The sequence below is a fragment of the Pseudomonas juntendi genome (assembly GCF_009932375.1).
In the GTDB taxonomy this organism is placed as follows: Bacteria; Pseudomonadota; Gammaproteobacteria; order Pseudomonadales; family Pseudomonadaceae; genus Aquipseudomonas; species Aquipseudomonas juntendi.
Genome location: NZ_BLJG01000089.1, coordinates 1 through 51,672 on the forward strand (window position 1 = coordinate 1; position 51,672 = coordinate 51,672).

Consider the following 51,672-nt stretch of genomic DNA (forward strand, 5'->3'; position numbering starts at 1 on the left):
GTTTATGGAGCGGATACGCAACATACAACGCCAATCTGACCATCCGGGGAATCTAATCGCCTGTAGTACTTCGCTGTGGCGTGGACAAATGCAAGTGCCCGATGCTTGGTGAATACGATGCCAATAAGCTGAGCCGCACTCCAGAATGTCCTCTCTGACGCAGCTCTCGCAATACCTAAACGAGGCGTGTTGGAGGAAACGCGATGCTGTAATGCCCAAGGCCATCTTGAGGCCTGTACCTCGATTACCTCCCATTAGAACGGCAGCATCGCGGCCCTTCTCGTCGTCCAAAAAAGGCAGAAAAAGCGGTAAAAGCGTGAAGCGCTCGATCAGCTCTCCTACAGAGAAGGCGCCTCTGAGACGTTCAGACAGAGCCTCTAAGCAGCACGGCAGGATGGAACCGCAGGTACGCGAGTAGCTACCGAACAGCTCTTGGCTGGTCGCTCGGTATCCCTGATTCGCTGCTAGCTTGTGATAGCGCACGGCCAGGCTATAGAGCGACTCATCCGGAAACGGCTGGGGGAAGAACAGAAGGTTAGCCACTGCCCTGAGCTCCCCTGCGTCAAATTACCAGGAAGAATCCCTATCCACCCAGCCGCGCTGTTCGAGCTGAGCCTGAAGGTCTTCGTCCTTCGAAAAATGCACGTTAGTTAACGCGCCGTCAGCAACCGGTACGACCGTACGACTCGGAGCCTTCGGCACCGATTTTTCCTTTGCTAGAGGTGAAGGTGCTATTGCGGTCTGTGTAAGTAGCGAAAGATGAGCCCGGTCCGCCCGGCGAGCCAAGTCGTAGCTCATCATCTGAGCGATTTGGTCTTTTGTAGGCATCATGTCCTCGAAATCAGCAATCTGAAGAGGATCACCGCTTCGAAGGGCCTCGATGGGCTTGTGCAAAAGCCTCATTTGATTGTCATACACCTGCTGAAGCACGGCTGGCGTAATGGCGTCGATTCCTTCCCAAATAACATGACGCTGCGCAAGCATAAGCAGTTTCGCTAGGAAATCTGTATTGCCCTGGGTGAGATCATAGATCTTGGACAGGAGGTCACTCGTCAGGGGAGCGCAAGATTCCGTCCAGTCATAGGCCCAGAGTTGGGACACCAAGTGATGCCAAAACGGATCGTCTTCGCTGAAACGGTCAAAGGCGATTGGTCCCATCCCCGCCGCTCTTCGGGCATTACGCAACACACCAGAAAAAAGCGGAAGCATTGCGTTGGTCCCTACATAGACAAGCGGAACGCCCGCATCATTGGATAAAGTTACGAAGAAATTCAGTAACTTTTCCCGATCCTGCCCCCCTCGCGACGAGCAAAGATGCTGCATTTCATCAATTATCAAAGCACCGATAAAAAAGGTTTTGCACAGCTGACTGATGTGCTGGAGCATTACGCTGATGCTGTTGGCGGCACCGCCCCTGCGAGAGTATTTTTCGACACCTAACGCAGCGTCCAGTGCAGAGAAGAATGCTGCGCAAAAACCGCGCAACGAGCCATCGTGAGGGCACTCAATCTTTAGCCACACAACCTGGGTTTCGATGAGAATCGCGTCTTTATATCTGCTGTGACTGATCACCTGCGGATAAAGCCTTGCTATGGAATTAAGCGCTGTGGTCTTGCCCATACCACTCAAGCCAATCAGGGTCATCGTCTCAGCGGTGGACATGAATCCATGGCGCTTGGCATCTGCTGAGGAAGGCAATCGATGCCTAACAGATGAGGCCAACAGCGGATTGCGGCCCGAATAGCCGTAGCGGATCAGCTGGCTGAATAGGTCTTCGAGGCGCAAGTGGATTTCGAATGGAACCACAACATCTTTGAGCCGGTTGATCCCATGGCCGCGAAGCTTCGGTGGCAACGCTCGTTCGGCCTCGTCGGGCTTCGGCGGAAGGTTCCCAACACGCCTCACCACATCAACATCCGAGAGAATTCTAGGCAAGCATTCAATCAGCGGGTTGCCATCATATTGAGGCATGCCTGTAGGAATATATTCTGCGGGGGAGAAGGTCAAATCGTTCATGTCTCTGTCTCGCTACCCTCGCTGACTACCAGTTTCAGAAACGCCGCGCTTCTTGTGGAACTGGGCCTGCCGGTGACTGGCCTAGAATTTTCTCCCGCAAGGGGCGTGTGATCCACAACGCGTAGCTGATTCAGATCAGCGGTATGGGAATCGCGCTCGGTCTGAGCTTCGGTCGCACGCTTGGCACGTTTGTCCCGCTTGAAATCTGCATTCGATTTCGGGTCACCCTGTGCGGCACGTTTGGCTTTGGCCCGGTCAAGGATTTCCTCTTGCCGCCCCCTTACCAGCGCCGCAGTATTGTCACTGTCATAACGGGCATCCGGCGATACTTGGTTCAAGACATGGACCATATCAAGAACCTCCTCCATACGGAGTCCACCATATTTCTGCCGTTGCTGCGGTACAATAGTTAAAGCCTCAAAACCTGCTTCGGACTTGATCCAACAATTTTCAATAGAGTTAGGATCGTAGAATACTCGAACATACTTCGTCCGCAGATTGTGTGAGCGCTCCAACCACTCCTCACGCAAGGCTGTTTGACATGTATATTGGACGCCTTGGAAAACAATACCGCCTCGACTGATACGACACTCTTGAGAGGGCAGTAAAGCAATTTTCAACTCAGCCGGAGAAACCACTTTAGAATTGATAGGACTATTAGCTTTAGACCAATTCCAAACTGCTATAGGCGTCGCTTCTATACCGTCGGCAATCATCTCGCGACTTAATAGGTGTGGTATGCGTAGGCTCTTATTGTGCGCCAAGACCCCTACAATAACCATTTCTGTGAACTCGTCGATATCCAAAATCGCATCGAGTTGGTAGTCCCTATCACCACGCTCCATTTTACGAGCATCTACTCCGCCTGGAACAAATTTCAAGTCCAGGTGTTCATTGATCAGACGGAAGCGGCTTTCGATGATCCCTTTCCAATCAGGCCTAAAGGGGGGCAAAATTTGCACCGCTAGTCCCAAGCTTTGCGACAGCGTTGCCCCAGCCTCACTTAGAAGTTCGGCCCGGTCAGCAACAATTTCGACTGGCAAGTGCGAGCACGGCCAGTCAGCCTCATCTATTTCAACATTGTATCGCTTGCAAAAATCGACCTTTGGGGTGCAAGCATTGTATATCGCGTGTCGAGCCCCATTCCAACTGGGACCCTCAAGGCCCACGTGAATCCCTACAATCATTCTAGTAAAGGTATCGACGACCACATAAAGTATGGGGCGTCCTATGAGCCATAGCCTGTTAACGCGATGCACTAAATATACATCAGCGATGGTGGAATCTATCTCATATCGATGGGTCGCACCCATCAGGCCTTGGGAAGCTGCGCCAACGATAGCACGATGATCTTTGTTGTATCGAACAGAACCGCCACGCACCTTAAGTTTATAAAGATCATCGAAAAAAAGCTTACCGTGATATCTGAGCTGGGTAGTAGTCGGGTAACTGCCGCGTACAATATTCCCTTTCGAGCCGTCTGGCAGAGTCTCTCTATAAAATTTGTTTAACATCCACTTATGTGCATCTTTCAGGGTGCCGCATTTGCCGCTAGCAACCCGCCCGTAAGCCAAACGGATATGAGAGAGATGGCGCGGTTCGAGCGTGATAGCACCACCATCATTGACAACGACACCACGATACTTACGCGGCCTACCGGGGATAATGCCTGAGGATCGATCCTTTTTCTTTCCCCGACCACCGCAAGCACTAGTGTTCCATAGAAACGCGTTAGGTGTCTGCCCCATGCTCCAGTAGCGGTATAGAAGCCGGTATATCTGTTTACGCTCTACTCCTGCCTCTAGGGCATGCCTAGCAACCAGCTTTCCAAAACCCGGTCCAAGAATTTCCAAGGCGGAGCGATCTTCTACTAACCCTCTTATAAGGCTCCAGTTACGATTTCGGCTCGATTTTTCATTTTCACTAATTTCATCATCACTTCTGAGCAGATGTAAGGGCACCATTTCTCGACTTAAGATTGCGCGCCCTGCGTCAATATCGTCAATCAAAACGGACCGCTCGATCTGCCACGGCTTGCTGGGATTCGTACTCAGCTCAATCACAATTACAGAAGCATCATCTATGCCTAAAATCCGAACCGCTTTTTTTAGTAGGCTAGGTTCTTCGCCAGGAGTGACAATGCTGTTGATTTTAAGATCAAGCATGATGGGAAACCTCGTTTGGCAGAGACAAAGCCGCTGACCTTTGATTCGGCCATACGTGCAACGGCTGCGACATGCTTATTATTTTCGAGGTAAGATCTGACTCTAAACGACCGTTCCATAGCAGGTGATGGAAGAGGCGCTTTACCCCCATATATTCAATGTAAAGGTCACGAGACGCTTTATCCAAAAGAATTTTTAACGGTATTTGATCCGTCTTTGCCTCCTCAATGTATCCAAGCAAATTGCCGATGTTCTTCTCCGTCGGTAACGAGGGATGAATACTGGCGTATGTCCTGAGAATCTTGAGGTTCGCTAATTTTATCTTTGAGAGGTTTTCATGCAGGACCAGCTTCCAGTCCACCCCCCTCATTGCCCAGTATTTTTCTTCGATGGCTAGCTTTTCTGCTATTCGATTACGCGCCTGAAGATCAGCTTGCTCAAACTCTTTTCGGTATTTCACTGATCGAGCAGCTAGCCTTGTTTCGCCAGAGGAATCTAAGAAGGTAACGAGAAAGTCCGTCGTCATAACGACAGGTATTTGCGTGCCAGGATATACAGGGTGGCGACAGTTAATACTTGAGGCAATTGCTTGGGTCTCAGCCTGTGTCAGCAGAGGATACTGCTCTCGGATATCGATGATCGAGGCATCGTGCTCAAGTACAGTTAAGTAATCTCGCTCTGCATTGGACAGCAGGTGGTGTGTGCGGTGAATTTTAACTCCCGCGATCATATGAGAGACACCCTTTGATTTGATCTCCCACACTTTGATCCATGGCTTATAGGAATCTCTGACTCCACACCCACGACCCGATTGAATTTTCTTATCTATTTTTGCCTGGGTCATCAGCTTGCGATGTGCAGCCTTGACCGGAGCTATGGGCATGGATGCCATTGTTCGAGTCGCTCAAAATTGGGCGACCCGCTCGACCGGGACGAGGACAGGTGTCGTGCACAGGGGACACCCCAGAGAGCGGGCTAAGCCAGGACAACAGTCACAGCGTTGGGTAGAGGATTGTCACCCGAATCTCCAAGGCCTGGCTCCGGCCCGATGTGCGGTCAGAGCCTGCCTTGTGACAACCTTTATTACGTTGTGACAACCTTTATTGTTTTGTGACAACCTTTATTATTCAAAAACACTGAAGTCCCCCCGCTCACGCGTTACTCAACCGTAACCGACTTGGCCAGGTTACGCGGCTGGTCCACATCGGTGCCTTTCAGCACAGCCACGTAGTAAGACAGCAACTGCAGCGGAATGGTGTACAGGATCGGCGCCAGGGCATCGGCGATGTGCGGCACCTGGATCACGTGGGTGCCCTCGCCATTAGTCATGCCCGCATGTTCGTCAGCGAACACCACCAATTCACCACCACGCGCCCGTACTTCCTGCAGGTTGGACTTCAGTTTCTCCAGCAGTTCGTTGTTCGGCGCAACGGTCACCACCGGCATATCGTTGTCCACCAGTGCCAATGGGCCATGCTTCAGTTCGCCAGCTGGGTAGGCTTCTGCGTGAATGTAGGAGATTTCCTTGAGTTTGAGTGCGCCCTCCATCGCCACCGGGTACTGGGCACCGCGGCCGAGGAACAGGGTGTGGTGCTTGTCGGCGAACAGCTCGGCGATTTTCTCGACGGTGGCGTCCATGGCCAAGGCTTCGCCAAGGCGCGTCGGCAGGCGGCGCAGCTCTTCGACCAGGTCGGCCTCGACACCGGCCGGCAAGGTGCCGCGGACCTGGCCGAGCGCCAGCGTCAGCAGCATCAGCGACACCAGCTGGGTGGTGAAGGCCTTGGTCGAGGCCACGCCGATTTCCGGGCCAGCGAGGGTCAGCAGGGTCAGGTCCGACTCACGGACCAGCGAGCTGATACCCACGTTGCAGATCGCCAGGCTGCCGAGGAAGCCCAGCTCCTTGGCGTTGCGCAGGGCAGCGAGGGTGTCAGCGGTTTCGCCAGATTGCGAAATGGACACAAACAGGGTGTCTGGCTGCACCACCACCTTGCGGTAGCGGAATTCACTGGCCACTTCCACCTGGCAAGGGATGCCGGCCAGGCCTTCGAGCCAGTAACGGGCGACCATGCCTGCGTGGTAGCTGGTACCGCAGGCAACGATCTGCACATTGCGCACTTTGGCAAACAATTCTGCAGCCTGAGGGCCGAAGGCCTGGACCAGAACGTGATCTTTACCCAAGCGCCCTTCCAGCGTGCGCTGAACCACGGTTGGCTGCTCGTGGATTTCCTTGAGCATGAAGTGGCGGTAGTTACCCTTGTCGGCGGCCTCGGCGCCTTCATGGTACTGCACGGTTTCGCGCTGGACTTCGTGCCCGGCCTGGTCCCAGATGGTGACCTGATCGCGACGGATCTCGGCGATATCGCCCTCTTCCAGGTACATGAAGCGGTCGGTCACCTGGCGCAGGGCCAGTTGGTCGGATGCCAGGAAGTTCTCGCCCAGGCCCAGGCCGATCACCAGGGGGCTGCCGCTGCGTGCGGCGAGCAGGCGATCAGGCTGGTGGATGCTGACCAGCGCCAGACCGTAGGCACCGTGCAGGCGTTTCACGGCCGCCTTCAGCGCATCTGCCAGGTTCGGCACGCTTTTCAGGGTATGGTGAATCAGGTGCACGATGACTTCGGTATCGGTCTGCGAGGCGAAGACATAGCCCAGGCCCTTCAGTTCTTCGCGCAGCTCCTCGTGGTTCTCGATGATGCCGTTGTGCACTACCGCTACTTCATTAGCAGAGAAGTGCGGGTGGGCATTACCTTCGGTGGGTGCACCATGCGTCGCCCAGCGGGTGTGGGCGATACCCAGCCGGCCACTCAGCGGCTCGGCAGCAACGGCCGCTTCCAGCTCGCTGACCTTGCCGATACGACGGCGACGCTGCAGCTGGCCGTCCTGGGTGAGCACGGCCAGGCCGGCGCTGTCGTAGCCACGGTACTCAAGCCGCTTGAGGCCTTCGATCAGGATGGCGGTGATATTACGTTCGGCGACGGCACCAACGATTCCACACATGAATTATTGCTCCTGGCTGATCGCGGCACAGATCAGGTTGATGCCGCGGGCTTGAATGTGTTCGCGTGCCGCTGCGGGCAGGCGTTCATCTGTAATAAGGGTATGCACGCTGCCCCAGGGCAGCTCGAGGTTGGGGATCTTGCGCCCCACCTTGTCCGACTCGACCATCACGATCACTTCGCGGGCGACCTCAGCCATTACCCGGCTCAGGCCAAGCAACTCGTTGAAGGTGGTGGTGCCCCGCGCGAGGTCGATGCCATCGGCACCGATGAACAACTGGTCGAAATCGTAAGACCGCAGGACCTGCTCGGCGACCTGCCCTTGGAACGATTCGGAGTGCGGGTCCCAGGTTCCGCCGGTCATAAGCAGTACCGGTTCGTGCTCGACCTCGCTGATGGCGCGAGCCACATTCAACGAATTGGTCATCACCACCAGGCCGGGCTGGCGGCCCAGTTCCGGAATCATAGCGGCGGTCGTGCTACCGCTATCGATGATGATCCGAGCATGCTCGCGTATACGCCCCACCGCTGCACGGGCGATAGCCTTCTTGTAGGCAGAGACCGGTTGCGCAGGTTCGCTGAGCATTTCCTGCGGTACCGGTACTGCACCGCCGTAACGGCGCAGCAGCAGGCCGTTCGCCTCCAGCGCGGCAAGGTCCTTACGAATGGTCACTTCCGAGGTTTCGAAACGCTTGGCCAAGGCATCCACACTCACTTCGCCCAGCTCGCTGAGCATGGCCAGGATGTTGTGGCGGCGTTGAGGGGTGTTTCGTTTCGACATGATCGGTTAAATTTCGTTTCGAAAGATAATGATTGCAATCAAAACCTAAGATGAGCGATTCGTCAAGCTGTGCATAACTTTACTGGCGGCAATTTTTCTTTGGGGAGCGGCGGTGCGACAATCCGACTTGCCCGCAAAGCCGGCACCGCCATGTATGGCACCGGCTTTGCCGGTTTTCGCGGGCTTGCCCGCTCGCACACTGGCCGCGCCTACACATCGGGTTGCATAGCGCACAAAAAAGCCGACTTACTCACATAGGTCGGCTTCGAGGAAAGCAGCTGTGGATAAATCAGCTCTTCTTGATCTTCTCCGGCCGCTTCCAACCTGGGATGTTGCGCTGGCGTGCCCGGGCCACTGCCAGATCACCTGCTTCAACAGCCTGCGTAATGGTAGAACCAGCGGCGGTAGTGGCGCCGGCCTGGATTTCCACAGGCGCTACCAGCGAGTTGTTCGAACCGATGAATACATCCTCACCCATCACTGTCTTGAACTTGTTGGCACCGTCGTAGTTGCAGGTGATGGTGCCAGCGCCGATGTTGGTACGTGCGCCGATTTCGGCATCGCCCAGGTACGTCAGGTGGCCAGCCTTGGCACCCTCTCCAAGGTGAGCGTTTTTCAGTTCTACAAAGTTACCCACATGGGCTTTGGCATCCAGTACGCTGCCAGGGCGCAAGCGGGCAAACGGGCCGGCATCGCTGCCCTCGCCCATCACCGCACCTTCCAGGTGACTGTTGGCCTTGACCACAGCCCCTTTGCGCAGGGTCGTGTTCTTGATTACACAGTTGGGACCGATCTGCACATCGTCCTCGATGACCACTTTGCCCTCGAGTACAACGTTGATGTCGATCAGCACGTCACGACCGACGGTCACCTCACCGCGAACGTCGAAGCGCGCCGGGTCACGCAGGGTTACACCCTGGGCCATCAGGCGACGCCCTTCACGCAACTGGTAGTGGCGCTCCAGCTCGGAAAGCTGGCGACGGTCGTTGGCCCCCTGCACTTCCATTGGATCGTGTGGCTGCTCGGTAGCCACCACCAAACCATCGGCCACCGCCATGGCGATGACGTCGGTCAGGTAATACTCACCCTGGGCGTTGTTGTTCGACAGACGACCCATCCAGTCAGCCAGGCGCGCCGCTGGCAGCGCCAGAATGCCCGTGTTGCCTTCGTTGATCGCTTTCTGCGCTTCGCTGGCATCCTTGTGCTCAACGATGGCGGTGACATTGCCTTGCTGATCGCGAACGATGCGGCCATAGCCGGTCGGGTCCTCGAGGGTGACCGTGAGCAGGCCCAGTTGCTGGTCATTGGCCTTGGCCAGCAACCGCTGCAGGGTCTCCACTTCGATCAGCGGCACGTCGCCGTACAGTACCAGCACAGTATCGGCAGTCAGCGCTGGCAGTGCCTGTGCAACGGCGTGGCCGGTACCCAGCTGTTTATCCTGCATGACGAAATTCAGGTCATCGGCGGCCAGGCGCTCGCGGACCAGTTCGGCACCATGGCCAATGACCACATGAATACCTTGCGGCTGCAGCTGGCGCGCGCTGTGGATAACATGGCCGAGCATGGAGTTGCCGGCGACCGGATGCAGCACTTTGGGGAGCGCCGAACGCATGCGCGTGCCTTGGCCTGCGGCGAGAATAACGATATCGAGGGACATTACTGGCTACCAATCCTGGGCGGTCAGCTGCGTGACCAAAATAGAAATTCGGAAAAAGAAAAAGGGTAGCCGAGGCTACCCTTTAACTCAATCGCACTGGCAGTAAGCGGCCTGGGCCGGATTACTTGCCTCTGCGCATTTGCTGGACAGTACGCAGCTGAGCAGCCGCCTCGGCCAGACGTGCGGCTGCAGCGCCGTAGTCGAAGTCCGAGCCTTTAGTGTTCAGCGCGTTCTCGGCAGCCTTGAGGGCTTCCTGAGCCTGAGCTTCGTCCAGGTCGGCAGCACGTTGCACGGTGTCGGCAAGAACCTTCACCATGTTCGGCTGCACTTCGAGGAAGCCACCGGAGATGTAGAACACCTCTTGAGTGCCACCCTGCTTGGTCAGCGTGATCGGACCTGGCTTGAGATTGGTGATCAGCGGCGCGTGGCCTGGAGCGATACCCAGATCGCCCAGGTTGCCGTGCGCTACTACCATCTCGACCAGGCCGGAGAAGATTTCTCCTTCCGCGCTGACGATGTCGCAATGGACTGTCATAGCCATCTGCTTGCCTCAACCTGATTAGCGCCCCTTGCGGGGCGCCGGGATTACAGTTTCTTGGCTTTCTCGATCGCTTCGTCGATGCTGCCGACCATGTAGAACGCTTGTTCTGGCAGGTGGTCGTAGTCACCTTTGAGGATGCCGCTGAAGCCAGCGATGGTGTCTTTCAGGGAAACGTACTTGCCTGGCGAACCAGTGAAGACTTCGGCCACGAAGAACGGCTGCGACAGGAAGCGCTGGATCTTACGAGCGCGGGCTACCAGTTGCTTGTCGCTTTCGGACAGTTCGTCCATACCCAGGATCGCGATGATGTCCTTCAGCTCTTTGTAGCGCTGCAGAACATACTGAACGCCACGAGCGGTCTCGTAGTGCTCGTTGCCGATCACGTTCGGGTCCAGCTGACGCGAAGTCGAGTCCAGTGGGTCGACCGCTGGGTAGATACCCAGGGAGGCGATGTCACGGGACAGAACGACGGTGGCGTCCAAGTGGGCGAAGGTGGTCGCTGGCGACGGGTCGGTCAAGTCGTCCGCAGGTACGTATACGGCCTGAACGGAAGTGATCGAACCTTCCTTGGTGGAGGTGATGCGCTCTTGCAGAACGCCCATCTCTTCAGCCAGGGTCGGCTGGTAACCTACTGCAGAAGGCATACGGCCCAGCAGTGCGGATACTTCGGTACCGGCCAGGGTGTAACGATAGATGTTGTCGACGAACAGCAGAACGTCGTTACCTTCGTCACGGAACTTCTCAGCCATGGTCAGGCCGGTCAGCGCTACGCGCAGACGGTTTCCTGGTGGCTCGTTCATCTGACCGTAGACCAGCGCTACCTTGTCGAGAACGTTGGAGTCCTTCATCTCGTGGTAGAAGTCGTTACCCTCACGAGTACGCTCACCCACACCAGCGAACACGGAGTAACCGCTGTGTTCCATGGCGATGTTACGGATCAGTTCCATCATGTTAACGGTCTTGCCGACGCCGGCACCACCGAACAGACCAACCTTACCACCCTTGGCGAACGGGCAAACCAGGTCGATAACCTTGATGCCGGTTTCCAGCAGGTCGTTGCCGCCTGCCTGGTCAGCGAACGAAGGCGCTGGCTGGTGGATACCGCGACGCTCTTCTTCGCCGATCGGGCCGGCTTCGTCGATCGGGTTGCCCAGTACGTCCATGATGCGGCCCAGGGTGGCCTTACCAACAGGAACGGAGATGGCAGCGCCGGTGTCGACGACATCCAGACCGCGCTTCAGGCCTTCGGTCGAGCCCATCGCAATGGTACGAACCACGCCGTCGCCCAGCTGCTGCTGAACTTCCAGGGTGGTTTCCGCGCCTTGTACTTTCAGCGCGTTGTAAACACTCGGCACGACGTCACGTGGGAATTCCACGTCGATGACGGCGCCGATGATTTGAACGATACGTCCGCTACTCATAGCTGGATCCTCTGATTTTTTGAACCGTTAAACCGCGGCAGCGCCGCCGACGATTTCCGAGATCTCCTGGGTGATCGCAGCCTGACGCGCCTTGTTGTAGATCAATTGCAGCTCTTTGATCAAATCACCGGCGTTGTCTGTGGCGTTTTTCATGGCGATCATCCGGGCTGCTTGTTCAGCAGCGTTGTTCTCGACCACCGCCTGGTAGACCTGCGACTCCACGTAACGCACCATCAAGCCGTCCAGCAGCTCTTTTGCGTCGGGTTCGTACAGGTAGTCCCAGTGGTGCTTGAGTTCCTGATCCGGGGTTGCCACCAACGGTACCAATTGCTCGACCGTCGGTTTTTGGGTCATGGTGTTGATGAACTTGTTCGAAACCACCGAGAGGCGATCGATACGGCCGTCCATGTAGGCGTCCAGCATCACTTTGACGGAGCCGATCAGATCATTGATCGACGGCTCTTCGCCCAGGTGGCTGATCGCGGCTACAACGTTGCCGCCAAAGATGCGGAAGAAAGTCGCACCCTTGCTGCCGATCACGCACAGGTCGATTTCCACGCCCTGTTGGCGGTTTTCGCTCATGTCCTTGACCAGGGCCTTGAACAGGTTGGTGTTCAAGCCACCGCACAAGCCACGGTCACTGCTCACCACGATATAACCGGCGCGCTTTACAGGGCGCTCGATCATGAACGGGTGGCGGTATTCCGGGTTGGCGTTGGCCAGATGACCGATCACCTGGCGGATACGCTCCGCGTAAGGACGGCTAGCAGCCATGCGCATTTGTGCCTTGCGCATCTTGCTGACCGCCACTTTCTCCATGGCGCTGGTAATTTTTTGCGTGCTTTTGATGCTCGCAATCTTACTGCGAATCTCTTTTGCGCCTGCCATGTATCACCTATCAGGTTAGCAAGCGGGGGCCGGAGCCCCCGCTGCGGCTTACCAGGTCTGGGTGGCCTTGAACTTCTCGATACCGGCTTTCAGGCCTGCGTCGATTTCGTCGTTGAAGTCACCCTTCACGTTGATCTTCGCCATCAGTTCGGCGTGATCACGGTTGAAGAAGGCGATCAGTGCTTGCTCGAAGCTACCGACCTTGGAGACTTCCACGTCAGTCAGGAAACCACGCTCAGCGGCGTACAGCGACAGAGCCATGTCCGCGATGGACATCGGCGCGTACTGCTTCTGCTTCATCAGCTCGGTTACGCGCTGACCATGCTCCAGCTGCTTGCGGGTCGCTTCGTCCAGATCGGAAGCGAACTGGGCGAATGCAGCCAGTTCACGGTACTGAGCCAGAGCGGTACGAATACCACCGGACAGCTTCTTGATGATCTTGGTCTGAGCGGCACCACCTACGCGGGATACCGAAACACCGGCGTTCACTGCAGGGCGGATGCCCGAGTTGAACATGGCCGATTCCAGGAAGATCTGACCGTCGGTGATGGAAATCACGTTGGTCGGAACGAACGCGGAAACGTCGCCAGCCTGGGTTTCGATGATCGGCAGGGCGGTCAGGGAACCGGTCTTGCCAGTGACTGCACCGTTGGTGAACTTCTCGACGTATTCTTCCGAAACGCGCGATGCACGCTCCAGCAGACGGGAGTGGAGATAGAACACGTCGCCTGGGTACGCTTCACGTCCTGGTGGACGGCGCAGCAGCAGGGAGATCTGACGGTAGGCAACGGCCTGCTTGGACAGGTCATCGTAAACGATCAGTGCGTCTTCACCGCGGTCACGGAAGAACTCGCCCATGGTGCAGCCGGCGTATGGCGCCAGGAACTGCAGTGCGGCGGATTCCGAAGCACTGGCAACAACCACGATGGTGTTGGCCAGGGCGCCGGTTTCTTCCAGCTTGCGAACGATGTTGGCAACGGTAGAGCGCTTCTGGCCGACAGCAACATAAACACAGAAAATACCGGAGTCTTTCTGGTTGATGATGGCGTCGATGGCCATGGCGGTCTTACCGATCTGACGGTCGCCAATGATCAGCTCGCGCTGGCCACGGCCGACAGGGATCATGGCGTCGACGGACTTGTAGCCAGTCTGTACAGGCTGGTCTACCGACTTACGCCAGATCACGCCTGGAGCCACTTTCTCGACCGCGTCGGTCTGGGTGTTGCCCAGCGGACCTTTGCCATCGATCGGGTTACCCAGTGCGTCAACGACGCGACCCAGCAGTTCCTTACCAACAGGAACTTCCAGGATGCGGCCGGTGCACTTGGCGCTCATGCCTTCGGCGAGGGTGTCATAGGCACCCAGGATCACTGCACCTACGGAGTCTTGCTCCAGGTTCAGGGCCATACCGTAGACGCTGCCAGGGAACTCGATCATTTCGCCGTACATGACGTCGGCCAGACCGTGGATCCGCACGATACCGTCGGATACCGAAACAACGGTACCTTCGTTACGGGCTTGGGAGCTCACATCGAGGTTGTCGATGCGGCCCTTGATGATTTCACTAATTTCGGAAGGATTGAGTTGCTGCATTGCTCTGCTGCCCCTTCAAACTCAAGATTTCAATGCTTCGGCCAGTTTCGCGATTTTGCCGCGAACAGAGCCATCGATTACCAGGTCACCTGCGCGGATGACGACGCCGCCAATCAGGCTGGCATCCTCCGACGCGTGCAGGCGCACTTCCTGGCCTAACCGTGCACTGAGAACCTTGGCGAGTTTGTCTTGCTGTTCTTGGTTCAACGCGAAGGCACTGGTGACTTCCACGTCCACGGATTTCTCTTGCTCGGCCTTGTAGAGGTCGAACAGGGCGGCAATCTCCGGCAGAAGCAGGAGACGGTCGTTTTCCGCGGCAACATGAATGAAATTCTGTGCCTGTGCATTGAACTTGTCACCGCACACGTCAATGAACGTGGCGGCCTTTTCTGCGCTCGTCAGTCGCGGGGCCTTGAGCAGGCGCTGCATGGTGTCGTCTTGCGACACCGCAGCAGCCAGGCCGAGCATGGCTGACCAATTGGCCAGTTGCTGATGGGCCTGGGCGTGCTCAAAGGCAGCCTTAGCGTAAGGTCGGGCCAACGTGGTCAGTTCTGCCATGATCGCCCTCGCTTAAATTTCAGCGGCCAGTTTGTTAACCAGCTCCGCATGCGCGTTTTGATCGATTGTGGCGCCAAGGATCTTTTCAGCACCGCCAACGGCCAGGGCACCCACTTGGGCACGCAGGGCGTCTTTAGCACTGTTCAGTTCCTGTTCGATCTCGGCCAGAGCCTGAGCCTTCACACGGTCAGCTTCGACGCGGGCCTGTTCACGGGCTTCCTCGACAAGCTGAGCAGCGCGTTTCTTGCTTTGCTCAATGATTTCGGCTGCCTGTGCCTTAGCTTCACGCAGTTGCTGACCCGCTTTTTCTTGGGCCAGCTCCAGGTCGCGAGCTGCGCGGTTGGCAGCGTCCAAGCCGTCGGCAATCTTCTTTTGGCGCTCTTGCAGAGCAGTGATGACCGGAGGCCATACGTACTTCATGCAGAAGAGTACAAAAATCAAGAAGGCAACGGATTGGCCAATCAGGGTTGCATTAATATTCACGCCAACACCTCGCTCGGTCTTTGGTTCATCACAGCTATCAACTCGTGGTTACGAGTGATTAGCCGGCGATTTGACCAACGAACGGATTCGCGAAGGTGAAGAACAGAGCGATACCAACACCGATCATGGTTACGGCGTCGAGCAGACCGGCAACGATGAACATTTTAACCTGCAGCATTGGAACCATTTCTGGCTGGCGAGCAGCGCCTTCTAGGAATTTGCCGCCCAGCAGGCCGAAACCAATGGCGGTACCCAGAGCACCCAGGCCGATCAGCAGAGCAACAGCGATAGCGGTCAGACCAACTACAGTTTCCATCTTTCCTCCCGACTTTTACGTCGTATTGGTTAGGTTTTTAAGTTGAAGCGGTAAAACAAATCGTTTGGTACAGCATGCCCTTGCGGACTTTTTAAGCCCTCCCCCCAAACGAGCGGGGAAGGCTATCAGACACGCCAGGCGGTCTTAATGGTTATCTTCGTGCGCCATCGACAGGTAGACGATGGTGAGCATCATGAAGATGAAAGCTTGCAGGGTGATGATCAGGATGTGGAACACCGCCCACGCCCATTGCAGCACGACACCCAGGCCGCTCAGCCACAGCAGGCCGGAACCGAACATGACCGCGATCAGGATGAACACCAGTTCGCCGGCATACATGTTGCCGAACAGACGCAGTGCCAGCGAGATCGGCTTGGCGATCAGGGTGACGAACTCGAGCAGGAAGTTGACCGGAATCAGCAGGATCTGCACGAAGATGTTCTTGCTGCCGAACGGGTGCAGGGTCAGCTCACCGATGAAGCCGCCCAGGCCCTTGACCTTGATGCTGTAGAAGATGATCAGCGCGAATACGCAGAACGCCATGGCCAGGGTCGCGTTCGGGTCGGTGGTCGACACGGCGCGGAACGGAATGTGCGGATCACCGGAGATCAGGATGGCCAGCTGAGGAATCCAGTCGACCGGTACCAGGTCGACGGCGTTCATCAGGAATACCCAGACGAAGATGGTCAGCGCCAGCGGTGCGATGACCGGGCTACGGCCGTGGAAGGAGTCCTTCACGCTGCCGTTGACGAAGTCGACCATCACTTCCACGAAGTTCTGCAGGCCGCCAGGCTGGCCGGAGGTGGCCTTCTTGGCCGCCATGCGGAAGATGAACAGGAAGATCAGACCCAGCGCGACGGACCAACCCAGGGTGTCCAGGTGGAACGCCCAGAAGCCCATTGCCTTGGCTTCTGCAGCCGAATGGGCAAAGCCCCAGCTGCCGTCTGGTAGTTGACCGTAGGTCAGGTTCTGCAAGTGGTGCTGGATATAGCCCGAAGCGGTTTCTGCTGCCATGGTTGCCTCAAACGCCCTAAGGTCTCGAAAGTCTTTTATTCATCAGCAGGGGCGCGAACCAGCTGACCAAAAGGGTCAACACGAAGACGCCGAATACTGCTAGCGGCGCCAGTGGCTTCACTCCTGCGAAGGTCAGTGCAAAAAGCACTGCCGTCAAAATCATCTTGCCTGCCTCGCCAGCGTAGAACGACTTGACGATGGCTTGTGCCGCCCGAGCTCCGCTAAAGCGAAAAGCCTTCCAGGCGAAATACACGTTGGGCAGCCAGGCAATCAAACCTCCGCAAAGGCCTGAATATCCACTGACCGCCCCTTTCCACTGCCACAACACCAGGGTCGCCAGCAGGAATACGACAAATTGAGCCAGCAGTACCGGAAAAACCGCCCAGCGATGGAAAGGCAGGCGGTTTGGCGTGCGGATTTCCATCACAACTGCTCCTCGGAAGTCGACCAACAAGTCAGTGATGACTTGGCATAATTTGTGCCGACAAAATGCGCGCAGAGTATAGGGGTGGTTTAACCCCTATTCAACTCTTCGGTAGTGATTTCCGACTGCCCGCTACAACAGCAATTGTTTCAGCGGATGTGTGCAAGCACACCTTGCAACTCGTCAAGCGAGTTGTAGCGAATAACCAATTGGCCTTTGCCCTTGTTGCCGTGGCGAATCTGCACAGCCGAGCCCAGGCGCTCTGCGAGCCGCTGTTCAAGGCGCGCGATATCCGGATCAGGTTTGCCCGGTTCGACCGGTTCAGGCTTGTCGCTGAGCCACTGGCGAACCAGTGCTTCAGTTTGGCGCACGGTGAGACCACGTGCGACAACATGACGCGCCCCCTCTTCCTGGCGATTCTCATCCAACCCGAGCAATGCGCGGGCGTGACCCATTTCCAGGTCGCCGTGGGCGAGCATGGTCTTGATCGCCTCAGGCAAGGTAATCAGGCGCAGCAGGTTGGCCACGGTGACCCGCGACTTGCCGACCGCATCGGCCACCTGTTGCTGAGTCAGTTCGAACTCCTGCTGCAGCCGCTGCAGGGCCAGCGCCTCTTCCAGCGGGTTGAGGTCTTCACGCTGGATGTTCTCGATCAGTGCCATGGCGATGGCGGCCTCGTCGGCCACTTCGCGGACCATGGCCGGGATGGTGTCCAGGCCGGCCTGCTGGGTGGCACGCCAACGGCGCTCACCGGCAATGATCTCGTAGCGGTTATCGCCGATCGGGCGCACCACGATCGGTTGCATCACCCCATGGTTGCGAATCGAGTGGGCAAGTTCTTCCAGCGCCTGTGGGTCCATGTCCCGGCGTGGCTGATATTTGCCACGCTGGATCAGTTCGACCGGCAGGTGCTGAAGCTCCTTCTGGTCGATCTTCACAGCCTGCTCTTCGAGCGCGCTCACGGTAGGACCACTGAGCAGTGCATCCAACCCACGTCCGAGACCCCGTTTCTTGACGGCCATACGGATTCCTTAAGTTGTCTGTGCAGTGCGCGACTGACGGCGTTGCCGGCGAACCAGTTCCCCAGCCAGCGCCAGATAAGCCAGGGCGCCACGCGATTGCTTGTCGTAGGCCAGGGCCGGCATGCCGAAGCTGGGCGCCTCGGCCAGGCGAATGTTGCGCGGAATGACCGTGTCGTAAAGCTGGGGCCCGAAGTGCTCCTTGAGCTGGGCCGACACATCGTTGTTCAGGCTTAGGCGGGGATCGTACATGGTCCGCAGCAAGCCCTCGATCTTCAGCTCCGGGTTCAGCCGGGCAGCGATGCGCTTGATGTTATCCACAAGGTCACTGAGACCCTCCAGTGCGTAGTACTCGCACTGCATGGGGATGATCACGCCATCGGCTGCGACCAGGGCGTTGAGCGTCAGCATCGACAGCGACGGCGGGCAATCGATGAGGATGTAGTCGTAGTTGTCACGGATGGGCGCCAGCGCATTGCGCAGGCGGCTTTCCTTGACCTGCATTTCCAGCAGCACCACTTCGGCGGCGGTCAGGTCGCGGTTGGCCGGCAGCAACTGAAAACCACCGTGCTCGGAGTAATGCATGGCCTGGGCCAGGTCGCACTCCCCGATCAGCAGGTCGTAGACCGAGTGCTCGAGTTCGTGTTTGTCCACACCGCTGCCCATGGTGGCGTTGCCCTGCGGATCGAGGTCGATCAGCAGCACGCGACGCTTGGTCGCGGCCAGCGAGGCGGCGAGATTGATACAGGTGGTGGTCTTGCCTACACCACCTTTCTGGTTCGCGATTGCGAATACCTTAGCCATTGATGCGCGTGTTCCCAGTCATGCCTTGCGGCGCAGTATCAGCAGATGGCGCTGGCCCTGGCAACCTGGAACGGTCAGGGCCTGTTCGCTTTCCACTGTGAAGTCTGCGGGCAATGCTACCAGTTCATCGGCAGGATGCAGCCCCTTCATTGCAAGCCATTGCGTCCCGGTGTCGCCCAGGTGGCGGGTCCAGTTGGTGAAGTTCTCCATGCTGCTGAAGGCACGGGAGATGATCCCATCGAACGGTTGTGCAGGTTGGAACGCCTCGACCCGGCTGTGGATAACCGTGAGGTTGTCCAGCTTGAGTTCCATTTTCACCTGGGTCAGGAAGCGGGTTTTCTTGCCATTGGCATCCAGCACGGTCACCCGCTTGTGCGGGTGCAGGATAGCCAACGGAATACCAGGCATGCCACCGCCACTGCCGACATCCAGCCAGTTGTCCCGCGCGCTGTGAATAAACGCCATGACGCTCAGGCTGTCGAGCAGATGTCGCGAAACCATCTCGTCGGGGTCGCGCACGGCGGTCAGGTTGTAGGCTTTGTTCCATTTGATCAACAAGGCCAGGTAGCCGAGCAGTTTTTCATGCTGCTCGGCACTCAGTTCTACACCAAGCTGCCGCGCACCTGTGGACAACTCTTCAGCATGTTGCGGGGTAACCAGGGCACTCAAGCGCTTTGCTCCAATTCACGGCCAGCGCCGCGTTTTTTCAAGTGAATCAGCAACAGGGAAATCGCCGCCGGGGTCACGCCTGGAATGCGCGATGCCTGGCCCAGGGTTTCCGGGCGGGTCTGGCCCAGCTTGCCCTGGATCTCCTTCGACAGGCCGGAAATGGTCGTGTAATCGATATCCACAGGCAACCGGGTGTCCTCGCTGGCACGCAGGCGAGCGATCTCATCCTGCTGGCGGTCGATGTAACCGGCGTACTTGGTGCGAATCTCGACCTGTTCGGCGACCTGTGGATCGATTGCCTCCCCGCCGGTGGCCTCGATCAGGCCGGCGTAGTCGATTTCCGGGCGGGCCAGCAGGTTGAGCAAGCTGTACTCGTGGCTGAGCGGCGTGCCGAACTTATCCACAATGGCTTGGCCTTGTTCGGTATTGGGTCGTACCCAGGTCGACTTCAGGCGCTGCTCCTCGCGCTCGATACCGTCGCGCTTGGCGCAGAAGGCCGCCCAGCGCTGGTCATCGATCAGGCCCAGTTCACGGCCCTTTTCGGTCAGACGCAGGTCGGCGTTGTCTTCGCGCAGAATCAGCCGGTACTCGGCACGCGACGTAAACATACGGTACGGCTCCTGGGTGCCCAGGGTAATCAGGTCGTCGACCAGTACGCCGATGTAGGCCTCGTCACGCCGAGGGCACCAGCTGTCACGGCCTTGTGCCCGCAGCGCGGCGTTGGTCCCGGCCAGCAGGCCCTGGGCGCCGGCTTCTTCGTAACCGGTGGTGCCATTGATCTGGCCGGCGAAGAACAAGCCGCCGATGACTTTGGTCTCGAGGCTGTACTTGAGGTCACGCGGGTCGAAGTAGTCGTACTCGATGGCATAGCCAGGGCGCACGATGTGGGCGTTTTCCATGCCACGGATCGAACGGACCAGTTCCAGCTGCACGTCGAACGGCAGCGACGTGGAAATACCGTTCGGGTAAAGCTCATGGGTGGTCAAGCCCTCGGGCTCGATGAACACCTGGTGGCTTTCCTTGTCGGCGAACCGGTGGATCTTGTCTTCGATCGATGGGCAGTAGCGCGGGCCCACACCTTCGATCACGCCCGAATACATGGGCGAGCGGTCGAGGTTCGAGGCAATGATCTCGTGGGTACGCGCGTTGGTATGGGTAATCCAGCAACTGACCTGGCGTGGGTGCATTTCGGCATTGCCCATGAACGACATCACCGGTATGGGCGTATCGCCTGGTTGCTCGGTCATGACCGAAAAATCCACCGAACGACCGTCGATACGTGGTGGCGTACCCGTTTTCAAGCGGCCCACGCGCAGTGGTAGCTCGCGCATACGGTGTGCCAGCGCGATCGAAGGCGGATCACCGGCACGACCACCTGAATGGTTTTGCAAGCCGATGTGGATCAGGCCGCCAAGGAAGGTACCGGTGGTCAGTACCACCGATTCGGCAAAGAAACGCAGACCCATCTGGGTCACCACGCCTTTGACCTGATCCTGTTCGACGATCAGGTCATCGCAGGACTGCTGGAATATCCACAGGTTTGGCTGGTTCTCCAGGATTTCACGAACCACCGCCTTGTAGATGGCGCGGTCGGCCTGGGCACGGGTTGCCCGTACAGCTGGACCTTTGCGGTTGTTCAGAACGCGGAACTGGATGCCGCTCTTGTCGGTAGCCAACGCCATGGCGCCGCCAAGGGCATCGATCTCTTTGACCAGATGGCTTTTACCGATACCGCCGATAGCGGGGTTGCAGCTCATGTGACCGAGGGTTTCCACGTTATGGGTCAACAGCAGGGTTTTCACACCCATGCGTGCTGACGCAAGCGCAGCCTCGGTACCGGCATGGCCGCCGCCGATGACGATCACTTCAAAACGGGAAGGGAAATCCACCACGCACCTCGTGCCTGTTTTTGCGAATAGAGAAGGTAAGCCGACAAGTATAGGGACTTACCCCCCCTTAAAGAAACCGTCTGAGCAAATTTTGACCAGTCTGTGGATGAGTGGCACACAACAGAAATCAAAGAAGAGAAATTTATAAAAGCTTTGTTTTTATGTTTATTCTTATGCACAGCCTTATCTGTGGATAAACCTTTGCAGGCCTTGAAGTACGTCATGTACAGAGAAATTAAACCCTGTGATTGGAGTGGCCTGAGGGGTATGGATAACGTGATTTAGCCTGTGGATCAAATGCCTGTTTACCCACAGGGGGTTTTGTCCTCAGAAAAAAAGCATGCTTATCAACGGAGCTGAAGGCGGGTTTTCCACAGGGCTCCTGAGCGCATTTCCAAGCTTGTGTATGAAAAATTGTGAGCCTGCACTGGCCTTCTCGCAGGTAAACCCGTTCCCACAGGAGGGCGGAACAAGCATGGCAAGCAGGAAGCTTCTGGGTGCTGGCAGGCCGGCGATGGCGCCCGCACGGCAGATGCGTGAATTCCAGGCAAAAAAAAGCCGCTCCCGAAGAAGCGGCCCTTGGCAGTGCCCGGCTGTGGATTATTTGCCGATACAGAAGCTGGAGAAGATCCGCCCCAGCAAATCATCCGAACTGAATGCCCCGGTGATCTCGCCCAACGCATGCTGGGCCTGACGCAGGTCTTCCGCCAACAGCTCTCCCGCGCCCGCCAGGGTCAGTTGTGCGCGGCCGTGCTCCAAGTGCTCACTGGCCTGGCGCAACGCATCCAGGTGGCGCCTGCGGGCGCTGAAACCGCTCTCGGCAGTCTGTTCATAACCCATGCACGCCTTCAGGTGGTCGCGTAGCAGCTGCAGGCCTGCGTCATTGCCCTTGGCGCTAAGGGTGATCGTGACGTGGCCATCATCGCTTTGTTCCAGCCCTACCCGCTCGCCACTCAGGTCTGCCTTGTTACGGATCAGCGTAACCTTCGCCGGGTCTGGCCGCTGGTCGAGAAACTCTGGCCACAGGGCAAACGGGTTGCTGGCTTCGGGCGCTGTGGAGTCGACTACCAGCAATACCCGGTCAGCCTCGCCAATGGCCTTCAGCGCCCGTTCCACACCAATCTTTTCCACATGGTCATCGGTGGCCCGCAACCCGGCGGTGTCCACCACATGCAGCGGCATGCCATCAATGTGGATATGTTCGCGCAAAATATCCCGTGTGGTGCCGGCAATGTCGGTGACGATCGCCGCTTCGCGCCCGGCCAGCTGGTTCAGCAGGCTGGATTTACCGGCATTGGGCCTGCCGGCGATAACCACCGTCATGCCGTCGCGCAGCAATGCACCCTGCCCGGCCTCGCGCTGCACGGTGGATAACTCTCGGCGTACGGTATCGAGCATCGAAAGCACGTGGCCGTCGGCGAGGAAGTCGATCTCTTCTTCAGGGAAGTCGATCGCTGCCTCGACGTAGATGCGCAATGCGATCAACGCCTCGGTCAAACCCTGCACACGCTTGGAGAACTCGCCCTGTAGCGAGCGCAGGGCGTTGCGGGCCGCCTGGCTGGAGCTCGCCTCGATCAGGTCGGCAATGGCTTCGGCCTGCGCCAGGTCGAGCTTGTCGTTGAGGAACGCGCGCTCGCTGAACTCACCTGGGCGGGCCAGCCGACAGCCAACTTGTACACAGCGCTGCAGCAGCATGTCCAGCACCACCGGGCCACCGTGGCCCTGCAGCTCAAGCACGTCCTCGCCGGTGAACGAATTAGGCCCGGGGAAGAACAATGCGATCCCTTCGTCCAGTACCAGCCCGTCCTCATCGCGGAAGGGGCCGTAATGGGCGTGGCGCGGGGTAAGCGTACGGCCGGTGATCAATTGCCCAGCCTTGGCGGCCAGGGGCCCGGACAACCTGACAATCCCCACCCCGCCGCGGCCCTGGGCGGTGGCGACGGCTGCGATGGTTTCACGCACAATGTTCATGCTCGAAAGCCTCTACGACAACAACGACAGATAGCAAAAACGCCCCACTAGGGGGCGTTTTTATTCACAGGCTAGCGTAGCAGCCCGTCAGGCAGCAGCTTTTTTCGTGGCTGCTTCGATGCGACGTGTGATGTACCACTGCTGCGAAATCGACAAGCAGTTGTTCACAACCCAGTACAGCACCAGACCCGCTGGGAACCACAGGAAGAAGAAGGTGAAGATGATCGGCATCATTTTCATCACCTTGGCCTGCATCGGATCCGGCGGCGTTGGGTTCAGGCGTTGCTGGATGAACATGGTGGCGCCCATGATGATCGGCAGGATGAAGAACGGATCCTTGATCGACAGGTCGGTAATCCACAGCATCCATGGCGCCTGGCGCATTTCAACGCTTTCCAGCAGCACCCAGTACAGGGCCAGGAACACCGGCATCTGCACCAGGATCGGCAGGCAGCCGCCCAACGGGTTGATCTTCTCTTTCTTGTACAGCTCCATCATCGCCTGGGACATCTTCTGGCGATCATCACCGAAGCGCTCTTTCAACGCGGCGAGTTTCGGTGCAACGGCACGCATGCGCGCCATGGAACGGTAGCTGGCAGCCGACAACGGGAAGAACAGGCCTTTGATCAGCATGGTCAGCACGATGATCGACCAGCCCCAGTTGCCCAGCAGGCTGTGGATATGTTGCAGCAGCCAGAAGATCGGCTGGGCGATGAACCACAGGAAGCCGTAGTCGACGGTCAGTTCCAGGCCTGGGGACAATTCCTTGAGCTTGGACTGGATCTTCGGACCGGCATACAGCATGGCGCTGGTTTCAACCTTGCCACCGGCAGGTACGTTCAGTGCCGGGCCGGTGTAGCCGATGATGTAGTTGCCTTGGCTGTCCTTGCGCGTCTGAACAACGTTGTTGTCCGACTTGGCCGGGATCCACGCGGTCACGAAGTAGTGCTGCAGCCAGGCTACCCAGCCACCAGACACATTTTCTTTCAAATTGCCCTTGTCCATGTCCTTCATCGAGACCTTTTTGTAAGGCTCGGAAGCTGTCCACAGGGCTGCACCCAGGTAGGTGGCGGTGCCGGTCGCAGTGCTCGAAGACGGATCGCCGCTGGCGTCACGCTTGAGCTGGGCAAACATGTTGCCGCTCCACGGCTGGCTGCTCTGGTTGTCGATCAGGTAGCTGACATTCAGGTCGTACTCACCGCGCTTGAAGCTGAAGCGCTTGATGTAGTTGACGCCGTTGTCGCTGAACTTAAGGTCGACCACCAGTTGCTGCTGGCCGTCAGCCAGTTGGTAGCTTTTCTGCTCGGCGGCATACAGTGGGCGGCCGCTGGCGCGGGCATCCGGGCCGTTGGCGCCGGTCAGGCCACTTTGTGCCAGGTAGACACGCTCACCACCATTGTCGAACAACTGGAACGGGATGTCCGGGTGGTCCTGGCGGCGGGGGTATTTCGGCAGGTTCAGCTGGACGATGTCACCACCAACCGGGTCGATAGCCAGCTCAAGGACGTCGGTCTTGACGCGGATCAGGTCCTTGCTGAGTGCGACCGGTGCCAGTTCGGCAGGGCTGGAGTCGGCGTTGGCGCTCGGTACATCGGCGCTGGCACCGTTGTTACCGGCCGGCACGCCATCGGGCAAGCCCGGCGCAACAGTGCTGGCAGCAGTATTCTGAGTCGGCAAGGCAGCTTGGCCGTAGTCATCGTTCCACTTCAGGACCATGACGTAGGACACGACTGCCAGCGCGGCGATCAGGATCGTGCGTTTAATATCCATGATTACTCGGCTATCGAAGAAGTTCGGGAGGAAGGAGCGGGTGGAACGGGGTCGAAACCGCCTGCATTCCACGGATGACAACGCCCCAGGCGACGAACAGCCAGCCACCCACCACGCCACAAGCCATGATTTTCGATGGCTTCGTAGGCGTAACAGGAGCAGCTGGGGAAGAAACGACAGTGGCTGGCCATCAGAGGACTAATGGCGTAACGGTAAAACTGGATCGGAACGAGCGCCAGTTTACGCATCTTGGCTGTCTACCCCTGCGCAATTGGCGGTGACTACTGGTGCTGGGCGGGAGCGCGCCAGGCGTTTCCAGAGTTTGCCAAAGTGTTGGTGCAATTCCGGGTTTTCTACTTCACCCAATCCCTTGCGCGCGACGATCACGATGTCCAGCCCGGCGAGTAACTGCTGGTTCAGACGAAAGGAATCGCGCATCAAGCGCTTGAGGCGATTGCGTTGAACGGCGAGTTTGACGCTTTTCTTGCCGATCACCAGGCCCAGCCGTGGGTGATCGAGGCCGTTCTCGCGAGCAAGGATCAGCAGGTTTTTCCCTGGAACCTTGCCGGTTGGGGAGTCGAAGACCGCTTTGAAATGCCGGGGTGTAAGCAGTCGCTTTTCCCGACTGAAGTCCTGACTCACCACCTGTGCCGAAAAATCAAATGGCCAGACGCTTACGGCCTTTGGCACGACGACGCGACAGAACAGCGCGGCCGTTCTTGGTAGCCATACGGGCACGGAAACCGTGAGTGCGCGCGCGCTTGATGGTGCTTGGTTGGAAAGTACGTTTCATGGCGTGTTACCTGGTTTGTCGACGACGGGCCGGGATGGCCCCCTTTTTACGAGACCGGCGATTCTAGAGAAAGCAAGCCCGTAGGTCAATTTCCAACCAGTCTTTCCCTATAGAGCATGTGATGGACGGCAACTGCTCGGCCATGACCCCAGGGTGCTTGATCGAAGGTGCGCGTTGGGGACAACATGAAAAAAAAGAAGAGAGATATAAAAAGCTTTTCTGATAAACCTATAAAGCTTAGGTGGATAACTTTCTGTGGATAACCTACTTCAGGCCACGGTTAATGGGATGTACAGCGTTTCATAAGTATGTTCTGAACCCGTGCTGCGCTTGTTTCGTAGGTGGTCGCAACCTGTGGATTAAATCGTCTGTTATGCACAGGTGAATTATCCACAGGCTGGAACCCTGGGTTGTGCATAGCCCTCATGGCGGGTTATCCACAGAGCTTATCAACACCGCCTTCATGCCAATCTGGTCGATAAATGGCTGATTTGTCATGGTTACTCATGTGTCCACATGTGGATAACTGGACGCTCGACCGGTACAATGGCGGTTTGTTTTTGCCTCATCCGGCTTTCAAACTCAGGGGATATCCGTGTCAGTGGAACTTTGGCAGCAGTGCGTGGAGCTTCTGCGCGATGAACTGCCTGCCCAGCAATTCAACACCTGGATCCGTCCGCTACAGGTCGAAGCCGAAGGCGACGAGTTGCGCGTCTATGCGCCTAACCGTTTCGTTCTCGATTGGGTCAATGAAAAGTACCTGGGCCGCTTGCTCGAATTGTTGGGCGAGAACGGCAGCGGCATAGCACCTGCCCTTTCCTTATTAATAGGCAGCCGCCGCAGCTCGGCCCCGCGCGCCGCGCCCAACGCGCCGGTCAGTGCTGCGGTCGCCGCTTCACAGGCGCAGACCCAGGCCAAAAGCCAGACCCTCAAGGCTGCGCCTGCTGCGGCTACACTCGAACCTGCAGCAGTAACGGTTACCGAATCTGTGCCGATGGATGAAATGGCCGAGTCGTCTTCGCGCGACAGCTTCGATGCCATGGCTGAGCCGGCCGCTGCGCCAGCCACCAGTGGCAGGGCCGAACAGCGCACCGTACAGGTTGAAGGTGCGCTCAAGCACACCAGCTATCTGAACCGAACCTTCACCTTCGATACCTTTGTCGAGGGTAAGTCGAACCAGCTGGCGCGCGCAGCGGCCTGGCAGGTCGCAGACAACCCCAAGCATGGCTACAACCCGTTGTTCCTTTATGGCGGTGTGGGTCTGGGTAAAACCCACCTTATGCATGCTGTGGGTAACCACTTGCTGAAGAAGAACCCGAACGCCAAGGTTGTGTACCTGCATTCGGAGCGCTTCGTCGCAGACATGGTCAAGGCGCTGCAGCTCAATGCCATCAACGAATTCAAGCGTTTCTACCGTTCGGTAGATGCGCTGCTGATTGACGATATCCAGTTCTTTGCCCGCAAGGAGCGCTCCCAGGAAGAATTCTTCCACACCTTCAACGCGCTGCTTGAGGGTGGCCAGCAGGTCATCCTGACCTCCGACCGCTACCCCAAAGAGATCGAAGGCCTGGAAGAGCGCTTGAAGTCGCGCTTTGGCTGGGGCCTCACGGTTGCCGTAGAGCCGCCAGAGCTGGAGACGCGGGTAGCCATCCTCATGAAGAAGGCTGACCAGGCCAAGGTCGAACTGCCGCATGATGCAGCGTTCTTCATCGCCCAGCGTATCCGTTCCAACGTTCGCGAACTGGAAGGTGCGCTGAAGCGGGTGATCGCTCACTCGCATTTCATGGGGCGCGATATCACCATCGAGCTGATCCGCGAATCGCTGAAGGACCTTCTGGCCCTGCAGGACAAGCTGGTCAGTGTGGATAACATTCAGCGTACCGTCGCCGAATACTACAAGATCAAGATCTCCGATTTGCTGTCCAAGCGACGGTCGCGTTCCGTGGCGCGCCCTCGCCAGGTGGCCATGGCACTGTCCAAAGAGCTGACCAACCACAGCTTGCCGGAAATCGGCGACATGTTTGGCGGCCGCGACCATACGACCGTGCTGCACGCCTGTCGCAAGATCAACGAATTGAAGGAATCCGACGCGGATATCCGCGAGGACTACAAGAACCTGCTGCGAACGCTGACGACCTGATGGCCGTGTGCGCAGCTAATTGAAGGCAAGGGACTAGACCATGCATTTCACCATTCAACGCGAAGCCCTGTTGAAACCCCTGCAACTGGTCGCCGGTGTCGTCGAGCGCCGTCAGACCTTGCCGGTCCTGTCCAACGTGTTGCTGGTCGTGCAAGGCCAGCAACTGTCGTTGACCGGTACCGACCTGGAAGTCGAACTGGTAGGCCGCGTGCAACTGGAAGAGCCGGCTGAGCCTGGCGAGATCACTGTCCCGGCGCGCAAGCTGATGGACATCTGCAAAAGCCTGCCCAATGACGCCCTGATCGATATCAAAGTCGACGAGCAGAAACTGTTGCTCAAGGCCGGCCGTAGCCGTTTCACCTTGTCCACCCTGCCTGCCAACGACTTCCCCACAGTGGAAGAAGGCCCGGGTTCGCTGACCTGCAACCTGGAGCAGAGCAAGCTGCGCCGCTTGATCGAGCGCACCAGCTTCGCCATGGCTCAGCAGGATGTGCGCTACTACCTCAACGGCATGCTGCTTGAGGTTTCCCGCAACACCCTGCGTGCAGTGTCTACCGACGGTCACCGCCTGGCCCTGTGCTCCATGACGGCGCCCATCGAGCAGGACGACCGCCACCAGGTCATCGTGCCCCGCAAAGGTATCCTGGAGTTGGCGCGCTTGCTGACCGACCCAGAAGGCATGGTCAGCATCGTGCTCGGCCAGCACCACATTCGCGCGACCACTGGCGAGTTCACCTTTACCTCCAAGCTGGTAGACGGCAAATTCCCCGACTATGAGCGCGTATTGCCCAAAGGCGGCGACAAGGTGGTGGTTGGCGATCGTCAGGCGTTGCGTGAGGCATTCAGCCGTACCGCGATTCTTTCCAACGAGAAGTACCGCGGTATTCGCCTGCAGCTGGCTGCTGGCCAATTGAAGATTCAGGCCAATAACCCCGAGCAGGAAGAGGCGGAAGAAGAAATCAGTGTGGACTACGATGGTAGCTCGCTGGAAATCGGCTTCAACGTCAGTTACCTGCTGGATGTGCTGGGCGTGATGACCACTGAGCAAGTTCGTCTGATCCTGTCTGACTCCAACAGCAGTGCGCTGCTGCAGGAAGCCGGGAATGATGATTCTTCCTATGTTGTCATGCCGATGCGCCTGTAACCTGTAGCAGGCGACATGTCCCTTCGACGTATCATGGTCACCGCGGTGCGCAACCTGCACCCGGTGACGCTCTCACCCTCCCCCCGCATCAATATCCTTTACGGCGCCAACGGCAGTGGCAAGACCAGTGTGCTGGAAGCCGTGCACTTGCTTGGATTAGCGCGCTCATTCCGCAGCACCCGCTTGAACCCGGTCATACAGTACGAACAGGCTGCCTGTACCGTGTTTGGTGAGGTGCAATTGACGGAGGGCGGCACCAGTAACCTCGGTGTGTCCCGCGAGCGCCAGGGGGACTTTACCATTCGCATCGATGGGCAGAACGCCCGTAGCGCTGCGCAGTTGGCAGAGCTGCTGCCGTTGCAGCTCATCAACCCGGACAGCTTTCGGCTGCTGGAGGGCGCACCAAAAATTCGTCGCCAGTTCCTGGATTGGGGAGTGTTCCACGTGGAACCTCGCTTCCTACCCGCTTGGCAACGGCTGCAGAAGGCGCTGCGGCAGCGGAACTCATGGTTGCGGCATGGTACACTTGACCCAGCTTCGCAAGCCGCCTGGGACCGGGAACTGTGCCTGGCCAGTGCGGAAATAGATGAATACCGTCGCAACTATATCAAGGCCTTGAAGCCCGTCTTCGAGCGAACCCTGAGCGAACTGGTCGAGCTGGACGGGTTGACTCTGAGCTACTACCGAGGCTGGGACAAGGACCGGGAACTGCAAGAAGTACTCGCCTCCTCTCTCCTTCGCGATCAGCAAATGGGCCATACCCAAGCCGGTCCGCAGCGCGCTGATTTGCGTCTTCGCCTAGCTGCCAATAATGCAGCCGACATTTTGTCGCGTGGTCAGCAAAAGCTCGTGGTGTGCGCACTGCGCATTGCCCAAGGCCATCTCGTCAGCCAGGCTCGCCGCGGTCACTGTATTTATCTCGTGGATGACTTGCCGTCCGAACTCGACGACCAGCACCGCCGCGCTCTGTGCCGCTTGCTTGAAGAATTACGCTGCCAGGTGTTCATCACCTGTGTAGATCACGAATTACTGAGGGAAGGCTGGCAGACGGAAACGCCAGTTGCTTTGTTCCACGTGGAACAAGGCCGTATCACCCAGACCCACGACCATCGGGAGTGAAGGCATGAGCGAAAATCAAACGTACGACTCCTCCAGCATCAAGGTGCTGAAAGGTTTGGATGCCGTACGCAAGCGTCCCGGCATGTACATTGGCGACACCGATGATGGTAGCGGCCTGCACCACATGGTCTTCGAAGTGGTCGACAACTCGATCGACGAAGCCCTCGCCGGTCACTGCGATGACATCACTGTCATTATTCACCCGGACGAATCCATCAGTGTCCGCGACAACGGTCGCGGCATTCCGGTCGATGTGCATAAAGAAGAAGGTGTTTCCGCCGCTGAGGTCATCATGACCGTCCTGCACGCCGGCGGTAAGTTTGACGATAACTCCTACAAAGTTTCCGGCGGTTTGCACGGTGTTGGGGTTTCGGTCGTAAACGCCCTCTCCGAGAAGCTGGTATTGACCGTTCGCCGCAGCGGCAAGATCTGGGAACAGACCTACGTTCACGGTGTTCCACAAGCGCCGATGGCGGTTGTGGGTGACAGCGAAACCACGGGCACCCATATCCATTTCAAGCCTTCGGCTGAAACCTTCAAGAACATCCATTTCAGCTGGGACATCCTGGCCAAGCGGATTCGCGAACTGTCGTTCCTCAACTCGGGCGTCGGCATTCTGCTGAAGGATGAACGCAGTGGTAAGGAAGAGTTCTTCAAATACGAGGGTGGCCTGCGAGCGTTCGTTGAGTACCTGAACACCAACAAGACTCCGGTCAACAACCAGGTATTCCACTTCAATGTGCAGCGCGAGGATGGCGTAGGTGTTGAAGTTGCCCTGCAATGGAACGACAGCTTCAACGAAAACCTGCTGTGCTTCACCAACAACATTCCGCAGCGTGATGGTGGTACCCACCTGGTGGGCTTCCGTTCCTCGCTGACCCGTAGCCTTAACAACTACATCGAGCAGGAAGGTCTGGCGAAGAAGAACAAGGTAGCCACCACTGGCGACGATGCCCGTGAAGGCCTGACCGCGATCATTTCGGTGAAGGTCCCGGACCCTAAGTTCAGCTCACAGACCAAAGACAAGTTGGTTTCCTCGGAGGTGAAAACCGCCGTTGAGCAGGAAATGAACAAGTACTTTGCCGACTTCCTGCTGGAGAACCCCAACGAGGCCAAGGCCGTCGTTGGCAAGATGATCGACGCTGCGCGTGCTCGGGAAGCGGCCCGCAAAGCCCGGGAAATGACCCGTCGCAAGGGCGCGTTGGACATTGCCGGCTTGCCGGGCAAATTGGCGGACTGCCAGGAAAAGGACCCTGCCCTTTCTGAACTGTACCTGGTGGAGGGTGACTCCGCAGGTGGCTCCGCCAAACAGGGCCGTAACCGCCGTACCCAGGCGATCCTGCCGTTGAAGGGTAAGATCCTCAACGTCGAGAAGGCGCGCTTCGACAAGATGATCTCGTCCCAGGAAGTGGGCACGTTGATTACGGCGCTGGGGTGTGGCATTGGCCGCGAAGAGTACAACATCGACAAATTGCGTTATCACAACATCATCATCATGACCGATGCTGACGTTGACGGTTCGCACATCCGTACCTTGTTGCTGACCTTCTTCTTCCGCCAGTTGCCGGAGCTTGTCGAGCGGGGCTACATCTACATTGCTCAGCCGCCGCTGTACAAGGTCAAGCGAGGTAAGCAGGAGCAGTACATCAAAGACGACGAGGCCATGGAAGAGTACATGACCCAGTCGGCCCTGGAAGATGCCAGCCTGCACCTGGACGAGTCGGCGCCAGCGGTTGCCGGTGTACAACTGGAAAACCTGGTCAACGAATTCCGCGGCGTGATGAAAACGCTCAAGCGCCTGTCGCGCTTGTACCCAGAAGATATCACCGAGCATTTCATCTACCTGCCGGAAGTGACCGTCGAGCAACTGGGCGATCACGCTGCGATGCAAGCCTGGCTGGTGAAGTTCCAGGCGCGCCTGAACAACAGCCAGAAGTCCGGCCTTGCTTATCAGGCCAGCCTGCGCGAAGACAAAGAGCGCAACGTGTGGCTGCCGGAAGTGGAAGTGACCTCCCACGGCCTGGCCAGCTACGTCACGTTCAACCGCGACTTCTTTGGCAGCAACGACTACCGTACGGTAGTGAAGCTGGGGGCCAATCTTTCTACCCTGCTGGGCGAAGGTGCTTATGTGCAGCGCGGCGAGCGCCGCAAGGCGGTCAGCGAGTTCAAGGAAGCGCTGGACTGGCTGATGAACGAAAGCACCAAGCGGCATACTATCCAGCGATACAAAGGGCTGGGTGAGATGAACCCTGAGCAGCTGTGGGAAACCACCATGGACCCAACCGTGCGCCGGATGCTCAAGGTCACCATCGAAGATGCAATCGCTGCCGATCAGATCTTCAACACCCTGATGGGTGATGCGGTCGAACCACGCCGTGACTTCATCGAGAGCAATGCCCTGTCGGTTTCTAACCTGGACTTCTGAGCAGGTGTAGGTTCAAAGTAACGCTGCACGTTTTCCAAAAGATGCCCGGCCCGGCCAAAAGCCTGGTCTGCGCCGGCCACCATCAAGCCCGCACTAGCGGGCTTTTTTTCTTGTCTCAAATTCCTACCCTCCTCCCAACGGCTCGTAGCTTTTGCCTCGTACGCTTGGATGGGAAAGCAAGGTCACGCCGAACGGTGGGGCGAAGGGTTCAGGATAAGTGCATTCCTGAGTGGAATCCCCCTATGAAAAACATGAATTTTATTTATAGGTCCTGAATCCCTACCGTAGTTTCTCTTGCGTATGGAGATGACGGTATGAACGCTTCAAAGCTGTGCTTGTATGTAGACGCTCAATTCACCAGCCCTTACGCCATGTCATGTTTTGTGGCGCTTCGTGAGAAGGGCATCGAATTTCAAATGAAGACCCTTGACCTCGACACGCTAGAGCATCAGACACAGGATTATTCCCGTATTTCTGTAACTCAGAGAGTGCCCACTCTGGTGCATGGCGAATTTTCTTTGGCTGAATCATCCGCAATCACTGAGTACCTGGAAGACCTTTTCCCTCAGACGCCGATTTACCCGACCAGCCCGCAGCAACGTGCCAAGGCGCGGCAAGTTCAAGCCTGGCTGCGCAGTGATTTGCTCCCTATCCGAAAGGAACGCTCCACACTTGTCGTGTTCTATGGCGTTAAATACGGGGCTTTGTCTGCCTCAGCTGTGGCCTCGACGCGAAAGTTGGTGGAGGCTGCGCAACTGCTGCTACGCGATAGCCCGGACTATCTTTTTGGCCAGTGGTCTACCGCCGATGTCGATCTCGCTTTGATGTTGAATCGATTGATACTCAATGGCGACCGCCTTCCCGCTCGACTGGAGGATTATGCTCAGCGGCAATGGCAGCGCCCAACCGTGCAGGAGTGGTTGCAGTTGGAGCGACCTCCTCTCTAATCACACGGGCTCTCGACCTGGAGCTGCCTCTGGTAGAGCGTCGCTACCAAGCGTAGGCGTGCAGCCCAGGTTCTTTTACGACTGGCAATGTTGTTGCAGGCCCATTAACTAAGGATGAAATCTTGGTCGTTTGCAACCCACTGCGAGGGGGCGATCACGACAGCCTTCGGCTGGTGGAAGCACCGTAAAACCACTTGCCGGGTGAGCACGCACTAAGACGCTGTCGTCATTCAACGCCTGGCTCAGGCTGGGTAGCGCAGCCTCGCCGAAGTCTGCGAGCCGATCGGCTGCCGTTACCCTCACGATTGCAGGTTTACCCATGTCATCGATCGCTTCGGCAAGCAGGGCCATGGAGTCTGCGCTGCGAGTACGCACCGCCTGAAAGGTCTCATCGTAGGGAGGTGGACGCTGCGGGTGGCCCAACCGACCCTCGCCCGCTTGAGCTGCCCACTCAGCCATCTTGCCTTGGTGGCATCGGGTGCAAGCCTCCGGGCTGCCTGTCGCTTGCGCAAGGTCTGGGCGAGGTATTCGTATACTGGCCAGGGCGCGCCAGTTTCCAGCCGAAATTCATGCCAGCGGCGGCCAGCAGGATGGCGGCGGCACCAATGATCTGCAGAACCCCCAATGGGTGGCCGAAGGCTATCCAGTCGACCAGGATCGCAACGATCGGATAGATGTAGGAAAGCGCCCCCACTAGCGCCGTGGGAGTCTTTTGAATAGCGCTGTAGAGCAGCGTCGACATGATGCCGGTATGTACCACCCCGATAATCACCAAGTAGCTCCACGCTTCAGTGGACATATCGACGGTTATGTCCACGAAAGGGGCAAGCAAGACCACACCGACCATCATCTGGATCAGCACGATCAGGTGCGCGGGTAATGCTTTCAGGCGTTTGGTGATAGCCGCCGCCACGGCATAGAAAAACGCTGAGGCCAGCGCCAGGCATATACCCACAAGGTAATCGGGGCCCATGGCTTGGCCACTGTTCTTAGCCACTACGATCAGCACAAGGCCGCCAAAGGCAAGTGACAACCAAGCCACTTTCGCCGCGCTCAGGCGCTCAGCGAAGAACGCCACACCTAAGCCAACCAGCATGAAGGGTTGGATGTGGTAGACCACTGTCGCGATGGCAATCGAGGAGCGGCTGTAGGCACTGAACAGCAGCACCCAGTTGAGCATCAATGCCACACCTCCTAGACAGACCAGGAGGAATTGCTGCAGGCCCATCTGCGAGCGGCGAAAAACACCCAGCGCCAGACAAGTCATCAGCATTGCCAGGGCACCGAACAGGCAGCGCCAGAATACGACGGCTTGCGGCGATTGACCGGACATGATTACAAACCAGCCTACGGTGCCGGAAATCATCATGGCCAGGGTCATTTCTACAACGCCACGGGCTTCAGGCTTCATATGTACAGCTTCCTTGCGACGGGTGATGACGTAACCTAAGACATATTCATGCTGGCCCAGCGACTCACAAGACGAACACTATAATGAACTAACGATCAACATACTGAACAAGGCGTGTGAGGTCGTCAACCCATTTATGGATGATTTAAAGAACATATGAATGACATAACGAACGAAAGACCTGCTAATCCGCTCAGCCGCATCGACCTTCTAGCATTGGCAATCAAGCGTGAGCGTCAGTTGGCGGGCCTCTCGGTGACAGAGCTGGCCAAACGGGCCGGGGTGGCGAAATCAACGCTGTCGCAGCTGGAGTCTGGAATTGGTAACCCCAGCATCGAGACCCTTTGGTCGCTGGCCATGGCCATGGGCCTGCAAGTGACGCGCTTCTTCGAGCAGCCACAGCAGCACCTGCGGGTAATTCGCGCCAACGAGGGAATGACCGCTTATGCCGAAGCCTCGAACTACGCGGCGACGCTGCTTGCCGACTGCCCTGCTGGGGTGCAGCGTGATATCTATCGCTTGAAGGTCCAGCCGGGTGAGGCCCGCCTGTCCCAACCGCACCTGCCAGGCACCGTCGAACATGTGGTCCTGTGCAGCGGCAGCGCCAATGTCGGGCCTGCCAACGAGCCCGTACTGCTGCATGCAGGTGACTACGTCAGCTACTCCGCCAACCTTCCTCATGTGTTCGAAGCGTTCGAGGCGGACACCACCGCGGTCATGGTGATCGAACACGCCTGAGCGTATGCGGGCGCCTAGTTAAGCCCATCGCAAGCAAGCCATCTCCCGCAGGCACAGCGCACACATCAAATAATGCGCGGTTTTGTGAGAATTGGCTTGTCTGCGATGGGCCGCAGGGCAGCCCCGACTGCTAACTGAACAGCGTGTTCCCACACATCAGTAGCCGCTGAGAATGTTGACGATCACTCCGCTGGCGATGGCGACCAGTACGTAGTCACCGTTCACGTACAACCAGCGGTGATCGCGCGGAGGTGCATACAGGTGCCGCGCCTTCCAGTCGGTTACCCAGTAACGGTCACCACGGTAATGCGGGTCGACCACATGGCCGCGGCGCCACTGCTGGTGGGGCACCGGCATGCCTTTTTGCGGGTGGAAGTTCGGGTCGCGATAAGCAGGCCCGCGGCCATTGTCGTGGCGGCCCTGCGGCTGAGCGTGGGGCGGGTTGCCTGGGTGCCCTGGGCCGCCATCATGACGGTCAGGTGGGCCAGGCTGCGCGAAGCTTGCCAGAGGTGCGCTGAGCATCAGCGCCGCGCAAATCATGGTCAGGGTCTTTTTCATCGTTGCGGTCCTCTGTGTATTAACGCCCGGCTGAATCTTTCAGTTACCGGGTACGGTTAACCAATCAGACCATGAACCAGGTCGTTTAATGTCAGGACAGAGGTAAAGGTCCGGTAAAGGTGGCCTGGCAACACCACGAAGCTAGGGTAGCCCAAGCGCTTTCAAGCGGCGGTACAGCGTGCGTTCGCTCATGCCCAAATGAAGCGCCAGCTCACTGCGCGAACCTTTGAACTGTTCCAGAGCCTGGGCCAGTTCACCGAGGTCACGGCGCTTTGCGCCACGGCTCACCGGCGTTTGCGCGCCGATGTCCTCAGGCAGGTGCTCCGGCCTGATCACCCCATCATCAGCGAACAACCGCGCCCGTTCCAGAACATTGCGCAGCTCGCGGATGTTGCCCGGGAACGGATGCAAGGCAAGGCGCTGCAAGGCATCGTCACTCAAGCTGGGGACCGATGTGCCCGCCATGCGTTGCAGCAGGCTCTGCGCCAGCAAGGGAAGGTCCTCTACCCGCTCACGCAGTGCCGGCAGGCGAATCGGGAAGCCGCTGATGCGGTAGTACAGGTCTTCACGGAAGCTGCCATCGGCAACCATTTGCCTGAGGGGTTTGTGCGTGGCCGATACTAGGCGGAAATCCGAATGCACTGTGCGCAGGCTGCCTACCGGGCGGAAGCTGCCAGACTCGATCAGGCGCAACAGCTTCACCTGCATCGCCAGCGGCACTTCACCAATTTCATCAAGGAACAGCGTGCCGCCATGGGCGGCTTCGGCCAGGCCGATCTTGCGCTGGTTGGCACCGGTGAACGCGCCTTTTTCGTACCCGAACAGTTCGCTCTCGAACAATGACTCGGTCAAGCCGGTGCAGTCCACCACCACCAGTGGGCCGTTTGCCCTGGCGCTACCCATGTGCAGCGCACGGGCGAACAGCTCCTTGCCGGTGCCTGACTCACCTTGCAGCAAGACAGGGATCTGCGCTGGCGCCGCGCGTTGCAGGCTGGCCAGGGCTGCCTTGAAGGCCGGAGCACGGCCGACCAGCCCTTGCTCTTGCGGCTGGGCCGAGGCCAGCGTGATGGTGGTCAAACGTTCGACAAAGGCTACGACCGTACCCTGTTCGTCCAGGATCGGCCGCAGCTCTACATCCACGTGCTCGGGCCCGCGTGGCGTGTGGTGAATGTGCAACACGCGCTCCGCGACCTTGCTGTCCCAGGCTTTGCGCATCGGGCAATGTTCGCCAGCCTGGTCGCATGGCACGGCATAGTGGTGCGAAACCCTGTGGCACTTTTCCCCTAGGGGTGCTTGTTCGTGCTGGCCGAACTGGCGGCGATACGCAGCATTGGCCGCCAGGATGTTGTAGTCGGTGTCCAGCACGATGGTCGGCAGGGCATCGTGCTCGAGGTAGGAAACCAGCGCCAGGATAAACGGATGGGTTTCAGGCATGACAGCACCGTTCGGATGATGGATGCAGGGTAACAAGGACTGCCAAACACTGCCATTGGCTGACAGTCGACTGCCAATCGTGCTGCCAATTCAGCCAGGTGCTGTCAGCACTGCTCCGGTTTCGTTGGGCCCGGCACGATAAGGAGCCTGGCATGCATCTTGATAAACCTCCTGTCACTGCCTACGCCTTGAATAGACGCGGCGGATAACTGGAGAACGTGATGATCATCGGCAACAACCTTCACGTGGACGCCTTTTACGATGAGGCGACCTCGACCATCAGCTACCTGGTCATGGACTGTGAAACCCGGCAGTGCGCGTTGATCGACAGCGTGCTGGATTACGACCCCAAGGCCGGGCGCACCCGTACTGCCTCAGCAGATCGGCTGGTCGAGCGCGTGGCTGAATTGCACGCCAGCGTGCGCTGGATACTTGAAACACATGTGCATGCCGACCACCTATCGGCAGCGGCCTACCTGAAGGAGAAGCTTGGCGGCCATACCGCCATTGGTGCGCACATCACCCAGGTGCAGAAGGTTTTTGGCAGCCTGTTCAACGCCGAGCCTGGCTTTGCCCGTGATGGCAGCCAGTTCGATGTGCTGTTCGAAGACGAAGAAGGTTTCCGCATCGGCAACCTGCATGCGCGTGCATTGCACACCCCTGGGCACACGCCTGCATGCATGAGCTTCATGATCGAGGATGCGGGTGAGACCGCGGTGTTCGTCGGCGACACCTTGTTCATGCCTGACTACGGTACTGCCCGTTGCGATTTCCCCGGCGCCGACGCCCGTACGCTGTACCGCTCGATCCGGCGCTTGCTGGCGTTCCCTGACCAGACCCGCCTGTTCATGTGCCACGACTACCTGCCAGGTGGTCGCGAAATGCAGTACGTCACCACCGTTGCCGAGCAGCGCGCCAGCAATATCCACATCCACCAGGGTATCGACGAGGACAGCTTCGTCGCCATGCGTGAGGCCCGCGACAAAACCCTCGACATGCCCGTGCTGATCCTGCCGTCGGTGCAGGTGAACATGCGCAGTGGCCACTTCCCGGAGCCGGAAGCCAACGGCGTCAGTTATTTGAAGATCCCGCTGAACACGCTGTAAGCGCCCTGCCCTATAACCAGATTTCCAGGATTTATTGCCATGCCTGCCTTGTCGTCCACTACCTATCCCGACCACCACACAGTGGTCATCGTCGGTGCCGGTGCCGCCGGGATCGCCACTGCATCCAGCCTGATCAGCCGCGACGCGTCCCTGGATGTGGCCTTGATCGACCCAGCCGAGGTGCACTACTACCAACCTGGCTGGACCATGGTCGGCGCTGGTGTTTTCAACGCGGCGAGCACTGCCCGCACCATGGCTTCGACGATTCCGCGCGGGGTGCGCTGGGTAAAGGCGCGCGTCCAGGGTTTCGACCCGGTGCGCCAGTTGGTCATGCTCGAAGATGGCCGGGCCATCGGCTATGAACAACTGGTGGTTTGCCCTGGCCTGAAGCTCGATTGGGCGGCCATTGATGGGCTCAGCGAGACCTTGGGCCGTAACGGGGTCACCTCCAATTACCGCTACGACCTGGCGCCCTATACCTGGGAGCTGGTGCAAAAGCTCAAGCACGGCCGTGCCCTGTTCAGCCAGCCGCCCATGCCGATCAAGTGCGCCGGCGCGCCACAGAAGGCGCTGTACCTGTCGTGCGACCATTGGCTACGCCACGGTCACCTCGGCGCGATCAAAGCCAGCTTCTTCAATGCCGGCGCAGTCTTGTTCGGTGTGGCCGACTACGTGCCTGCCTTGATGCAGTACATCGAAAAATATGCCGTGGACCTCAATTTCAGCCATCGGCTGGTCGCCGTGGACGGCCCCAACCAACGCGCCACCTTCGTGCGTAGCCTGCCCGATGGCAGCAGCGAAACCCGCGTCGAGGCCTTCGACCTGCTGCATGTGGTTCCGCCGCAAGTCGCGCCCGACTTCATCCGTGAAAGCCCATTGGCCGACAGTGCCGGCTGGGTCGATGTAGACCCGCACACCCTGCGCCATCGCCAGTACAGCACTGTTCACGCCTTGGGCGATGTGGCCAACACCAGCAACGCCAAGACCGCTGCAGCGGCCCGCAAGCAGGCTCCGGTAGTGGCCAATAATGTGCTGGTAGCGCTGGGGCGGTTGCAGACACTGGCCCAATACGACGGTTACGGCTCATGCCCGCTCACGGTCGAGCGCGGCAAGATCGTGCTGGCCGAGTTCACCTATGGTGGCAAGCTGGCGCCCAGCTTCCCCAACTGGTTGCTGGACGGTCGCAAGCCGACCCGCCTGGCTTGGCTGCTCAAGGCCCAGGCCCTGCCGCCGCTGTACTGGCAAGGCATGCTCAAGGGGCGGGAGTGGCTGGCACGGCCACAACCGTTGGTAGCAGAGGGCGGGCAGTGATCGAAACTCAACTGCTTGGCGCAGCCCTGGGGGCCATCATCGGCGCCGTGCTGGCGTTGACGGGCGCCGGCGGAGGCATTCTTGCCGTGCCCCTGTTGGTGTTCGGCCTTGGCCTGTCGATGGTCGAGGCGGCACCGGTCGGCTTGTTGGCGGTTGGCCTGGCGGCAGCCGTGGGCGCGGTACTGGGTTTGCGTCGCGGCCTGGTGCGCTATCGGGCGGCACTGTTCATCGCCTTGATCGGGGTGGCGGCAGCGCCACTGGGGTTGATGCTGGCGCACCGTTTGCCCAATACGCCGTTGCAACTGGTGTTCGCCGGTGTGCTCACCTACGCCTGCCTGCGTATCTGGCGCAAGGCGGCCAGGGAGCTGCGTGGCGAAGCCAACGATGCGCATCGCTTTATCGAGCCTTGTGTGCTGAACCCGCTGCAGGGTCGCTTGCGCTGGACCCTGCCCTGCGCTCGCGCCCTGGCATTCACCGGTGCGCTGTCCGGCTTGCTGTCTGGCCTGCTCGGTGTGGGGGGCGGGTTCGTGATCATTCCGGCGCTCAACCGCTATACCAACCTGCGCATGGCCACGATCGTCTCCACGTCGCTGGCGGTGATTGCCTTGGTGTCTGCCGGCAGTGTGATCAGTGCCAGCCTTGCAGGTGTTCTGCATTGGCAAGTGGGTGGCCCGTTCGCTGTCGGCGCCGTGCTTGGCTTGCTGCTGGCGCGCCCCCTAGCGGCCAGGTTGGCCGGGCCACGGCTGCAGCAGATGTTTGCCGTGGCAGGTTGCGCCGCTGCCCTGCTGCTGGCCAGCAAGGCATTACTGAGCTAACAGCTCGCCCTGTTGCTCTGCGCACAACGCCAGCAGGTAATCCCATACGACCCGCAGGCGCACCGACTTGTGCAGCTCGCGGCGGGTACAGATCCAGTAACTGCGCTGGATGGTTTCGCCAGGCAGTACGCGGACCAGGGTCGGGTCGTGCCGGGCCATGTAGTTGGGCAGCACTGCAATGCCCAGCCCAGCACGTGCGGCCACCTGCTGGGCAATCACGCTGGTGCTGCGGAAGACCACGTTGGGCGCCCGGCAGAAGCTGTTGAGAAACAGCAGCTCCTGGCTGAACAGCAGGTCGTCGACGTAGCCGATCCAGCTGTGGCGGGCCAGATCCTCACGGTTGCGCAGGGGTGGTGCGCGGTCGAGGTAGCCCTGGCTGGCATACAGGGCCAGGCGGTAGTCGGTGAGTTTGCGGGTGATCAGCAGGTCGGCGTTGGGCCGCTCCAGGTGAATACTGATCTCGGCTTCGCGGTTGAGGATGCTGACGAACCTCGGCACTGCCACCAGCTCCACTTCCAGCCCGGGGTAGCGCTCGAACAGCGCGCTCATACGCGGGGTGAAGAACATGATGCCAATGCCTTCGGTGACCCCCAGGCGGATCTTGCCCAGCGGGGTGATGGCCTGGGTGATTTCTTCCTGGGCCAGCAGGGCGACGTTCTCCATGGCTTCGGCGTGCTTGAGCAGGGCCTGGCCCGAAGGGGTCAGCTCATAGCCTTGGGCGTGTTGCACGAACAAGGCCGTGCCCAGGCTTTCTTCGATGCGCTCGATGTGCCGGGCCACGGTGCTGTGGGTGGTATTGAGGCGCTTGGCGGCGGTAAGCAGGCGGCCGCTGCGCTGCAATTCGAGGAAAAACCGCAGATCGTTCCAGTCGAACATGCTGATCCTTGTGGCTGTTCGTCTAGCCCTTTTCCGGATGAACCCGCGAGAGGGCCAGTACAGACGTGCCGCTGTGCTAAAACGCACAACCGCTGCGCGAAATCGCGTGTTTCACCCACGAAATTACGCACTAAGATGGATCGGGACAAGAATAATTATCAGGCCCGAGGTTGCACATGCCATCAGCCGATCCTGTCTTCGATTACGTGGTGGTAGGCGCCGGCCCCGCCGGGTGCCTGCTGGCCAACCGCTTGTCCGCCGACCCTGCTTGCCGCGTGCTGCTGCTGGAAGCGGGTGGACGGGACAACTATCCCTGGATTCACATTCCCGTCGGTTACCTCTACTGCATTGGCAACCCACGCACCGATTGGTGCTTCAAGACCCAAGCCCAGCCCGGCCTGGGTGGGCGCGCATTGGGCTACCCGCGCGGCAAGGTGCTGGGCGGCTGCTCTTCCATCAATGGCATGATCTATATGCGTGGCCAGGCTGCCGACTACGACCACTGGGCCGAACAGGGCAACCCCGGCTGGGCCTGGAAGGACGTGCTACCGCTGTTCAAGGCCAGTGAAAACCACTTTGCTGGCGCCAGCGAACACCATGGCGGCGGTGGCGAGTGGCGGGTCGAACGCCAGCGCTACAGCTGGCCGATACTGGATGCCTTCCGCGACGCCGCCGAGCAAAGCGGCATCGCCAAGGTGGATGACTTCAACACGGGCGATAACCAGGGGTGTGGTTATTTCCAGGTCAACCAACGCAGTGGCGTGCGCTGGAATGCCTCCAAGGCGTTTCTGCGGCCGGTTCAGCACCGCGCCAACCTCACCGTGCTTACGGGTGTGCAGGTTGACCAGGTGCTGCTCAACAATACCCGCGCACGTGCGGTGAAAGCATTCTGGCAAGGCGCCTGGCACGAGTTTGCGGCTCGCCGCGAGATCGTGCTGTGTGCTGGGGCGGTCGGTTCCCCGGGCATCCTGCAACGCTCCGGCATTGGTCCACGGCAATTACTGGAAAGCCTGGGTATTGGCGTTCGCCACGACATGCCAGGGGTGGGTGGCAACCTGCAAGACCACCTGCAACTGCGGCTGATCTACCAGATCCGCAATACCCGCACCTTGAACCAGATGGCCAACAGCCTGTGGGGCAAGATGGGCATGGGCCTGCGCTACCTCTACGACCGCAGCGGCCCGCTGGCCATGGCCCCGAGCCAGTTGGGCGCGTTCGTGCGGTCCAGCCCCGACCAGGCCACCGCCAACCTGCAGTACCACGTGCAGCCGCTGTCGCTGGAGCGCTTCGGCGAGCCGTTGCACCGCTTCCCGGCCTTTACCGCCTCGGTCTGCAACCTGCGCCCGGCCAGCCGTGGGCGTATCGATATCCGCAGCACCAACATGCACAGCACGCCGCTGATCGACCCCAACTACCTGAGCGACCCCCAGGACCTGCAGGTGGCCGCCGATGCCATCCGCCTTACCCGGCGCATCGTTCAGGCCCCTGCCCTGGCCGTATTCGAGCCCGAGGAATATCTGCCTGGCGCGGCCCTGCAAAGCGAACAGGACCTGATCGAGGCTGCCGGCAAGATCGGCACTACCATTTTCCACCCGGTGGGTACCTGCCGTATGGGCAATGGTGCGATGGACGTTGTGGATAACCAGCTGCGCGTGCATGGCATCCCCGGCCTGCGCGTGGCCGATGCCTCGATCATGCCGCAGATCACCTCAGGCAATACCTGTTCCCCCACCCTGATGATCGCCGAAAAGGCGGCACAACTGATTCTCAAAGGAGCTGCTACCCAGACCTTCCTGAACGAAGACGCGTTACCGACGCCCTGACCCGGGTGCGTGCAGTAGCGGCAGCTTGCGGTCGAAGGCTGCCGACAGTGGAACAACAAGAATAATCACTGTGGCCTGCGGGCCGAGGACAGCAACGATGTCGGATTACATTCAAGAGCAGGCTGCGGCGGCCGGCAGTTCCAACCGTCGTGAAGAACGCAAGATCATTTTCGCGTCATCCCTCGGGACGGTGTTCGAGTGGTATGACTTTTTCCTCTATGGCGCGTTGGCAGCGGTCATCAGCAAGCAGTTCTTTGCGGGTGTGAACGACACCACCGCTTTCATCTTCGCCCTCATGGCCTTCGCTGCCGGCTTCCTTGTGCGGCCGTTCGGTGCATTGGTGTTCGGCCGCCTGGGGGACATGATCGGGCGCAAATACACCTTCCTGGTCACCATCGTATTGATGGGGCTGTCCACTTTTGCCGTGGGCTTGCTGCCTACGTATGCCAGTATCGGCATCGCCGCACCGATCATTCTGGTGATACTGCGCATGCTGCAGGGCCTGGCGCTGGGCGGGGAGTACGGTGGTGCAGCCACTTATGTGGCCGAACATGCCCCCCCGGGCAAGCGCGGTTTCCACACCGGCTTCATTCAGTCCACCGCCACCCTAGGCCTGTTATTGTCGTTGCTGGTGGTACTGGGCAGCCGCTATGTCAGTGGCGATCAGTTCGAAACCTGGGGCTGGCGCCTGCCGTTCCTGCTGTCGATCGTGCTGCTGGGCATTTCCACCTGGATCCGCATGAGCATGCATGAGTCGCCAGCCTTCGTGAAAATGAAGGCCCAGGGCAAGGTCAGCAAGTCGCCGATCCGGGAGTCGTTCACCTCGTGGCCGAACCTCAAAGTCGTACTGACCGCACTGTTCAGTATCAATGCCGGGCAAGCGGTGACCTTCTACACCGCGCAGTTCTACGTGCTGTTCTTCATGACCCAGATGCTGAAGGTAGACCCGGCCCAGGCCAATACCCTGCTGATCATCAGCGTGGTGATCGGTGCGCCGTTCTTCGTGTTTTTTGGCTGGCTGTCGGACCGTATCGGGCGCAAACCGATCCTGATGCTGGGCTTGCTGCTGGCCACGGTGCTGTACTTCCCGCTGTTCAAGGCCTTGAGCCACTATGCCAACCCACAAATTGACGCCGCCAGCCGCCAGGCGCCGATCGTGGTCACTGCTGATCCGCAAGGCTGCACGTTCCAGTTCGATCCGGTCGGCAAGGCCCGTTTCGACAGCCCGTGCGACAAGGTCAAGACCTTCCTGGTCAAACAGGGCCTGCCTTACAGCTCGGTCAGCGTAGCCGGCAGCGAGGTAGTGGTGAATGTGGGCGACAAGACCATCAACGGCTTTGACGAAGCCGCGATGCGTGCGGCAGTGGAGCAGGCAGGCTACCCGGCCAAGGCTGACCCCGCGCAGGTCAACCAGGTGATGGTCGTGGTGCTGATCGTGGCGATGATCCTGATCGCGACCATGACCTACGGCCCGTTGGCCGCAGTGATGGTCGAGCTGTTCCCGACCCGCATTCGCTACACCTCGATGTCGCTGCCCTACCACATTGGCAACGGCTGGTTCGGCGGCTTCCTGCCCACCGTGTCGTTTGCACTGGTGGTGTACACCGGGGACATTTTCTACGGGCTTTGGTACCCGATCCTGGTGACCGGCATCAGCCTTGTGGTGGGGATTTTCTGCCTGAAAGAAACCAAGGATGTGGATATCGACAAGATCTGAAAGCTGGCGCGGATCCTGGTAGGAGCGGCCTTGTGTCGCGATGGGTCGCGCAGCGGCCCCAAGATTCCGCCTTGATGTACACATTGCCGGGGCCGCTTTGCGGCCCATCGCGACACAAGGCCGCTCCTACACAAAGCGATGCGTACTGGAAATGGAGCCCATAAAAAAACCGGCTGTAAAAGCCGGTTTTCTTATGCCCCGAAAAAACTTATGCACGCTTTTCAGAAAAATGTCATACGCAAAAATAAACAGCCAATTCAATAACTTAGCGATTACTTCAAGCATTTCAACGAAAAAGTGCTCACAAGTTATCCACAGATATCACGCCATCTGCTCCTGCGGTTTTTCTGCTGCTGGCGGCAGCGAGCCCATGGCCCGCTGGGTCGCTTCATTCCACGCCTGAGCGCGGTCGTTGAGCTCGGCAATGGCCCGTGGCCCGGTGCCGTTGGCGTACATCGGCTCGCCAATCACCACCTCGATGGTGCCCGAGCGCTTGCCCCAACCGGTTTTCGGCCAGAACTTGCCGGCGTTGTGGGCAATCGGCAGTACCGGCAGCCCGGCATTGACTGCCAGCGCGGTGCCCCCGCGCGAGAACTTGCCGACCGTGCCGAACGGCACGCGGGTGCCCTCCGGGAAGATCAGCACCCAGGTCTTCTGCTTGAGCAGCTCATCGCCCTTGCTCGCGACCTGGCGCAGTGCCTCCTTCGGGTTGTCGCGGTTGATCGCGATCGGCCGCAGCATGGCCATGGCCCAGCCGAAGAACGGCACGTACAGCAGTTCGCGCTTGAGCACCTGGCTAAGCGGCGAGAAGTACTGCGACAGGAAGAATGTTTCCCAGGTGCTTTGGTGGTTCGACAGGATCACGCAAGGCTCGGCCGGCACGTTCTCGGCACCGGTGATCTTGTAGTCGATGCCCAGAATCGTCCGCACGAGGAACAAGGCACAGCGGCACCAGTACACATTGATGAACTTGTAGCGCTTGGGGAACGACAGAAACGGCGCGACGAAAAAGCTCAGCGAGCACCACAGCAACGAACTGGTGCCCAGCAGCAGGTAAAAAAGAAAGATTCTGATCGCCTGCAGGATCGACATAGTGGCTTGTACCATTGCGGGGCATGCCCGCCTGAGAAAAATGCGCCCGCAGGCGCACTGTTTAAATTAGTTCTCTGGCGATAGCTGCCAGATCGTCGAAAATCAGTGTAGTTTCCGGAACACCTTTTGCCAGGGTCCGCTCACCTTTGCCGGTTTTCACCAACACGGGTTGTGCACCGACGGCCAGGGCGGCCTCCAGGTCACCTTTGCTGTCGCCAACGAACCAGACGCCTTCAAGGCCGACCTGGTAATGCTCGGCGATCGCCCGCAGCATGCCTGGCTTGGGCTTGCGGCAATCGCAGCCTTCATCCGGGCCGTGCGGGCAATACACGATGTGGCCAACCTCGCCGCCCTGCTCGGCCACCAGCGCGCGCAGGCGCGCGTGCATGGCCTCGAGGGTTGCCAGCGGGTAATAGCCACGGGCGATACCGGACTGGTTGGTGGCAACGGCCACCGTCCAGCCCGCCTTGCTCAACTGCGCGATCGCTGCGACCGAGCCAGGGATCGGGACCCACTCTTCCAGCGTCTTGATGTAGGCGTCGGAGTCGTAGTTGATCACCCCGTCACGGTCGAGAATCAGCAGTTTCAAGGCTTACCCCAGCAACGAGATGTCGGCCACACCCAGGAACAGGCCGCGCAGGCGGCTGAGCAGGGCGTAGCGGTTGGCACGTACCTTGGCGTCTTCGGCGTTGACCATGACCGCCTCGAAGAAGGCATCAACCGGGTCGCGCAGGGCTGCCAGGCGGGCCAGCGATTCGCTGTACTGCCGTGCAGCAGCCATCGGTTGCACGGCCTGGTCGGCCTGCTGGATGGCCGAGTACAGCGAGAACTCGTTGGCATTGTCGAAGTACTTCGGCTCGACCTGCTCGGCGATGGCGCCTTCGGCCTTGCTCAGCAGGTTCGACACACGTTTGTTGACCGCGGCCAGGGCCTCGGCTTCGGGCAGCTTGCGGAACGCTTGCACCGCCTGAACACGCTGGTCGAAGTCCAGCGCCGAGCCTGGCTGCAGGGCACGTACCGACAGGTAGGTGGCCACGTCGATGCCTTCGTCTTCGTAGCGCGCACGCAGGCGGTCGAAGATGAACTCCAGCACCTGCTCGGCCAGGCCGGCAGCCTTGACCTTGGCACCGAACTGCTTGACCGCGAATTCCACCGCACCGGTCAGGTTCAGGTCCAGCTGCTTCTCGATCAGGATACGCAGCACACCCAGCGCTGCACGGCGCAGGGCGTAAGGGTCTTTGCTGCCGGTTGGCAGCATGCCGATGCCGAAGATGCCCACCAGGGTGTCGAGCTTGTCGGCGATGGCCACGGCGGCACCGGTGAGGGTTTGCGGCAGCTCGGCACCAGCCCCGCGTGGCATGTACTGCTCGTTCAGCGCCAGGGCAACGTCTTGCGGCTCACCGTCGTTGAGCGCGTAGTAGTAACCGGCAACACCCTGCATCTCGGGGAATTCGCCGACCATTTCAGTGGCCAGGTCGCATTTCGACAGCAGGCCGGCCCGGCCGGCGCGCTGGGCGTCGCCGCCGATCAGCGGGGCGATGAAGGCAGCCAGTTTGGAAACGCGCTCGGCCTTGTCGTACACAGTGCCCAGCTGAGCCTGGAAGACCACGTTCTTGAGGCGCTCGTTGAAGGTTTCCAGCGGCTGCTTCTTGTCCTGCTTGAAGAAGAATTCGGCGTCGGTCAGGCGTGGGCGCACGACTTTCTCGTTGCCTTGCACGATCTGCTTCGGGTCGCGGCTTTCAACGTTGGCCACGGTGATGAAGCGCGGCAGCAGCTTGCCTTCGCTGTCCAGCAGGCAGAAGTACTTCTGGTTGTCCTGCATGGTGGTGATCAGGGCTTCCTGCGGCACTTCGAGGAAACGCTCCTCGAACGAGCACACCAGCGGCACCGGCCACTCGACCAGCGCGGTCACTTCGTCCAGCAGCGCCGGTGGCACGATGGCCGTACCTTCCTGCTGCATGGCCAGCTCTGCGGTACGCTTGCTGATCAGCTCGCGGCGCTCGGCGAAGTCGGCCAGCACGTAGGCTTTGCGCAGGTCTTCGACGTAGTTGGCGGGGGCAGTGATGAGCACGTTTTCCGGGTGGTGGAAGCGGTGGCCACGGGATTCACGGCCAGCCTTCTGCGACAGGATGGTGCAATCGACCACCTGGTCGCCCAGCAGCATGACCAGCCATTGGGTCGGGCGCACGAACTCTTCACGGCTGGCGGCCCAGCGCATGCGCTTGGGAATGGGCAGATCGTTCAGCGAGTCCTCGACGATGGTCGGCAGCAAGCCGACGGTCGCTTTGCCTGGGATGTGCTGGGAGAAACGCAGCTTTGGGCCGCTCTGGTCGATTTCGGCCAGCTCTACACCGCACTTCTTGGCAAAGCCCAGGGCAGCCTGGGTCGGCTCGCCGTCTTTGAAAGCAGCCTGCAGGGGGGGGCCGTCGATGTTGATGCTGCGGTCAGGCTGCTGCACGTCCAGCTGGCGAATCAGCACGGCCAGGCGACGCGGCGCAGCATAGACCTGCTTGCCGGTATAGTTCAGGCCAGCGGCCTGCAGGCCCTTTTCGATGCCGGCCAGGAAGGCGTCGCCGAGGCTGGCGAGGGCCTTGGGAGGCAGCTCTTCGGTGCCCAGTTCTACCAGGAAATCTTGAGCACTCATTGTGCAGCCTCCAGCTTAGCCAACACTTCGTCACGCAGTTCGGGGGTGGCCATCGGGAAGCCCAGGCGTGCGCGGGCTTGCAGATAGCTTTGCGCCACGTCCCGGGCCAGGGTACGCACACGCAGGATGTAGCGCTGGCGCTCGGTCACCGAGATGGCGCGGCGGGCGTCCAGCAGGTTGAAGGTATGCGAGGCCTTCAACACCATTTCATAGGTCGGCAGCGGCAGCTCCAGCTTGATCAGGCGGTTGGCTTCGCTTTCGTAGAAGTCGAACAATTCGAACAGCTTGTCGACGTTGGCGTGTTCGAAGTTGTAGGTCGACTGCTCCACCTCGTTCTGGTGGAACACGTCACCGTAGGTGACCTTGCCGAACGGGCCGTCGGCCCACACCAGGTCATAGACCGAATCGACGCCCTGGATGTACATGGCCAGGCGTTCGAGGCCGTAGGTGATTTCACCGGTGACCGGGTAGCACTCGATGCCACCTACCTGCTGGAAGTAGGTGAACTGGGTGACTTCCATGCCGTTCAGCCAGATTTCCCAGCCCAGGCCCCAGGCGCCGAGGGTCGGCGATTCCCAGTTGTCTTCGACAAAGCGAATGTCGTGCACCAGCGGGTCCAGGCCAATGGCTTTCAGCGAGCCCAGGTACAGCTCCTGGAAGTTGGCCGGGTTCGGCTTGAGCACCACCTGGAACTGGTAGTAGTGCTGTAGGCGGTTGGGGTTTTCGCCATACCGCCCGTCGGCAGGGCGACGGCTAGGCTGCACGTAGGCGGCGTTCCAGGTTTCTGGACCCACGGCGCGCAGGAACGTTGCGGTGTGGAAAGTGCCGGCGCCTACTTCCATATCGTAGGGCTGAAGCACCACACAACCTTGAGCTGCCCAGTAGTTTTGCAGGGCGAGGATCAGGTCTTGGAAGGTACGCACGGCTGGCGTAGGCTGGCTCACGAAATTCACCTGTATCTGGGGATGCGGATGTAAAGAGCGGGAGTATAACCTGATTCGCCTCGCCCTCTACTCATTGGAGCCTTATGCCACGCTGCTTTTGGTGTACCGACGATCCGTTGTACCAGGCCTACCATGACCAGGAATGGGGAACGCCGCAGCGCGATCCGGCGTTGCTGTTCGAGATGCTTTTGCTCGAAGGGTTCCAGGCCGGGCTTTCATGGATCACCGTTTTGCGCAAACGCGAGCGTTACCGCGAGGTGATGCACGGGTTCGACCCGGTCAAACTGGCCACCCTCAGCGACGAACGCATCGAAGAGCTCATGCAGGACCCCGGGATCATCCGCAACCGCCTCAAACTCAAGGCTGCCCGGCGCAATGCGCAGGCCTGGCTGGCTGTGGATAACCCCGCCGAATGGCTGTGGTCGTTCGTGGGCGGTGCGCCGAAGATCAATCACTTCCAAGGCCGCGCTGACGTGCCGGCGGTCACCGACGAGGCCAAGGCCATGAGCAAGGCGCTGCAGAAAGCCGGCTTCACCTTTGTCGGCCCGACCATCTGCTATGCCTTCATGCAAGCCACCGGCATGGTCATGGACCACACCATCGATTGCGATCGTTACGCCGCCCTGGTTCGTTGAAGGGTTACAATGCGCGCCTTGCTGAAATAAGGAATTCGCCTGTGGAAAAGTTCAAGGGCGCCCTGATGGTCGGGGTGCTGCGCCTGTTTGCCAAGCTGCCCTGGGGCGCTGTACAGCGCGTGGGCGCCGGCATCGGCTGGCTGATGTGGAAGATCCCCAACGGTTCACGCAACGTGGTGCGCATCAACCTGGCCAAGTGTTTCCCCGAGATGGACCCGGTTGCCCGTGAGCAACTGGTTGGCCAAGCCTTGCGGGACATTGGCAAGTCGTTTGTGGAAAGCGCCTGTGCCTGGATCTGGCCGCCACAGCGCTCGCTGGAACTGGTCAAGGAAGTGCACGGCCTGGAAGTGCTGGAGCAAGCCCTGGCGTCTGGCAAGGGCGTGGTGGGCATCACCAGCCACCTGGGTAACTGGGAGGTGCTCAACCACTTCTATTGCAACCAGTGCAAGCCGATCATTTTCTACCGCCCGCCCAAGCTCAAGGCTGTGGATGACCTGCTGCGTGAGCAGCGCGTACAGATGGGCAACCGCGTTGCGCCTTCGACCAAGGAAGGCATTCTCAGCGTGATCAAGGAGGTGCGCCGGGGCGGCCAGGTGGGCATCCCCGCTGACCCGGAGCCGGCCGAATCGGCAGGCGTGTTCGTGCCATTTCTCGGTACCCAGGCACTGACCAGCAAGTTCGTGCCGAACATGCTGGCGGGCGGCAAGGCAGTGGGGGTGTTCCTGCATGCCTTGCGCCTGCCGGATGGCTCGGGTTTCAAGGTGTTTCTCGAAGCCGCGCCGCAAGCGATGTACAGCACCGACGTGAATGAGTCGGCGGCGGCGATGAGCAAGGTGGTCGAGCGTTATGTGCGCGAGTACCCGAGCCAGTACATGTGGAGCATGAAGCGCTTCAAGAAGCGCCCGGCTGGCGAGCCGCGCTGGTATTGAGATCTCTGGGGGCGCTCTGCGCCCCATTCGCTGGCACGCCAGCTCCCACAGGGATCGCATCAGGGCTGATAGGTGTTTGTCACAAGATATGCAGCGCCT

The 51,672-nt window shown here is 59.1% G+C and carries 46 protein-coding genes; 13 read left to right on the forward strand and 33 right to left on the reverse strand.

Features of this window, described 5'->3' with window-relative positions:
* The 25 genes from GYA94_RS12615 to rpmH all read right to left on the reverse strand — a co-directional run.
* The coding region (locus tag GYA94_RS12615; RefSeq protein ID WP_174824180.1) for a TniQ family protein at positions 1-543 on the reverse strand (543 nt) is incomplete at its 3' end.
* A gap of 24 nt (positions 544-567) precedes the next feature.
* On the reverse strand, positions 568-2,016 hold the full coding sequence (locus tag GYA94_RS12620; protein ID WP_013974898.1) for an ATP-binding protein: 1,449 nt from the start codon (positions 2,014-2,016) through the stop codon (positions 568-570).
* Complete coding sequence (locus tag GYA94_RS12625) at positions 2,013-4,181, reverse strand: TnsB C-terminal domain-containing protein (protein WP_013974899.1); 2,169 nt, start codon at positions 4,179-4,181, stop codon at positions 2,013-2,015. Before GYA94_RS12625 ends, GYA94_RS12620 begins: the two co-directional genes overlap by 4 nt.
* Complete coding sequence (locus GYA94_RS12630; RefSeq protein WP_049798467.1) at positions 4,174-5,073, reverse strand: TnsA endonuclease N-terminal domain-containing protein; 900 nt, start codon at positions 5,071-5,073, stop codon at positions 4,174-4,176. The genes GYA94_RS12625 and GYA94_RS12630 overlap by 8 nt, the downstream gene beginning before the upstream one ends.
* A gap of 266 nt (positions 5,074-5,339) precedes the next feature.
* Positions 5,340-7,175: a glutamine--fructose-6-phosphate transaminase (isomerizing) gene (gene glmS / locus GYA94_RS12635; RefSeq protein WP_054914016.1), complete on the reverse strand. Its 1,836-nt coding sequence runs from the start codon at positions 7,173-7,175 to the stop codon at positions 5,340-5,342.
* Between the two features lie 3 nt (positions 7,176-7,178).
* The gene (locus tag GYA94_RS12640) at positions 7,179-7,958 is read right to left on the reverse strand and encodes a DeoR/GlpR family DNA-binding transcription regulator (protein ID WP_174824181.1); all 780 of its coding nucleotides are present in this window, start codon (positions 7,956-7,958) and stop codon (positions 7,179-7,181) included.
* Positions 7,959-8,244: 286 nt separating this feature from the next.
* Positions 8,245-9,612 carry a bifunctional UDP-N-acetylglucosamine diphosphorylase/glucosamine-1-phosphate N-acetyltransferase GlmU gene (glmU, locus tag GYA94_RS12645; RefSeq protein WP_161892416.1) on the reverse strand — a complete coding sequence of 456 codons (1,368 nt, stop codon included), beginning with the start codon at positions 9,610-9,612 and terminating at the stop codon, positions 8,245-8,247.
* Between the two features lie 121 nt (positions 9,613-9,733).
* Positions 9,734-10,153, reverse strand: coding sequence for a F0F1 ATP synthase subunit epsilon (locus GYA94_RS12650; RefSeq protein WP_029886844.1), 420 nt, complete (start codon positions 10,151-10,153; stop codon positions 9,734-9,736).
* Between the two features lie 44 nt (positions 10,154-10,197).
* Complete coding sequence (atpD, locus tag GYA94_RS12655; RefSeq protein WP_009684662.1) at positions 10,198-11,574, reverse strand: F0F1 ATP synthase subunit beta; 1,377 nt, start codon at positions 11,572-11,574, stop codon at positions 10,198-10,200.
* Positions 11,575-11,601: 27 nt separating this feature from the next.
* Entirely contained in the window at positions 11,602-12,462 is an 861-nt protein-coding gene (atpG, locus tag GYA94_RS12660; protein ID WP_161892417.1) for a F0F1 ATP synthase subunit gamma, read from the reverse strand.
* A gap of 48 nt (positions 12,463-12,510) precedes the next feature.
* Positions 12,511-14,055: a F0F1 ATP synthase subunit alpha gene (gene atpA / locus GYA94_RS12665; protein ID WP_009684664.1), complete on the reverse strand. Its 1,545-nt coding sequence runs from the start codon at positions 14,053-14,055 to the stop codon at positions 12,511-12,513.
* A gap of 21 nt (positions 14,056-14,076) precedes the next feature.
* A complete protein-coding gene (locus tag GYA94_RS12670; protein ID WP_003253191.1) occupies positions 14,077-14,613 on the reverse strand; it encodes a F0F1 ATP synthase subunit delta in 537 nt (178 codons plus the stop codon).
* 12 nt (positions 14,614-14,625) lie between these two features.
* Positions 14,626-15,096, reverse strand: coding sequence for a F0F1 ATP synthase subunit B (locus tag GYA94_RS12675; RefSeq protein WP_003253189.1), 471 nt, complete (start codon positions 15,094-15,096; stop codon positions 14,626-14,628).
* A 58-nt stretch (positions 15,097-15,154) separates the two neighbouring features.
* Positions 15,155-15,412, reverse strand: coding sequence for a F0F1 ATP synthase subunit C (gene atpE / locus GYA94_RS12680; RefSeq protein ID WP_003097235.1), 258 nt, complete (start codon positions 15,410-15,412; stop codon positions 15,155-15,157).
* Positions 15,413-15,556: 144 nt separating this feature from the next.
* Positions 15,557-16,426, reverse strand: a complete 870-nt coding sequence (gene atpB, locus GYA94_RS12685) for a F0F1 ATP synthase subunit A (protein ID WP_003260030.1) — start codon at positions 16,424-16,426, stop codon at positions 15,557-15,559.
* A gap of 16 nt (positions 16,427-16,442) precedes the next feature.
* A complete protein-coding gene (locus GYA94_RS12690; RefSeq protein ID WP_009684665.1) occupies positions 16,443-16,850 on the reverse strand; it encodes a F0F1 ATP synthase subunit I in 408 nt (135 codons plus the stop codon).
* Between the two features lie 149 nt (positions 16,851-16,999).
* Entirely contained in the window at positions 17,000-17,872 is an 873-nt protein-coding gene (locus GYA94_RS12695) for a ParB/RepB/Spo0J family partition protein (RefSeq protein WP_115295205.1), read from the reverse strand.
* A 9-nt stretch (positions 17,873-17,881) separates the two neighbouring features.
* Positions 17,882-18,673, reverse strand: a complete 792-nt coding sequence (locus GYA94_RS12700; RefSeq protein ID WP_009684667.1) for a ParA family protein — start codon at positions 18,671-18,673, stop codon at positions 17,882-17,884.
* An 18-nt stretch (positions 18,674-18,691) separates the two neighbouring features.
* Positions 18,692-19,342 carry a 16S rRNA (guanine(527)-N(7))-methyltransferase RsmG gene (rsmG, locus tag GYA94_RS12705; protein WP_009684668.1) on the reverse strand — a complete coding sequence of 217 codons (651 nt, stop codon included), beginning with the start codon at positions 19,340-19,342 and terminating at the stop codon, positions 18,692-18,694.
* A complete protein-coding gene (mnmG, locus tag GYA94_RS12710) occupies positions 19,339-21,231 on the reverse strand; it encodes a tRNA uridine-5-carboxymethylaminomethyl(34) synthesis enzyme MnmG (protein ID WP_009684669.1) in 1,893 nt (630 codons plus the stop codon). The genes rsmG and mnmG overlap by 4 nt, the downstream gene beginning before the upstream one ends.
* A gap of 600 nt (positions 21,232-21,831) precedes the next feature.
* Positions 21,832-23,202, reverse strand: a complete 1,371-nt coding sequence (gene mnmE, locus GYA94_RS12715) for a tRNA uridine-5-carboxymethylaminomethyl(34) synthesis GTPase MnmE (protein ID WP_110676251.1) — start codon at positions 23,200-23,202, stop codon at positions 21,832-21,834.
* An 87-nt stretch (positions 23,203-23,289) separates the two neighbouring features.
* Positions 23,290-24,972, reverse strand: a complete 1,683-nt coding sequence (yidC, locus tag GYA94_RS12720; RefSeq protein ID WP_009684671.1) for a membrane protein insertase YidC — start codon at positions 24,970-24,972, stop codon at positions 23,290-23,292.
* A 2-nt stretch (positions 24,973-24,974) separates the two neighbouring features.
* Positions 24,975-25,220: a membrane protein insertion efficiency factor YidD gene (gene yidD / locus GYA94_RS12725; RefSeq protein ID WP_009684672.1), complete on the reverse strand. Its 246-nt coding sequence runs from the start codon at positions 25,218-25,220 to the stop codon at positions 24,975-24,977.
* Positions 25,213-25,617 (reverse strand): ribonuclease P protein component, encoded by a 405-nt coding sequence (rnpA, locus tag GYA94_RS12730; RefSeq protein ID WP_029886846.1) that lies wholly within the window; start codon positions 25,615-25,617, stop codon positions 25,213-25,215. The genes yidD and rnpA overlap by 8 nt, the downstream gene beginning before the upstream one ends.
* A 13-nt stretch (positions 25,618-25,630) precedes the next feature.
* Entirely contained in the window at positions 25,631-25,765 is a 135-nt protein-coding gene (rpmH, locus tag GYA94_RS12735) for a 50S ribosomal protein L34 (protein WP_003253163.1), read from the reverse strand.
* Between the two features lie 595 nt (positions 25,766-26,360).
* On the opposite strand from rpmH, the gene dnaA reads away from it, so the two are divergent.
* The 5 genes from dnaA to yfcF all read left to right on the forward strand — a co-directional run bounded on the left by dnaA (position 26,361) and on the right by yfcF (position 33,540).
* Complete coding sequence (dnaA, locus tag GYA94_RS12740; RefSeq protein ID WP_110676253.1) at positions 26,361-27,905, forward strand: chromosomal replication initiator protein DnaA; 1,545 nt, start codon at positions 26,361-26,363, stop codon at positions 27,903-27,905.
* Between the two features lie 40 nt (positions 27,906-27,945).
* On the forward strand, positions 27,946-29,049 hold the full coding sequence (dnaN, locus tag GYA94_RS12745; RefSeq protein WP_029886848.1) for a DNA polymerase III subunit beta: 1,104 nt from the start codon (positions 27,946-27,948) through the stop codon (positions 29,047-29,049).
* Positions 29,050-29,064: 15 nt separating this feature from the next.
* Positions 29,065-30,168, forward strand: a complete 1,104-nt coding sequence (gene recF / locus GYA94_RS12750) for a DNA replication/repair protein RecF (RefSeq protein ID WP_054914199.1) — start codon at positions 29,065-29,067, stop codon at positions 30,166-30,168.
* A gap of 4 nt (positions 30,169-30,172) precedes the next feature.
* A complete protein-coding gene (gene gyrB / locus GYA94_RS12755) occupies positions 30,173-32,593 on the forward strand; it encodes a DNA topoisomerase (ATP-hydrolyzing) subunit B (protein WP_161892418.1) in 2,421 nt (806 codons plus the stop codon).
* A 314-nt stretch (positions 32,594-32,907) separates the two neighbouring features.
* Entirely contained in the window at positions 32,908-33,540 is a 633-nt protein-coding gene (gene yfcF, locus GYA94_RS12760; RefSeq protein WP_110676256.1) for a glutathione transferase, read from the forward strand.
* A gap of 451 nt (positions 33,541-33,991) precedes the next feature.
* Here yfcF and GYA94_RS12765 read toward each other — a convergent pair whose 3' ends face one another.
* The gene (locus GYA94_RS12765; RefSeq protein WP_161892419.1) at positions 33,992-34,951 is read right to left on the reverse strand and encodes a DMT family transporter; all 960 of its coding nucleotides are present in this window, start codon (positions 34,949-34,951) and stop codon (positions 33,992-33,994) included.
* Between the two features lie 156 nt (positions 34,952-35,107).
* Between GYA94_RS12765 and GYA94_RS12770 the strand changes: the two genes are divergently transcribed.
* Positions 35,108-35,689: a helix-turn-helix domain-containing protein gene (locus GYA94_RS12770; RefSeq protein ID WP_110676260.1), complete on the forward strand. Its 582-nt coding sequence runs from the start codon at positions 35,108-35,110 to the stop codon at positions 35,687-35,689.
* Positions 35,690-35,845: 156 nt separating this feature from the next.
* Here the strand turns inward: GYA94_RS12770 and GYA94_RS12775 are convergent, their stop codons facing one another.
* Together GYA94_RS12775 and GYA94_RS12780 are read right to left on the reverse strand one after the other, a co-directional pair.
* A complete protein-coding gene (locus GYA94_RS12775; protein ID WP_064314242.1) occupies positions 35,846-36,247 on the reverse strand; it encodes an RcnB family protein in 402 nt (133 codons plus the stop codon).
* 141 nt (positions 36,248-36,388) lie between these two features.
* Positions 36,389-37,681, reverse strand: a complete 1,293-nt coding sequence (locus tag GYA94_RS12780; protein WP_161892420.1) for a sigma-54 interaction domain-containing protein — start codon at positions 37,679-37,681, stop codon at positions 36,389-36,391.
* Between the two features lie 221 nt (positions 37,682-37,902).
* On the opposite strand from GYA94_RS12780, the gene GYA94_RS12785 reads away from it, so the two are divergent.
* From GYA94_RS12785 to GYA94_RS12795, 3 genes are read left to right on the forward strand one after another with little or no spacing between them, the layout of a single operon-like run.
* On the forward strand, positions 37,903-38,787 hold the full coding sequence (locus GYA94_RS12785; RefSeq protein WP_054911485.1) for an MBL fold metallo-hydrolase: 885 nt from the start codon (positions 37,903-37,905) through the stop codon (positions 38,785-38,787).
* Between the two features lie 39 nt (positions 38,788-38,826).
* Positions 38,827-40,098 carry an NAD(P)/FAD-dependent oxidoreductase gene (locus GYA94_RS12790; RefSeq protein WP_161892421.1) on the forward strand — a complete coding sequence of 424 codons (1,272 nt, stop codon included), beginning with the start codon at positions 38,827-38,829 and terminating at the stop codon, positions 40,096-40,098.
* Entirely contained in the window at positions 40,095-40,913 is an 819-nt protein-coding gene (locus GYA94_RS12795; protein ID WP_009684683.1) for a sulfite exporter TauE/SafE family protein, read from the forward strand. The genes GYA94_RS12790 and GYA94_RS12795 overlap by 4 nt, the downstream gene beginning before the upstream one ends.
* Here the strand turns inward: GYA94_RS12795 and GYA94_RS12800 are convergent.
* A complete protein-coding gene (locus GYA94_RS12800) occupies positions 40,902-41,789 on the reverse strand; it encodes a LysR family transcriptional regulator (RefSeq protein WP_161892422.1) in 888 nt (295 codons plus the stop codon). The two genes, GYA94_RS12795 and GYA94_RS12800, sit on opposite strands and share 12 nt — an antisense overlap.
* A 176-nt stretch (positions 41,790-41,965) precedes the next feature.
* Between GYA94_RS12800 and GYA94_RS12805 the strand changes: the two genes are divergently transcribed.
* Both GYA94_RS12805 and GYA94_RS12810 read left to right on the forward strand, forming a co-directional pair.
* Positions 41,966-43,612 carry a GMC family oxidoreductase gene (locus GYA94_RS12805; RefSeq protein WP_161892423.1) on the forward strand — a complete coding sequence of 549 codons (1,647 nt, stop codon included), beginning with the start codon at positions 41,966-41,968 and terminating at the stop codon, positions 43,610-43,612.
* Between the two features lie 97 nt (positions 43,613-43,709).
* A complete protein-coding gene (locus tag GYA94_RS12810) occupies positions 43,710-45,329 on the forward strand; it encodes an MFS transporter (RefSeq protein WP_009684686.1) in 1,620 nt (539 codons plus the stop codon).
* Between the two features lie 321 nt (positions 45,330-45,650).
* Here GYA94_RS12810 and GYA94_RS12815 read toward each other — a convergent pair whose 3' ends face one another.
* Genes GYA94_RS12815 through glyQ form a run of 4 tightly spaced genes read right to left on the reverse strand, consistent with a single transcriptional unit; the run spans position 45,651 to position 50,009 of the window.
* Positions 45,651-46,436 (reverse strand): lysophospholipid acyltransferase family protein, encoded by a 786-nt coding sequence (locus GYA94_RS12815; RefSeq protein ID WP_110676270.1) that lies wholly within the window; start codon positions 46,434-46,436, stop codon positions 45,651-45,653.
* A gap of 46 nt (positions 46,437-46,482) precedes the next feature.
* Positions 46,483-47,010 (reverse strand): D-glycero-beta-D-manno-heptose 1,7-bisphosphate 7-phosphatase, encoded by a 528-nt coding sequence (gmhB, locus tag GYA94_RS12820; protein WP_009684688.1) that lies wholly within the window; start codon positions 47,008-47,010, stop codon positions 46,483-46,485.
* 3 nt (positions 47,011-47,013) lie between these two features.
* Complete coding sequence (glyS, locus tag GYA94_RS12825) at positions 47,014-49,065, reverse strand: glycine--tRNA ligase subunit beta (RefSeq protein WP_029886429.1); 2,052 nt, start codon at positions 49,063-49,065, stop codon at positions 47,014-47,016.
* Entirely contained in the window at positions 49,062-50,009 is a 948-nt protein-coding gene (gene glyQ, locus GYA94_RS12830; RefSeq protein ID WP_003253126.1) for a glycine--tRNA ligase subunit alpha, read from the reverse strand. Before glyQ ends, glyS begins: the two co-directional genes overlap by 4 nt.
* A gap of 83 nt (positions 50,010-50,092) precedes the next feature.
* Here glyQ and GYA94_RS12835 point away from each other — a divergent pair, with 83 nt between their 5' ends.
* Both GYA94_RS12835 and GYA94_RS12840 read left to right on the forward strand, forming a co-directional pair.
* Positions 50,093-50,644, forward strand: coding sequence for a DNA-3-methyladenine glycosylase I (locus tag GYA94_RS12835; RefSeq protein WP_161892424.1), 552 nt, complete (start codon positions 50,093-50,095; stop codon positions 50,642-50,644).
* 41 nt (positions 50,645-50,685) lie between these two features.
* The gene (locus GYA94_RS12840; RefSeq protein WP_009684691.1) at positions 50,686-51,573 is read left to right on the forward strand and encodes a lysophospholipid acyltransferase; all 888 of its coding nucleotides are present in this window, start codon (positions 50,686-50,688) and stop codon (positions 51,571-51,573) included.
* Positions 51,574-51,672 lie beyond the last annotated feature (99 nt).

Coding starts and splice junctions, on each gene's coding strand:
- GYA94_RS12620 (WP_013974898.1), bottom strand. CDS start 2,016: ATGAACGATTTGACCTTCTCCCCCGCAGAATATATTCCTACAGGCATG.
- GYA94_RS12625 (WP_013974899.1), bottom strand. CDS start 4,181: ATGCTTGATCTTAAAATCAACAGCATTGTCACTCCTGGCGAAGAACCT.
- GYA94_RS12630 (WP_049798467.1), bottom strand. CDS start 5,073: ATGGCATCCATGCCCATAGCTCCGGTCAAGGCTGCACATCGCAAGCTG.
- glmS (WP_054914016.1), bottom strand. CDS start 7,175: ATGTGTGGAATCGTTGGTGCCGTCGCCGAACGTAATATCACCGCCATC.
- glmU (WP_161892416.1), bottom strand. CDS start 9,612: ATGTCCCTCGATATCGTTATTCTCGCCGCAGGCCAAGGCACGCGCATG.
- GYA94_RS12650 (WP_029886844.1), bottom strand. CDS start 10,153: ATGGCTATGACAGTCCATTGCGACATCGTCAGCGCGGAAGGAGAAATC.
- atpD (WP_009684662.1), bottom strand. CDS start 11,574: ATGAGTAGCGGACGTATCGTTCAAATCATCGGCGCCGTCATCGACGTG.
- atpG (WP_161892417.1), bottom strand. CDS start 12,462: ATGGCAGGCGCAAAAGAGATTCGCAGTAAGATTGCGAGCATCAAAAGC.
- atpA (WP_009684664.1), bottom strand. CDS start 14,055: ATGCAGCAACTCAATCCTTCCGAAATTAGTGAAATCATCAAGGGCCGC.
- GYA94_RS12670 (WP_003253191.1), bottom strand. CDS start 14,613: ATGGCAGAACTGACCACGTTGGCCCGACCTTACGCTAAGGCTGCCTTT.
- atpE (WP_003097235.1), bottom strand. CDS start 15,412: ATGGAAACTGTAGTTGGTCTGACCGCTATCGCTGTTGCTCTGCTGATC.
- atpB (WP_003260030.1), bottom strand. CDS start 16,426: ATGGCAGCAGAAACCGCTTCGGGCTATATCCAGCACCACTTGCAGAAC.
- GYA94_RS12690 (WP_009684665.1), bottom strand. CDS start 16,850: ATGGAAATCCGCACGCCAAACCGCCTGCCTTTCCATCGCTGGGCGGTT.
- GYA94_RS12695 (WP_115295205.1), bottom strand. CDS start 17,872: ATGGCCGTCAAGAAACGGGGTCTCGGACGTGGGTTGGATGCACTGCTC.
- GYA94_RS12700 (WP_009684667.1), bottom strand. CDS start 18,673: ATGGCTAAGGTATTCGCAATCGCGAACCAGAAAGGTGGTGTAGGCAAG.
- mnmE (WP_110676251.1), bottom strand. CDS start 23,202: ATGAACATTGTGCGTGAAACCATCGCAGCCGTCGCCACCGCCCAGGGC.
- yidC (WP_009684671.1), bottom strand. CDS start 24,972: ATGGATATTAAACGCACGATCCTGATCGCCGCGCTGGCAGTCGTGTCC.
- yidD (WP_009684672.1), bottom strand. CDS start 25,220: ATGCGTAAACTGGCGCTCGTTCCGATCCAGTTTTACCGTTACGCCATT.
- rpmH (WP_003253163.1), bottom strand. CDS start 25,765: ATGAAACGTACTTTCCAACCAAGCACCATCAAGCGCGCGCGCACTCAC.
- dnaN (WP_029886848.1), top strand. CDS start 27,946: ATGCATTTCACCATTCAACGCGAAGCCCTGTTGAAACCCCTGCAACTG.
- recF (WP_054914199.1), top strand. CDS start 29,065: ATGTCCCTTCGACGTATCATGGTCACCGCGGTGCGCAACCTGCACCCG.
- gyrB (WP_161892418.1), top strand. CDS start 30,173: ATGAGCGAAAATCAAACGTACGACTCCTCCAGCATCAAGGTGCTGAAA.
- yfcF (WP_110676256.1), top strand. CDS start 32,908: ATGAACGCTTCAAAGCTGTGCTTGTATGTAGACGCTCAATTCACCAGC.
- GYA94_RS12765 (WP_161892419.1), bottom strand. CDS start 34,951: ATGAAGCCTGAAGCCCGTGGCGTTGTAGAAATGACCCTGGCCATGATG.
- GYA94_RS12770 (WP_110676260.1), top strand. CDS start 35,108: ATGAATGACATAACGAACGAAAGACCTGCTAATCCGCTCAGCCGCATC.
- GYA94_RS12775 (WP_064314242.1), bottom strand. CDS start 36,247: ATGAAAAAGACCCTGACCATGATTTGCGCGGCGCTGATGCTCAGCGCA.
- GYA94_RS12780 (WP_161892420.1), bottom strand. CDS start 37,681: ATGCCTGAAACCCATCCGTTTATCCTGGCGCTGGTTTCCTACCTCGAG.
- GYA94_RS12785 (WP_054911485.1), top strand. CDS start 37,903: ATGATCATCGGCAACAACCTTCACGTGGACGCCTTTTACGATGAGGCG.
- GYA94_RS12790 (WP_161892421.1), top strand. CDS start 38,827: ATGCCTGCCTTGTCGTCCACTACCTATCCCGACCACCACACAGTGGTC.
- GYA94_RS12800 (WP_161892422.1), bottom strand. CDS start 41,789: ATGTTCGACTGGAACGATCTGCGGTTTTTCCTCGAATTGCAGCGCAGC.
- GYA94_RS12805 (WP_161892423.1), top strand. CDS start 41,966: ATGCCATCAGCCGATCCTGTCTTCGATTACGTGGTGGTAGGCGCCGGC.
- GYA94_RS12810 (WP_009684686.1), top strand. CDS start 43,710: ATGTCGGATTACATTCAAGAGCAGGCTGCGGCGGCCGGCAGTTCCAAC.
- GYA94_RS12815 (WP_110676270.1), bottom strand. CDS start 46,436: ATGGTACAAGCCACTATGTCGATCCTGCAGGCGATCAGAATCTTTCTT.
- glyS (WP_029886429.1), bottom strand. CDS start 49,065: ATGAGTGCTCAAGATTTCCTGGTAGAACTGGGCACCGAAGAGCTGCCT.
- GYA94_RS12835 (WP_161892424.1), top strand. CDS start 50,093: ATGCCACGCTGCTTTTGGTGTACCGACGATCCGTTGTACCAGGCCTAC.